Consider the following 57,671-nt stretch of genomic DNA (forward strand, 5'->3'; position numbering starts at 1 on the left):
GAAATATACCAATAAAAAATCTAACAAAAGGGGGCATTTTTATGCCAAAAGGAAAACCAAACAAAAGATACACACCGGAATTCAAAATCAAAGTAGTGGAAACAATGCACAGAGAAAAGTTAAGCTATCGTGAAACTGCACGTCAATTTGACATATCGAATAGCAGAGTAACAGCATGGGAATGAATCTATCTTGAAGAAGGAGCGGATGGACTTTACGCAGAACGCAGAGGAAGGAAATCCACAGGGCGACCTCCGAAAATTAAGAAAGAAAAAGATCTGATTGCAGAAGTACAGCGTCTTCGTGCGGAGAATGCATACTTAAAAAAATTGAATGCCTTGGTTGCCGAGCGGGTACGGCAAGAGAAAAAGCACAAGTGATATGGGAACTGAGGCATGAACATAAGATAGGGTTGCTCATTGAGATTGCTGATATTCCCCGCAGTACCTACTACTATTACAGTAAGCAATTTGATCATCCAAAGCCGGATCGATATGCTGAGATCAAAACTGAAATACGCCGCATTTACGATGAAAGCAAAGGTCGTTACGGATATCGGAGAATCACCAAAGAATTGAAGAAGAAGTTTGTTGTCAATCACAAAACAGTACAGAAACTGATGCGTAAAATGGGCATATTTTGCCGTGTTCGTATGCATAAGTACAACTCATACAAGGGTGATGTCGGCAGAATCGCGCCGAATCTTCTGGAACGGAATTTCAAAGCAGATCAGCCAAATCAAAAGTGGGTAACTGACGTTACTGAATTTGCTTTGTTTGGAATTAAGCTGTATCTGTCACCGATCATTGATCTATATAATGGCGAAGTGATTTCATACAATCTAAGCCGTCATCCGAATTTGAATCAGGTAACGGATATGCTTGAGAAAGCATTTACAAAAATACCGGACAACACAAATCTGATTCTTCATTCAGACCAAGGCTGGCAGTATCAACACAAGCACTATCAGAAAATGCTGAAAGAGAAAGGCGTCAGGCAGAGTATGTCCCGAAAAGGCAATTGTCTTGACAATGCCTGTGCCGAGAATTTCTTCGGCTTGCTGAAAACAGAGCTTCTCTATTTGCAGGAATTTCATTCTGTCGAGCATTTTATTCAAGAGCTTCATGAATACATAGAATGGTACAACAACAAACGCATCAAGCTTAAGCTTAATGGTCTATCTCCTATAGATTTCAGACAGGAAGCTGCATAACAAAAGCGACCAAGATTCCTCTTAGTCGCTTTGCATAAATTTTCTTTTGAATCTTTGTCTAACTTTTTGGGGTCAGTTCATTTCAGAGGATGCCGCTTCTTATCTTATTTTTCGTTCCAATACATTTTTAGATAGTTTTTCAGTTTCGCTACTAAAAAAGCTACACTACGCAAGATATTTTTTAGTGTGTTCTGTCTGCTCAAAAACGAGCTTGCCATTCTTTTCACGGCGTATCAGCAAAACCAACGGACACGGAGTATCATCAAGAAGTCCATTTGAACCTTTGCTTGGATCACGGTAAGACAACGCCACCGTATTCTTATTCCAGGATTGTGACAACTTTTCAGCCGTATCAAAGTTAAGACCCTGCTGCCTACAATAATCTTTAATTTCGTTTCTCCATTCATCAAAAAGCTTGCACATAATATCACTCCTTTGAGGAATTACCACGAATTATGAGCCTATTCTTGCCCTTTGTGAACAATGCGAACTCATCACCTGTGTGAGCAGTCAACGCCGAAAGATCAGCCATATTAACGCTTTTCTTATCGACTATTACTTTGCTGTCAAACTCAGAAAGCTTTTCGAGTAGATCCTTTTGGCGATTATTAAGCTCAATACCAAAAACAGCGTTTGGATTGCCCTTACCTGTATGTTTCTGCTCAATAGGCAATTTAATAGGTTTTTTTATTGAATTTATCATTATATTTTCAACTACCTTTCTGTCATTATACCTCTTTTCAGAGGATTCTGTCAAGTCTATTTTCCCTCTGTTGCTGACCTCAACAAAAGAAAAAGGTCAACAAAAAAGAGAGCATATTATATTTAAGACACTCTCTACTGAAGACATATTAACTTCTACTTATATTATATCGCATAGCCGAATGACGCAGTATAATTAAACTTGACAAGTTACAATCAAAAGCCCATAAAAAAAGTCCCTCGGCTAACCACCGAGGGACTTTCATTTATGTCAGAAAGATTACTTTGTCATTGCTGCAACTTCGTCAGCGAAGTTCTCTTCCTTCTTCTCTACGCCTTCGCCTCTCTCGAAACGAACGTACTCAACAACGTCGATCTTGCCGCCAAGCTTCTTAGCTACAGACTCAACGTACTTGCCAACAGATACCTTGTCATCCTTAACGAATGCCTGCTCAAGGAGGCAGTTCTCAGAATAGTATTTGCCGATCTTACCGTCGATGATCTTGTGCTTAACCTGCTCAGGCTTGTTAGCCATCTTAGGATCCTCAGCCATCTGAGCCAGCATGATCTCTCTCTCCTTGTCAAGAGCGTCAGCAGGAACAGCCTCTCTGTTCAGGTATGCAGGATTCATAGCTGCAACCTGAAGTGCACAGTCCTTACCAGCAGCAAGGAGCTCAGCATTGTCAGCTGCAATGTCAGAATCAAGCTTTACCATAACGCCAATGCTGCCTGCACCGTGAACGTAAGGAACAAGAATGCCTTCCATTCTCTTGAATCTTCTGATTACCATGTTCTCTCTGATCTTGATGAACAGATCCTGAAGTGTCTCTTCAACTGTCTTGTCACCACCGCTGATCTTTGTTGCCTTAAGTGCGTCAACGTCAGCAGGGTTTGTCTCGATTACTGTATCAGCAACTGCTGCAACGAAAGCCTTGAACTCATCATTGTTAGCAGCAAAGTCTGTTTCGATGTTTACTTCAAGAACGCAGCCTACGTTGCCCTTAACTACAGCTGTGCAGATACCCTCTGCTGCAACTCTGCCGCTCTTCTTAGCCTGTGTAGCAAGTCCCTTTTCACGGAGAAGTGTTACTGCCTTTTCCATATCGCCGTCAGCTTCTACAAGAGCCTTCTTGCAGTCCATCATGCCAACGCCTGTTGCTGTCATAAGTTCTTTGATCTCTGCTACGGATACCTTACCCATTATTATTCCTCCTAGTGTTTTATATCGAAATAGGCAGACAAATATACTATAAATGCCTGCCTGAAATTTCAGCTCTTATTCAGCAGCCTCGTCAGCTTCTTCCACCTTATCTGCCTCTTCAGCGGACTCAGCGTCCTCACCCTGTCTGCCTTCGATTATAGCGTTAGCCATGCAACCAGCGATAAGCTTAACTGCTCTGATAGCGTCATCGTTACCTGGGATAACATAATCAACATCGTCAGGATCGCAGTTTGTGTCAACGATAGCTACTACAGGTATGCCAAGCTTCTTAGCCTCTGCTACAGCGATCTTTTCCTTTCTTGGGTCAACAACGAAAAGTGCGCCTGGAAGCTTCTTCATGTTCTTGATACCGCCCATGAACTTTTCAAGCTTTTCTATCTCAAGCTTCAGCTTAACAACTTCCTTCTTAGGGAGAAGGTCGAATGTGCCGTCCTCTTCCATTGTGTGGAGCTGCTCAAGTCTCTTGATTCTCTGCTGGATCGTCTTGTAGTTTGTCATCATACCGCCGAGCCATCTTGCATTTACATAATGTGCATTAGCTCTCAGTGCCTCTTCCTTGATAGAATCTCCAGCCTGCTTCTTTGTACCTACGAAAAGTACCTCTTCGCCATTAGCTGAGATGTCACGGATAAACATATAAGCTTCTTCAAGCTTCTTTACGGTCTTCTGAAGATCGATGATGTAAATTCCGTTTCTTTCTGTGAAAATGTATGGAGCCATTTTAGGGTTCCATCTTCTTGTCTGGTGACCAAAGTGTACACCAGCTTCAAGAAGCTGCTTCATTGATACTACTCCCATTGTAGTAACCTCCTGTTTGGTTTTAGATTTCTGCTTATGCAGATGTTTTTATCCTCCGGACGGCTTTACTTGCTTTCACCTGTCTTACGGCAGGACCAACGGCAAAAACCTGTCCGTGCGAATTGCTTTAATATTATATCATATTTTCTATTTCATTTCAAGAGTTTACGACAATTTATTTTAACAAATTTTCGATTTTTACAGTTCTGCTCTTTGTACATACTGCACTATCGTTGAATTTTACAAGTATGGTATCTTCGCCGATAAGCTCGATATCCGAGCATTTTATGATAATATCCTCATCTCTGCCCATGATACCGAAAGCCCTTGGTTTGCCATAGACGATCAGTGAAACTATGTTCGCTCCCTGAGTATCCATTTCTATATCATCAACATAGCCTATTTTCAGTCCTGTTCGCATATTGACGACTTCTTTATTTCGCAAGCTTGAAAAACTACATATCATGAAACCTTCCCCTTTCAAAAAAAGTGCATACCCTTTATAATAGGTATGCACTTTGGGGATCGTCCTATGTATGATCGTTTTTGTTTTTGTAATACATCTCCAACTGATCGTTATACAAATGCTTTATATATAAAGCTATGGTGTTTATGTACATTGCATTTGTAGGCTTTGTTCCGTTAGCAAGGCAACTTTCAAAAAGCATTTGCTTATCCACAGGCTTCATTTTTTCCCAGCCTGAAACTATAGCACTTCTTGTTGAGCGTTCAATAGCCGCAGTATTTTTTCCGTATTGTTTTTCAATGTCCTTATAAAGTTCGCCTATTTGCACTTTATTACCGTTATATTTGAATATAATAAGGAATATCATGTAGTAGATATGGTCATATCCTGAATGCTTGCGGTTTATGCCCGTTGATGTTATGATCCTATGTATCTCCTTTGAAATATTCTGTCTAAGGATATCAGGATCGACAGGTATCCTTTTTAGCTTGTCAAGCATATAGTGGCATACGTTCTTAGCGTCGTATGGCATAAGTATGTGCAGAATATCATCATAATCGAGAAGAATACGGATCGTTTCTGTGTCATCATAAGTGTAGATGTTATATATTATGGGATAAATGTCATTTTCGTGAAGTATCTCACGAAAATGCAGAAGCTTTTTATATCCCAGCTTACAGCAGTCAATAACGATAACGTCAGGAGTATATTTTACTGCACCTATCTCAAGCTCTATTTCAGTATCACCGCATATATGGACCTTTGTACCCTTGCTTTTCAGTTCCTCGGTCAACAGTTTATGCTGGCCGTCATATGACTCGGAAATAAGGACCGAATAATCAGTCAGCATACACTTCAACTCCCTTATGACGATTTAACATAATAACTCCTATATTATTATATCAAATTTTTTGACTACAAGCAACTTTAATGGCACATTATTAATCGAATTGTTTCAAAAACGTGACCTTATTGTAATTGCATATAACAAAAATATTCACAAATGTCGATTTAGCGTATTGCGACAGACGTTAGATACTTTTCTTGATGTGTTCCAATGCACCTTTTTCAAGCCGTGATACCTGTGCCTGAGAGATGCCAATATTTTTTGCTACCTCCACCTGAGTTTGTCCTTTGAAAAAGCGCAGGAAGAGTATATTACGTTCACGAGGCTGAAGCTCGCTCATGGCTTGCTTCAATGAAAGCTCTTCAAGCCAGCTTTTATCGTCACAGGAGTCGCTCACCTGATCCAATACATAAAGAGCATCGCCGTTGTCAGAATACACAGGCTCATAGAGTGAAACCGGGTCGGTTATGGCTTCAAGGGCAATGACCACCTGACTAGGCTTTTCGGTGATAGTGTCTGCTATCTGCTCAACAGTAGGCTCTTTCTGGTTTTCACATATGAGCTGTTCTTTCGCCTGCATTGCTTTATAAGCAAGGTCACGGAGAGAACGGCTCACCCTCATGGGTTGAAAATCACGAAGAAATCTTCTAAGCTCTCCTGCTATCATAGGCATAGCGTAGGTAGAAAACTTCACATCAAGAGAGGTATCGAAATTATCTATCGCCTTGATAAGCCCCACAACTCCCACCTGAAAAAGGTCGTCAGGGGAGTCGCTTCGGCTCACAAACTTCTGCAAAACGCTCAGCACGAGCCTGAGATTGCCGTTTATAAGCTCCTCACGGGCTTTCTTGTCACCTGAATGGGCTTTTTTCAAAAGCTCCAGCTTTTCCGACTCTTTCAGTGTTTTAAGCTCATTGGTGTTCACTCCGCTTATCTCAACTTTATTGTACTGCATCGCACGCTCCTGTTAAAAAGCAGCATTTTATGCTGCCGTGATAATATAATTATTACCTTTCAATCAGGAACTATACAGATATTTTTCAGGAAAATCTGACCATAAAAAAATGCAGAGCCGTGTGACTCTGCATTAGTTCTATTCTTTTCTGTCGCTCTTGCGCTGATAGTAGACCGCTAGTATCGCTGTTATTATGGCTGATATGCAAAATGCCAGCAGAAGCTTGTTGGATATTTTTCTGTTTATGAAATTCATTGTAGGGTTGAGTATATCCAATATCCAGAATACAATGAACATTCCCGCAAGTATTATCGTGATATGTGGGAGAATTTTGCTTAGTCTTTTCATTTTTATCCTCCTATATAGATAATGTCGCTGAGGTCACGTCCACCGCCGTCAGGAGCGTTCACAATGCTTTTGTTGAAGTACATCATAGCGGATTTTCCACCGTCAAGATTGAACGCAGACATACAGCCCTCATCGCTCATGATAGCCGCAAGCTCGCTGAGAGTTGCGCCCTTTGAGTAGCCTTCGTTTCTGCCGTCAACTGTCACGAAAATATAGTGGCCTGCCGACACACAGCCGATAGCTGAACGTGGATTTGCACTGTTGAGATATTTTGTTGTGTTGAACGTTTCAAGAACGTTGCCACTTCCGTCAAGAAGTGCAGGACCAAAGTTCCAAGCCTGCCATGCACCTTTTGCTATAACAGCGTCGCTGTCATATTCAGACGGGGAGTAGGTCTGCATTGTGCCGTCTGTGAACAGCACGCACACGTCTGCGTCGTTGACATCATCACGGTATTTTATACCGTTTCTTATAACGATACTGCGTTCTGAATTACCATAGAAATCACCGTTTATGGCGAAAAGAGCTTTGTTTTCCACCGCCATACTGAATACTGAGTCCTTGATGTTCTTACCGAATTCTCCGTCTGCAAAGGCGGATTTTATCTCGCTTGCGCTTGTGACATAAACATCAGCCACAAAATAGGTTATCTTGTTGCTTCCCTCACCGATAGATTTTTTGTATACTGTCACCTGAGCATTGTCAGTTGAAGCCGAGCCAAGCTCCTCAGAGGTTATGGCACCGTTTGTTATACTGCTTATAGCGTTCTGGTCTGAACGATAGTCGGCAGTGTCCTGATTGCCCCAGTTTCTGTGGTTCGTCTGCTCAGTACGCAGTGTGGTCGTAGCCTTTTCTGCCTGCGGAGCTGTTGTGGTAACTGCAGGCTCGCTATCGTCCTGCGCAGTGCTTTCTGCCTGCGAGTTGTCAGCCGCATTTGGCAGGGTGAAGCTACCCTCTGCGGAGCTGTCAACTGTTGCGATCACTTCTCCCTTTACTCCTGAACTTTGCGGCATAACGTAGTCAAAAAGCATGAACACGCCTATCGCTGCCGCTGTAAGCACAACGTCCGTTATGATCATTGCCCAGACAGGCATTGGCTTTTTTGTCTTATCCGTCAATTTTTCTTTCCCTCTTTCTGAAAACGAAACTTTTTTGCGCCGCCCAGCTTATAAAGAAAAGCAGCACTTCTATAAGTATTTTGCTGATATATTTGTTGTGTATGAGATATTTCACACATAGCTCTAGCATTATTGTGTTTGCGGCTAGTATTAATGCGGCAAGCAGAAAGTATTTTGCGGCTGTCTTTGCAATGCCTTCCTTATTTTTAAAGACGAATTTTTTGTTCATCGAAAAGTTGAAAATAGAGCTTATCACTCTTGCACATATGTTAGAAAACGCTACGCTCCCGCTTATCATTGCGAAAATGCTGTAGCAAATATAGTCCACGCAGAAGCTAAGAAGTGATGAGCATGAGAATTTCAGTATATCCTTGTATATCCTCCATGAGTCTTTGATAGGATTAAAATGTGATGACTCGTTTTTGCCAAGGTAAACTGTTTCGATAGGCACTTCATAGAATCTTATGCCTTCTCTTGCACATTCAAGTAGCATATTCATCTCAAACTCATATCTGTCACCGTTTACCGACAGCATAAAAGGTATGAGCTTTGAGGAAAAACCACGCAAGCCCGTCTGCGTGTCGCTTACCTTTACTCCTGCGGCAAATGAGAAAACGAATTTTGTGATGTTGTTGCCGAATTTGCTTCGCAGTGGTATCTTTCCCGAAAATCTGCGACAACCCATAATAAGCTTGTCAGGGGAGCTTTTCAGGGCTTCCGACACCCTTATTATATCCTCCACCTTGTGCTGTCCGTCTGCGTCTGCAATGACGATGCCCACAGTGTCGGCTTCATGTTCTTTTATGTATTCAAGTGCGGTTTTTATGCCACGCCCCTTGCCTTTGTTTACCTCATGGGTGAGAACTATGGCTTTTTTTGCGGCTTCGGCAAAAATCGGCAGCTTATCCTTGCCGCTGCCGTCATTAATGACAATTATATGAAAATCGGTCAATGAAGATATATCGTCAATAACAGCCAGCATTTTTTCATCAGGCTCATAAGCGGGTATCACCGCATAAAATCTATCTATCGCCAAGATATCTTCTCCTTTCATTTATCGTATGGTCTAAGTATATCACATATGCTTTAAAAATACAATAAAACTTCTGAAGAATTTATACATAGTTTATCTGTCGAAATTTTGCGAAAATGAAATTGTGTCAGTATTATTGACAAAATAATAAAAATGTCGTATAATAGAAGAAACAATAAAAAATGTACAAATTAATTCAGCAAACGGAGGATTTGATTTCATGGAATATAGAGTTCTTGAAACACGTTCAGCCGATATTCTCACTAAGTACTACAGTAACGAGATAGACAGCTTTCTTAATGCCTGTCATGAAGACATTCTGTGGATAGGTCCTGCTGAGAAGCATGTGATACGCACCAGAAAGGCGCTTGTTGATGCTTTTTCGCAAGAAGAACACAAGCTTGAATTTGTGCTCAGCGACCTAAAGGTGTTTTCCATAGGTCTTACGGAATGTTCCTGCGAGGTCATAATGTTTTTCATTTTGGATACGATTTGGCCTGACAGCAGTGTTGGGAGAGCAGATCAAAGGATGCAGTTTACATGGGTGAGTGAGAACGGCGTAGAAAAAATAAAGCTTTGTCACATTTCCAATGCCATTAAATATGATGAACGTGACAGGATATATCCTGTACATTATGAAGAAATATACAAGAAAAATGTCTGTTCAGGTGAAAGGCGTACAAAGAGAGTGATAGTAAATGGCGTAGACAGGTCGCTTGTTTTTCTGGATAGGTCATGGATAGCTTATGTGGAAAGCAGCGGCAGTCACTGCGTCATATATACCATTGACGGCTCATTTGAATCAGTGCAGAGCCTTAAGGTGTTTGAAAGACGATATAGGGATATGTTTGTGCGCTGTCATGAAAATTATCTTGTAAATCCTGAATATGTAAGTCGCATAAGCCGTTACAGAATAGAGCTTACATATGGCAAGGTGATCCCTATTTCTGAGAAGAATTACACTGCTGTGAAAACAAAATTATCCCATATAACATAAAAACTGGTGAACATTTTGCGTGTTCGCCAGTTTTTTAGTCAGCATATTTTTTCTAAATTTCGCCGTATGGATTTTATTATCCGCTTTTCAAGTCTTGATATGTAGGATTGGGATATACCGACTTCATCAGCGACCTGCTTCTGGGTCATTTCTTTTTTGCCTGAAAGTCCAAATCGCATTTTCATTATCTGCTTTTCACGAGGGCAGAGCTTTTCGATCTCCTCCAGAAGAAGCTGTTTCTCAACTTCGCTTTCTATGCCCTTGTTCACGGTGTCGTCATCGGTGCCTAGAATATCAGATAAAAGCAGTTCGTTGCCGTCCCAGTCAACATTCAGCGGTTCGTCTATGGATATTTCATTTTTATACTGATTTGATTTTCTCAGAAACATAAGTATCTCGTTTTCTATGCACCGTGAAGCATAGGTCGCGAGCTTGATGTTTTTATCAGGACAGAAGGTGTTCACCGCCTTGATAAGCCCTATAGAGCCTATGGAGATAAGATCCTCTATGCCTGTGCCTGTTGACTCAAACTTCTTTGCTATATATACCACAAGCCTGAGATTATGCACGATAAGCAGTTCTCGGGCTTTTTTCGGGTCTGTTTCAAGAAGCTCAAAGGCTTTTTTCTCTTCCTCTTTGTTTAGGGGCGGCGGTAACGAATCTGCACCGTTTAGGTAATCTATAGTTTCGGGGCCGTCTGAAAACAAACGGCTCAAAAATCTGTTCAGCCCTAGAGCGAGTGTTTTAAGTGTGGTCATTTGTATTCCTCCTGTATTATCCCAGCAATGCGGGGTTGAATATAGCCCGTGACTTTCCGTTCAGCGAGGGCTTTATGCCCACATAACACCTGACGTTGTGTACACGGTCTTTATCGTCGATTATCTTTACGCTCCCTGCGGCGGTTATGTGGATAATTCCCTCGCCGCTGACAGTAGAGCAGGGGATAAGCCTGAAACCGCTTAGAGGGTCAGGCTCGTCACGGTCAAGGTCGTAGTGATAGAAAAGCCTGTCACAGCAGAAAACCACCACTGGCGTTCCTGTGAAGCTGTCGCAAAGCCTGTTCCCACTGTCGCATATGGCAGGGACTTTCACTATACAGCCACCATTTTCGTATATGGCTTCGTATTTTGCGACCCTGTTGAAACACCTGCGTGTGATGTTCTCATAAAGACAGAGCAGACCATATGCTATACCGCAGGCAAGGGCAAGCTTAAATAGAGAGATGTCAAAATACACAGTGAGATTTCTGAAAAAAATCACCTTGCTCCCTGATATCTGCCAAAGGGTCACCACTATACCCGTGAAAACTGCGTCCACTGCACAGTATATGATAAAGTATCGAAGTAGTTGCCAAGGGTCTTTACACCCAAAGGCTATAAGCACTGTGAATACCGCACTGACAAGCTTTATCACCACAATAAGAACTGCAGTGAAATATCCTCTGCTGTCTATAGCCATAACAAGCGACGAAAGTCCTCCCACCGAGCAAGCTGTCAACAGCCGCAGCGGACTTATGACCTTGTGACATATCCTGCCTGCCGCTTCCAGCATTATAAGCGTCATAATGGCGTTTGTCACAAGGAGTATATCTATGTAAATTTTCATGGCGTTCCTCCCTTTGATATTATGATAGCACTGCTTGGATGGAAAAATTGTCGCAATGGGGACAAAAAAAGATCCGCCTTCCCCAAATGGGAAAGCGGATATGCTTATTTGATATCAAATTAGTCAGCAAAGAAAACTGAGAAAGCCTTATATGCCATATAAGTGTCTATCTTCGAGGTTATCTCAAATGGTGCGTGCATTGAAAGCACTGGTACGCCAACGTCGATAACGTTCATGTCAAGGTTTGCGATATACTGTGCGACAGTTCCTCCACCGCCGCCGTCTACCTTGCCAAGCTCGCCTGTCTGCCAAACGATGTTGTGTTCGTCAAAGAGCTTTCTTACTCTGCCCACAAACTCAGCAGAAGCATCGGAAGTGCCTGACTTGCCTCTTGCACCTGTGAACTTTGTGGCAACAACGCCGTAGTTTATCTGTGATGAGTTTCTTATCTCGAACGGCTCTGAGAATGTTGGGTCATATGCCGCATTTACGTCTGCTGAAAGGCACTCGGAAGCAGAGATAACGTTTCTGCCCTCAAGTCCGTATACCTTTGCAAGGTCAGCAATGAAGTATGGCAGATATGAGCTGTTAAGTCCTGTGTTGCCGTCGCTTCCTGTTTCTTCCTTGTCTGTGAGTATGGTCATGCAGGTCTTTTTAGGGTCTTTGCATTTGAGGATAGCCTGCAAAGCTGTGTATGCACAAACTCTGTCGTCCTGACCATAAGAACCTACCATGCTTCTGTCAAAGCCAACGTCCTGTGCCTTGAATGCAGGAACAGCTTCAAGCTCTGCGGAAACGAAATCGTCCTCTACGATGCCGTATTTCTCGTTAAGGATAGCCATTATGTTGAGTTTTACCTTGTTTGAAACAGCGTCATCTCTGAATGGTCTGGAGCCTATGAGCAGATTAAGCTCCTCGCCCTTGATGAGCTGTGGAGCAGGTCTTTTCATCTGAGCGTCTGCAAGGTGTGGCAGGATATCAGTTACGCAGAAAACAGGGTCGTCCTTGTCCTCGCCGATATTTACTGTAACGCTTTCGCCGTCAGCCTTTATAACAACGCCATGAAGTGACATTGGAACAGTTGTCCACTGATATTTTTTTATACCGCCGTAATAGTGTGTCTTGAACAGGCAAAGCTCCTTGTCCTCGTAAAGTGGGTTCTGCTTAAGGTCAAGACGTGGTGAGTCGATATGAGCGGCAGCAAGTCTGATACCTTTTTCAAGACCGTCCTTGCCCATAACTGTAAGTATGATAGCCTTTCCTCTGTTTACAAAATAGAACTTGTCGCCGGCGTCATACTTCTTGCCCTTTTCATAAGGCTTGAAACCAGCCTTTTCAGCCTGAGCCACTGCCTCGATAACAGCCTCACGCTCTGTCTTTGCAGTGTTCAGAAAGCTTTTATAGCCCTCGCAGAACTTGTCTGCCTTTTTGATTTTTTCTTCGCTAAGGCGAAGTCCACCGTTTTTCTTATCCGAAAGAAGCTTTTCTGCAAGCTTTTCGCCCTCGGACTTTTCTTTCTTCTTGTTATCCATTGTAAAGTCCTCCTTTTAATGTATTCTTATTGAAACTGCGTTACAATGGGCGGACACTGTTCGCCCCTGCGCATGGTTTTGCTTAACTGTTTTCTGTAATATCCCCATGACTGCTGAGTATATCCTTATAATTGTCATAGGCTTTGCGTATCTTGCGCACATAGTTTGAAGTCTGGTCATTTTCGTCAGGTATGTCGCTGACTTTGAAATTGTCAGGGTCAACAGTGCCGTTTTCTATCCAACTGTCAACAAGATTCATTCCGCAGTGATATGCTGCCGCTGTCAGCTCTACAGAGCCGTCATACTTTTCCATAAGATAGCTGAGATAGTATGTGCCATATTGGATATTAAGTTCAGGGTCGAACATATCGTCATAGGTGTTGTCACGCTGATCGTCAAGGCGATATTTTATCCAATCGTATGCGTCCTCCATAAGCTGCATAAGACCTCTAGCACCCACTGATGAAACAGCGTCCTTATTAAAGCCGCTTTCCACTTTTATTACAGAGAACACAAGCACAGGGTCGCACTTGTACTTGGTGCTGTATCTTATTACATACTCCTCATAATCTGTAGGATATGAAAAAGAGTTCGGAATATCCTTTGCCTTGTTGATTATCTGCTCGTGATAAAGATATGTGAGCCAGCCTATACCGCACAGCAGAAGTATGACTGCTATGAGTACGGGACCTTTTTTTATGTGCCTTTTCTTTTTACGCCTGCTGTTTTTTCCATTAGCCGCCATTATATCTTTCCTTTATTGTTTCTATGACCTCACAGGTCTTTTGGAATGTGTCATTCACAGAGCCGTTGTTCTCAATGACGAAATCGCTGTGAGCCTTGAAAAATTCCATAGTATGCTGAGAAGAAAAACGCTTTTTTGCAAGCTCCGCCGAAATGCCGTCCCTTTTGGTTATCCTTTCAAGCCTTATGCCAAAGTCTGCCACAACGCTTACGATAACACTGCAAAGCTTATCCGCACCTGCTTCAAAAAGGGTCGGTGCGTCAAGAAGAACAAACTCGCTCTCTGTAGCGTTTATCTTTTCGTCAATAAGCTTGTTTATAAAAGGGTATATGGTATCATTGAGCATTTGAAGCTTATTCTTATCTGAAAAAACTATCTCCCCGAGCTTCTGTCTGTCAAGAGAATAGTTCTCGTCAAAACAGCTTGGGAAAAGCTTTGCAAGCTCTTTACAGCATTCGCTATCAGCGTTTGTGACTTCTCTTGCGACTATATCGCAGTTTATTATCTCAAAGCCATTTTCTCTGAAAGCGTCCGATATAGTTGTCTTGCCTGCACCACTTTGACCTGTAAGCCCTACTACTGTTTTTTTCACAGTTTCACCACCTGAAAGCCTGCGGCTCTTAAAAGTCGGTTATACACTGCAAGCCCCACACCGTCTTTGTTAGGACAGCGTGCAAAAACTTTCTTTGCACCTATATCGTCTAGCTCTCTGAGAACGTCAAAAAGCTCTTTTGCCTGTTCCTCGTCATTTGCGCCATAGCAGATATGTGGGATATCAAGCCCATCACAATCGCTGTCAGTGAACACCATAAGAGTGGTGTCATTGTCAGCGTGAGTTTTCACATATTCTCTGAAAGCTTCAAGACTGCTGTCAATGATAGTCACATCAGCCTTTGGGGCATAGTGCTTGTATTTCATACCAGGGGAGCGGACTTTTACGTTCTCACCCAGCTTTTCCAAAACGCCCTTGTCGATAAGAACGTTCGGGGTGATCTCCATAAGATCCTCGGCTGAGATAAATCCCGGTCTGAGAAGTCTTATGCCGTCATCGCCTTCAAAGCTTATGACAGTTGATTCAACGCCCACTCCGCAAGCTCCGCCGTCTATTATGGCAGGTATCCTGCCGTGCATATCGTTAAGGACGTGCTGTGCTGTTGTAGGTGACGGGCTTCCTGAAAGGTTTGCCGACGGTGCGGCGATAGGGAAGCCGCAGGCTGAGATAAGCGCTCTTGCCACCTTATGTGACGGCATTCTTATGCCCACCGTGTCAAGTCCTCCGCTCGTTACCATTGGTATCTTTTCAGACTTTGGCATTATCATTGTGAGAGGTCCTGCCCAAAATTTTTCTGCGCACTTTACAGCAAGGGGCGGTATCTTATCCACAAGTCCCTCAAGCTGAGAAATGTCAGATATATGCACTATTAGAGGATTGTCGGCAGGTCTGCCCTTTGCGGCGAATATTTTTCTTACAGCCGCTTCATCAAAAGCGTTCGCCGCAAGACCATATACAGTTTCCGTCGGCATACCAACGACTTCACCCTGTGAGAGCAGCTTTGCGGCATATGCTATGCTGTCCTCGTCAGTGCCAAGTATTTTTGTGTCAAACATTTTTTACTCTTCTTCCTGACTTGCAAGCTTGGCAGCCTGATCGGCTGTTGCAAGTGCGTCGATTATTTCGTCAAGTGCGCCGTTAAGCACCTGTTCAAGTCTGTAGATAGTAAGACCGATTCTGTGGTCGGAAATTCTTCCCTCAGGATAGTTGTAAGTTCTTATTCTTTCGGAACGGTCACCTGTTCCCACCTGTGAACGTCTGTTGTCTGCGATCTCCTTGTTCTGTGCCTGAACTTTCTGATCAAGGAGTCTTGAACGGAGAACTTTCAGAGCCTTTTCCTTGTTCTTGAACTGTGAACGTTCGTCCTGACACTCAACTACCATGCCTGTAGGCAGGTGAGTTATTCTGATAGCGGAAGATGTCTTGTTGATGTGCTGTCCGCCTGCTCCTGATGAACGGAACACGTCTATTTTCAGATCTTTTTCTTCGTTAAGGTCAAGCTCCACCTCATCAGCCTCTGGAAGCACGGCAACTGTAACAGTAGATGTGTGGACTCTGCCCTGTGACTCCGTTTCAGGCACACGCTGAACTCTGTGTACTCCGCTTTCGTATTTAAGCCTTGAATAAGCTCCCTCGCCTGACACACTGAAAGTTATTTCCTTATAGCCGCCAAGCTCTGTTTCGTTGGCGTTCATGACTTCTATGGTCCAGCCCTTTGAAGCGGCATACATTGAATACATTCTATAAAGAGAGCCTGCAAACAGTGCAGCTTCCTCACCACCTGCTCCGCCTCTTATCTCTATGATAACGTTACGCTCATCGTTAGGGTCTTTCGGCAGCAGGAGAAGCTTAAGCTCTTCTTCAAGCTTAGCCATATCTTCCTTGGATTCCTCAAGCTGCATCTGCACCATTTCCTTGAAGTCCTTATCCATTCCGCCTGCGTCAAGAAGCTCGATGGCCTCGTCATTGGCAGCCTTTGCCTTTTTGTATTCGCCGAACTTTTCAACTATCGGCGTAAGTGTCTTGTATTCTTTCATAAGGCTCGTATACAGTGAAGTGTTGTTTACAGTTTCAGGCTGCATGAGCTTTTCGTTTATTTCATTGAATTTATCTTCGAGTGCTTTGAGTTTTTCAAACATAGTTATATTCTCCTGTCATTTTTATTTCATATCATACATTTGTTATATATCATAAATTGCGAGAATAGCTATGACTCAGCCTCTCTGATAATAGTTTTTACGTTCTTTTCGGCTTTGCTGCGTACTATCATGAACTCTCGTCCGCAGCCCTCGCAGCGCAGCTTGAAATCCATGCCTGAGCGCAGAACTATCATTCTGTTACTGCCGCAGGGGTGACTTTTCTTCATTACAAGAATATCGCCTTTTACAATATCCATTTTGCACCACTTTCCTTTCTTAAAAGGTGAAGCAGAGCGAATACTCTGCCCATACATCGTTATTATAACACATTTCTCCCTTTATTGCAATAGCGGAGAGGGCGGTTTTATTGCTGTACAAATATTATAGTCCATATATTTGATTTTTGTTGCATTGTTACAAAAATGACATTATAAGAAGCTGAATTTACAAAATGTTCATTGAATAGCTTTTGAAAAAGTGTTAATATTAGATTGTTCAAATTTGAAATATCTAATATTGGAGGTTTGACAATGAACGATAATATGACAACAGCAACGCATATGTTTGATCATTCAAAGAAGCTTGCAGAAGCATATGAAAAAGTCATGCAGCCCCTTTGTAAAAAGCTCGATATGCCAAAGACGGCGCTTGACGTGCTCATGTTCCTTGCGAACAATCCTGAGTTCAACACAGCGGGTGATGTGTGTAGATATAGGAATATCAAGGCGGCGCTTGTGTCTTTCCATGTAGAAAAGCTTGTGGAAGCAGGCTTTGTTGAAAGGCAGGCGGTAAAGGGCGACAGAAGAAAATGCCGTCTGGTCTGCACAGAAAAGGCCCAGCCTGTTATAAAAGAGGGCAGAGAGCTGCAGAAAAAGTTCGCACACAAGCTTATCGCTGGCTTTTCGGACGATGACATGGCACATTTCAAAAAATGCCTGCATATCGTTAGCAACAATATAGACAGCATTCTTAAAGAATGTATGTAGAAGGAGGTAACAAATATGATAAAACTGCTTAAAAAGATGGGCAAGCGTGAGGTGCTTATGGCTGTTCTCTGTGCACTTCTGGTGCTGGGACAGGTGTATTTTGACCTGACGCTGCCTGACTATATGACTGACCTGACCATGATGCTCAACACGGCAGGCAGTGAAACTTCCGATATCCTGAACGTCGGACTTAAAATGCTTGGCTGTACCCTTGCAAGTGCCGCTCTTGCTATCGTCTGCGGCTATCTTTCCGCAAAGACTGCCTCAGGATTCAGCTACACAATAAGAGAAAAGCTGTTCAACCATGTTATGGATATGGGCAGCGAGGAGATGCAGGACTTTTCCATACCGAGCCTTATAACAAGGACAACAAACGACATCACACAGATACAGATGATAGTGTCAATGGGACTTCAGATGATAATAAAATCTCCTATCATGGCGGTTTGGGCTGTTATAAAGATACTTGGCAAGAACTGGGAGCTTTCAGCGGTGACTGCGGCGTTCGTTGTGGTGATATGCGTATTCGTTCTTGCAGTTATGGCGACCTGCATACCGAGATTCCGTATCGTTCAGAAGCTAACTGATAAAATAAACCGTGTGGCAAGAGAAAATCTCACAGGCATAAACGTTGTCCATGCTTTTAATGCTGAGAAATATCAGAACGACAAGTTCGATGTTCCAAGCAAGGATATGATGAACACACAGCTCAAAAACCAGAGAATGTTCGCACTTATGATGCCAGTTATGAATATCGGAATGAATGGTCTGACCCTTGCTATCTACTGGCTTGGAGCAGTGCTTATCCAGCAGATAGCCTTGACGGCCGTTCAGGACAGGATAACGCTTTTCAGTAACGTTGTTGTTTTCAGCACATATGCCACATACGTTGTAATGTCATTTATGATGCTCGTTATGATATTTATGATGCTCCCTGCGGCTCAGGTCTCAGCAGAGCGTATCAACGAAGTGCTTGAGCGTGACGTGAACATAAAAGAGGGCAGCGTCAGCGAGGGAAGAGAGCAGGGTACTGTGGAATTTAAAAACGTTTCTTTCAGATATCCTCATGCCTCTGAGGACGAGCTGAGCAACATAAGCTTTAAGATAAACAAGGGTCAGACCCTTGCCATAATCGGTGCAACAGGAAGCGGCAAGACAACGCTTATAAGCCTTATACCAAGATTTTATGACGCAACAGAGGGCGAAGTCCTCGTGGACGGCGTAAACGTAAAAAACTACAAGTTTGACACCCTTTATGACAAGCTTGGATATGTAACGCAAAAGGCTGTGCTTTTTGCAGGCAGTGTAAGAGAAAACGTATTTTTCGGCGAGAGTGCCACTCCTGAAACTGACGAGGAGCTTAAAAACGCTATCGAGCTTTCTCAGGCGGAGGAGTTTGTGGATAAGCTTCCTGACGGCACAGAGCATATGATATCTCAAATGGGCAGAAACGTTTCAGGCGGACAGAAGCAGCGTTTGTCTATTGCAAGAGCGCTTTCAAGAAAGCCTGAGATACTTGTATTTGATGATTCTTTCTCAGCCCTTGATTACAAGACAGACGCAAAGCTCAGAGAGGGTCTTAACGAGAAACTTAAGGACACAACAAAGATAATCGTTGCACAGAGAATAAGCACTATCCGTCATGCAGACAAGATAATAGTTCTTGACCGTGGCGAAGCCGTGGGCATGGGTACTCATGAGGAGCTTATGAAAAACTGCGACGTATACAAAGAGATAGCACTTTCACAGCTAAGTGCGGCAGAACTTGCATAGAAAGGGGGACTGCACAATGAGAAAATACGAGAAGTCTAGTAAGGGCGAAATGGCGTCCGCTATGAAAAAAATAATAGAGTATATGAAAGGCAGTGTAGGTATCGTTGCCGTGGCATTGGTTCTTGCGGCGCTTGGTGCGGTGCTGACTATCATAGGGCCTGACAAGGTGGGCGAGATAACCGACCTTATGGCAGACGGACTTATGACAGGCATTGACCTTAAAGCAGTGGCAAGGGTAGGAATTTTCCTTGGAGCGATATATATTTCAAGCTCGCTTTTTACCTTTATTCAACAGTATATAATGGCGACAGTCACCCTGAAAATGTCATACAGAATGAGAAGCGACCTTTCAAGAAAGATAAACTGCGTTCCGCAGAAGTATTTCAACTCACATTCACAGGGTGATATCCTCAGCCGTATCACAAATGATGTATCAACTTTACAACAGGGTCTTACAAACAGTCTTCCGACCATAATCAGTGCAGCGGCACAGTTTGTGGGCTGTCTTATAATGATGTTTGTTACAGAATGGCGACTTGCGCTCATCTCACTGTTCATCACATTCTTGGGACTTTTCCTGATAGTTTTCATAATGTCAAAATCACAGAAGTTCTTCCTCGACAGACAGGAAAGCCTTGGTAAGCTCAATGGCTATGTTGAGGAGATGTATTCAGGTCACGAGGTAGTAAGGATATCCCGTGGAGCAGATAATGTAAAGAAACATTTTGGCGGACTTAACGAGGCTGTATACAACGCAAACTGGAAGTCACAGTTTCTGTCAGGTATCATGCAGCCGCTTATGAACGTTATCGGCAATCTTGCATACGTTGCAGTATGCGTTTTCGGCTCAATGCTCGCCCTTAACGGCACTATCACATTCGGCGTAATAATATCGTTCATTCTTTATGTAAGACTTTTCACATCACCTCTTGGTCAGATAGCTCAGGGCATGACAAATATGCAGACAGCTTCCGCCTCAGCTCAGAGAATATTTGACTTTATCGAAAGCGAGGAACTTCCAGACGAGAGCGACAAGAGCAGTGAAATGCCTGAGGTAAAGGGCAACGTAAGCTTTGAAAATGTTCGTTTTAGCTATCCTGATACTCCTGACAAGGTGATAATAAAGAACTTTTCCGCAGAGGTAAAGGCAGGTCAGAAGGTGGCTATCGTCGGACCGACCGGTGCAGGTAAGACCACAATGGTAAATCTGCTTATGAGATTTTTCGAGATAAACAGCGGAAGTATCTCCATAGACGGAACGCCTATATCACAGCTCAGCCGTGAAACTGTCCACAATATGTTCAGCATGGTTTTGCAGGACACATGGCTTTTTGAGGGCACTGTAAGAGAAAACCTTGTATACAACATGGAGGGCATAAGCGACGAGTCCCTTGAAAGAGTGTGCAAAGCCTGCGGTCTGGATAAGTTCGTTCATACGCTCCCTGAGGGCTTTGATACAGTGCTTTCTGAAAGCGTGGCTATATCCGCAGGACAGAAACAGCTTCTCACTATCGCAAGGGCAATGCTCCAGAATGCGCCTATGCTCATACTTGATGAAGCAACATCTTCTGTCGATACGAGAACGGAGCTTCTTATCCAAAGGGCAATGGATAAGCTTACAAAGGGCAGAACGAGCTTTGTTATCGCACACAGACTTTCGACTATCAAAAACGCAGACCTGATACTTGTTATGCGTGACGGCGACGTTATCGAAAGCGGAAACCATGAAACCCTTATGGCAAAGGGCGGATTTTATGCCGAGCTTTATAACAGCCAGTTTGATCAGGCTTCATAAAGCAGGCTTTTATATGCAAAGCACACGGCTTTTACGGCTGTGTGCTTTGTGCTTTTTTTACTAAAATGGGTGTGACAGTGGTGTGGCTGTATTGAAAAATGACAATAAAGTGTATTTTATTTCTTAAAATCAGATATTTCACTTGACTAATCCGTATTAAAATGGTATGATAAATATGTATTTTTATAAAATATATTATTTGCAGAAGGATTGATATATAATGAAAACACCATTTATAACCAAGGAAAAGGCTGAGGAGATAATCAAGCAGTATCCTACACCTTTTCATATCTACGACGAAAAGGGTATCAGACAGAGAGCCAGAGATCTTTACAAGGCATTTAGCTGGAACAAAGGCTTCAAAGAGTATTTCGCTGTAAAGGCTACCCCTAACCCATTCATTTTGAAAATACTCAAGGAAGAGGGCTGCGGCGTTGACTGTTCTTCTCTTACTGAGCTTATGATGAGCGACTGCTGCGGATTCAGCGGAAGCGACATCATGTTTTCTTCAAACGTAACTCCAAAGGCGGATTTTCTCAAGGCAAGAGAGCTTGGCGCTTATATCAACCTTGACGATTTCACTCACATAGATTATCTTGACGACCTTTGCGGTATTCCTGAAACTATCTGCTGCCGTTTCAATCCGGGCGGACATTTCGAGATAGAAACTCAGATAATGGACAACCCTGGTGAGGCTAAGTACGGCTTCACAAGAGAGCAGCTTTTTGAGGGCTTCAAGATACTTCAGCAAAAAGGCGCAAAGCATTTCGGACTTCACGCTTTCCTTGCTTCAAACACTGTTTCAAACGCTTATTATCCAAAGCTTGCAAGAATACTTTTTGAGCTTGCTGTTGAGCTTCATGAAAAGACGGGTGCAGACATCAAGTTCGTAAACCTTTCAGGCGGTGTTGGCATAGCATATGAGCCTGATAAGCCACAGAACGATATCTTCGCTATCGGCGAGGGCGTTCGCAAGGCATTTGAGGATATAATGGTTCCTGCTGGTCTTGGTGACGTTGCTATCTTCACGGAGCTTGGCAGATATATGCTTGCTCCGTTCGGTCATCTCGTTGCTACCTGCACACATCATAAGCATACTTATAAGGAGTATGTTGGACTTGATGCTTGTGCCTGCAACCTTATGCGTCCTGCTATGTACGGTTCATATCATCACATTACAGTTCTCGGCAAGGAGAACGCTCCATGCGACCACAAGTATGACGTAACTGGCGGTCTTTGCGAGAACAACGATAAGTTTGCGATCGACAGAATGTTGCCTGAGATAGACACCGGCGACATCATCGTTATCCACGACACAGGCGCACACGGTTTCTCGATGGGCTACAACTACAACGGAAAGCTCCGTTCAGCAGAGATACTTCTCCACGAGGACGGCTCATTCGATATGATAAGACGTGCCGAAACTCCTGCTGACTATTTCGCAACATTTGATTTCACTGATATTTTTGATAAATATACAAAGAATAATAAGTAATGACGCTTAGATCCACAGGGAATTTCTCTGTGGGTCTTGCTGTTTTTGGACGTTTGGTGAGCAAATATTAAAAAAATCGGAATTTATGTGATTTTTGCTTGCAAAATAGTATGAGATGTAGTATAATATTAAATTGAATTGGTGTATTTTTGCACCTAAGGCGTTGCCTTAATATTAAGAAAGGTCAGGGATTATATATGGATTTGAACATGGTCAAGTATCTGGCAGAGCTTAGCAAGCTGGAATATTCCGATAAAGAGCTTGCAGCCACAGCCGAGCAGATGACTGATATTATTGATCTTATGGATACCGTAAAGGAAATCGACATTACCTATGACGATCTCAAGGACAATCATGATGTTTACCTCAACGATCTGAGAAAAGACGAGGTCATCGAATCTATGCCTACTTCAAAGGTCCTTTCAAATGCAGTGAATACAAACAACTGCTTTGTAGTGCCTAAGGTCGTAGAGTAAATTTAACAGGAAGGTAGTGTGAAATTTGGACGTTTCTTCAATGAAAATCCGTGATATGCGTAAGGCTCTTGACAGTAAGGAAATTTCCGCTAAAGAGCTTGCACAGACATATTTTGAGAGAATAAAGAAATATGACGATAAGGTAAAGAGCTTTATCACTGTTACTGAGGAAAAGGCTCTGGAGCAGGCTGAAAAGGCTCAGGGCGTTATCGATAAGGGCGAAGCAAAGGCTCTCACAGGAATACCTGTGGCAGTAAAGGACAATATTTGTACAGAGGGCGTAAAGACCACCTGTGCGTCAAAAATGCTTGAAAACTTCGTTCCGCCTTATAATGCGACCGTTATGGAAAAGCTTGACGCTGAGAATATCGTAATGCTCGGCAAGACTTCCATGGACGAGTTCGCAATGGGAGGCTCTACACAGACCTCCGCTTTTGCAAAGACAAAGAATCCTTATGATCTTGACCGTGTACCTGGCGGCTCATCAGGCGGATCTGCTGCGGCTGTCGCTGCGGGACTTGCACCTGTTGCTCTTGGTACTGATACAGGCGGATCTATCAGACAGCCTGCTGCTTTCTGCGGCGTAACAGGTATCAAGCCAACATACAGCAGAGTTTCAAGATTTGGTCTTGTGGCTTTCGCTTCATCTCTTGACCAGATAGGTTCTATCGGTCTTGACGCTCATGACTGTGCTATACTCCTTAACGAGATATGCGGCTATGACTTCCATGACGGCACAAGCTCAAAGCTTGAAGTGCCTGACTTCACTGCAAAGATAGGCGAGTCAATGAAGGGCATGAAGATAGCACTTCCTAAGGAGTTCTATGCAGAGGGCATCAATGATGAGGTAAAGGCTGCCGTTTTAAAGGCTGCTGAGGAATATAAGGCAATGGGCGCTGAGCTTATCGAGTGTTCTATGCCGTCGCTTAAGTATGCTGTTCCTTGTTATTATCTTCTTGCTTGTGCTGAGGCGGCTTCAAATCTGTCAAGATATGACGGTATCAAGTATGGTCACAGAACGCTCACAGCCGACAGCTATGAAGAGCTTATAATCAAGTCACGTTCAGAGGGATTCGGCGAGGAAGTAAAGAGAAGAATACTTCTTGGAAACTACTGCCTGTCAAGCGGATATTATGACGCTTACTATAGAAAAGCAATGGCTCTCAGACAGCTTATAAGAAAAGAATACAACGATATATTCGAGAAGTGCGACGTTATTCTTACGCCGACAACTCCTGCTGTTGCATACAGCCCTGAGATGACTTCCGACCCTGTTCAGATGTATCAGGCTGATATATGCACAGTTACAGTAAATATCGCAGGTCTGCCTGCAATATCAACTCCTTGCGGCTATGACAGCAAGGGTATGCCTATCGGTATGTCTGTTATAGGCAGAAAGTTCGACGAGGCAACTATCATCAAGACTGCCGACGCATACGAAAAGGGCTTCAAGCCTGTTGCGCCAAAGCTTTAAGGGAGGTAAGACAAATGGAAAAATGGAGAACGGTCATCGGCCTTGAGATCCACGCCGAGCTGCTTACCAAAACTAAGATCTTTTGTAACTGCTCCGCTGAGTTCGGAGGTGCGCCAAATACAAGATGCTGCCCTGTATGTACAGGTATGCCCGGTACTCTGCCTATCATCAATCAGCAGGCTGTAGAGTATGCTGTAAAGGCAGGATATGCGCTCAACTGCGGTATCAACAAGTTTTCAGTATTCGACAGAAAGAACTACTTCTATCCTGACCTGCCAAAGGCATATCAGATATCACAGCTTTACAGACCTATCGTAGGTCCTGGATATGTGCCTATCGAGGTGAACGGTCAGAAGAAGAACATCAGAATAAACCATATCCACCTTGAGGAAGACGCCGGTAAGCTCGTTCATGACGCTTTCAACGGAATCTCAATGGCTGACTATAACAGATGCGGTATCCCGCTTATCGAGATAGTTACTGAGCCTGATATAGCGTCAGCAGAAGAAGCAATGGCTTTCGTTGAGCAGATATCTCTGCTTTTACAGTATGCAGGCGTTTGCGACTGTAAAATGGAGCAGGGCTCACTGAGATGTGACGTTAATATCTCTCTTATGCGTCCTGATGCAACTGAGTTCGGTACTCGTGCGGAGATAAAGAACATCAACTCTATCAAGTCTGTTGGCAGAGCTATCAAGTATGAGGAAAAAAGGCAGGCGCTTCTTCTTGAAGCTGGTAAAAAGGTCGTTCAGGAAACAAGACGTTACAACGCAAACAGAGATAAGACAACTTCAATGCGTACAAAGGAAAACGCTAACGATTATCGTTATTTCCCAGAGCCTGATATTCTTCAGGTAAACCTTACAGACGCTCAGCTTGATGAGATAAAGGCTAAGCTGCCTGAAATGCCAAGCAGCAGATTCAAGAGATACACTGAGGAATACGGTATTTCTGAGATAGACGCAAAAACGCTTATCCAAACAAAGATAATCTCAGATTTCTTTGAGAATGCACTTAAGAGATATAACAATCCTAAGAGCGTGGCTGTGTTCATTCTCGGCGAGTTTATGAGAAGAGTAAATCTGGGCGAGATAGATATAAACAATATCAGTTTCACACCTGAGGAGTTTGCAGAGCTTGTTGAAATGGCTGATACAGAGAAGGTATCAAAGAACGACGCTAAGACTGTGTTCAGAGCAATGGTAGAAGAGGGCGGCAAGCCTATGGACATTGCAAAGAGCAAGGGTATGATAATCACTGTGGATACTGCAAAGGTTGAGGCAGGCGTTGACGAGATACTCGCCGCAAATGCCGCACAGGTAGAGCAGTATAAGAACGGTGAAACAAAGGTATTCGGCTTTATCATGGGTCAGTGTACAAAGGCTCTCAAGGGCGTTGCAACACCTAAGATAATCAAGGAAATTCTTGAAAGCAAGCTGAAAGCTGCCGCTGCAAGCGCTGCTTCTGACGCAGAGAAGAAAGAGGACGTAAAGGACAACGTTATCGACACTTCAAAGCTCACAAAGTATGAGAACGCTGATAAGTATGTACCTGAAAATGACGGCAAAATGCTTATGATAGATACAGCTGACGTCAAGAAAGAGTTTATGCTTGCTGACGCTAAGGCTAATATGGGCAAGGAAGTTGAGTTTTCAGGCTGTGTTCATAGAATAAAGAACATGGGAAGCATTGCATTTATCGTTGTAAGAACCTCAAGAGATGTTATACAGACAGTTTACTCTGCCGACAACTGCAAGGATTCTATCGAGGGTCTGAGAGAGGGCTTCTTTGTAAACGTAAAGGGTATTGTTAAGGAAAACCCTAAGGACTTCAACGGTCTTGAAATAGAGCTTAATTCTATCAAGCTTATCTCAACGAACGCCGCTGAGCTTCCTTTAAAAATATCACAGGGCAGACTTAACTGCACAATAGAAGTAAATCTTGACAACCGTGCGGCTTCACTGAGAAACCCTTATGAGAGAGCTATATTCAAGCTCCAGGAGGGTCTTGTTCAGGGTATGCACAAGTTCATGCAGGCAAACAACTTCACTGAGATACACTCGCCAAAGATAGTTGCTCAGGGTGCAGAGGGCGGCGCTAACATCTTCCGTCTTGACTACTTCGGCAAGTCTGCGTTCCTTAACCAGTCACCGCAGTTCTATAAGCAAATGGCTGTGGCATTCTTTGACAGAGTTTATGAGATAGCACCTGTATACAGAGCTGAAAAGCACGCTACTTCACGTCATATCAACGAGTATATCGGTCTTGACTTTGAAATGGGCTATATCGACAGTATGTATGACGTTATGAAAATGGAGATCGCAATGCTCAAGTCCATTTTCGAGTATATCAAGGAAAACTATCAGAACGAGTTGAAGATACTTGACGCTGACGTTCCTGAGATAAAGGAAGTTCCGTCTATCAAGTTTGCTGACGCTATCGAGCTGCTGAGAGGCGGCGAGGGAAGCGGCAAGAAGTTCGACCTTGACCCTGAGGACGAGGTAAACCTCGGCAAGTATGCCAAGGAAAAGTACGATTCAGACTTTATCTTTGTTACACACTTCCCATCATCGAAGCCTCCGTTCTATGCAATGAACTCCAGAGAAGACCCAAGAGAAGCATACAAGTTCGACCTGCTGTTCAGAGGTCTTGAGATAACCTCAGGCGGTCAGAGAATACACGATTATAACGAGCAGGTAGAGAAGATGAAGGCTCAGGGACTTGATCTTGCTGACTTCAAGAACTATCTTGAGGCTCACAAGTATGGTCTGCCACCTCACGGTGGACTTGGTATCGGTCTTGAAAGACTTCTCATGAAGCTTCTTAACAAGAACAACATCAGGGAAACATCACTGTTCCCAAGAGATATCAACAGACTTCTTCCATAGTCTGGAATATGCTGACACAAGAACGGACGGGTATACTGTCCGTTCTTTTTTGTATGGGCGACCTGAGGTCGTCGGGGCTGTATAAAAGCAGAATATTTGTCCAATAAGAATAGTATAATTCAATGATACTGATTCGGAGGACTGATATTCTTGAAAAAAATTCTTGCTTTACTTATTTGTTTTTTGACCCTTTGCTCCTGCGGAGGTGAGGTGAATTCTCAGAGGGACAGGCTTGTGACTATGGAAAAAGCATCGGTGATACCTGTGTGCGGAGAGAAAAACTACACTGATGCGGAAACGTCACACAAGCTTAATTATACTGTGCAGAAAGCTATATGGATATCCTATATTGACCTTGCTGATATGCTCACCGGGAAAAGTGCCGAGGAGTTTCGTGAGAACTTTTCTCAGGCGTGTGAAAATGCTTTGAGCATAGGTTGTAATACGCTGTATGTCCACGTCAGACCTTTTGGGGACGCTATATATGATTCGGAACTTTATCCTGCATCAAGATATATAACAGGCGTGGCAGGTGAGCGGAGTGACTTCGACCCGCTTGATATAATGATACAGACTGCACATGATAAGGGGCTTTCTTTTCACGCATGGATAAACCCTCTCAGGTGTGAGAATGAGGAATGTTTTCAGAATTATGACGATAGCTTTCTTCTGAAAAAATGGTATGACGAGGGCGACGGCTACCTGGAACAGGTTGAGGGCGACAGCCATTTGTGGCTCGATCCTGCTTATGATGAGGTAAGACAGCTTATTGCAGAGGGTGCGGCGGAGCTTGCAGAAAATTATGATATTGATGGCTTGCACTTCGACGATTATTTTTATCCCACAACGGCTGAGGATTTTGACGCACAGTGCTTTTCTGCCCAGACGGAGTTTGACGATCTAGCAAAATGGCGGCTGAACAATATCTCCCTTATGGTTGGGGAGATATACAGTGCGGTCAAGGGGGTGGATAAGGATATCCTCGTGGGAGTTTCGCCTCAGGGAAATATGGAGAACAACTATGAGTATATGTACGCTGATGTGAAAAAGTGGTGCAGCGAGGAGGGGTATATAGACTATATCTGTCCGCAGATATACTTCGGTTATGAAAATTCTGTTAAGCCTTATGAGGATACCCTACAGCAGTGGGCTGATATCTGCACAACTGATGTTACGCTGGTGGCAGGTCTGGGAGTATATAAGATAGACAGCGAGAGTGAATTTTCTGAAAATATCGGCATTATCGGCAGGCAGATAAATGACGCTGTAGTTAGTTATAACTACGCAGGAGCGGCGGTATACGGCTATGCAAGCTTGTTTGGCGGCAGTGATAGAGGAGTTCAGGAGCAGGAGTGTATCGAAATTGCTTTTGATAAACTTGATACATCTGTAAAATGATATGCGATATATAAATTATGGTATGTTAAATGTAAACAAATTGTGATATATTATTATAAAATTTATGGAAGTAAACAAAAAACTATTGAAATTTCTTTTTAAATATAGTATAATGTTATATGCTGTAAGGCGATAATAGAAAATGTTTTTGTATTATTTGCCTAAAACAATATTATTTTGCTAATTATTCAGGGAGGGATTTTAGTGTACAAAATCGTAACAAGAAGACAGCTCAACGACGCTGTTGTTCTTATGGAGATCGACGCACCTTACATTGCCGCTAAGGCTGAGGCTGGTCAGTTCATCATCTACAGAGTTGATGAGAAGGGCGAGCGTGTTCCGCTCACTATCGCTGACTATGACAGAGAAAAGGGCACGATCACAATTATTTTCCAGGTAGTAGGTGCATCTACAACTGAGCTTGCAAGACTTAATGAGGGCGACTATATCCATGACGTTGTTGGTCCTCTCGGCGTTGCCACAGAGTATGACGAGGGTATCAAGAGAGTTGCAGTAGTAGGCGGAGGCGTTGGCTGTGCTATCGCTTATCCACAGGCTAAGAAACTCCACAGCATGGGCGTTGAAGTTGATCTTATCGCAGGCTTCAGAAGCAAGGATATCGTTATCCTCGAGGACGAAATGGGCAAGGCTTCTTCACATCTTCATATCTGTACAGACGACGGTTCATACGGCTATCACGGATTTGTTACAAACAAGCTTCAGGAGCTTATTGACGGTGGTGCTAAGTTTGACGAGGTTATCGCTATCGGACCAGTTCCAATGATGAAGTTCGTTTGCAAGGTAACAAAGCCTTATGATATCAAGACTCTCGTTTCACTCAACCCTATCATGATCGACGGCACAGGAATGTGCGGCGGATGTCGTGTAACTGTTGACGGCAAGATCAAGTATGCTTGCGTTGACGGTCCTGACTTTGACGGTCAGAAGGTAGATTTCGACGAGCTTATGAGAAGAAACTCAACTTATAAGGAGCAGGAAAAGGCTCACTTGTGCAGACTTACTGGAGGTGTAAGATAATGGCTAATATGAGTTTGACAAAGACTCCTATCGCAGAGCAGGAGCCAAAGGTAAGAGCTAGAAACTTCAAGGAAGTTACTTTGGGTTACACCCCTGAGCAGGCTATAGAAGAAGCTCAGAGATGTCTTAACTGTAAGCACAAGCCTTGTATGACAGGATGTCCTGTAAGCGTTAGGATTCCTGAGTTTATCGCAAAGGTAGCAGAGGGCAAGTTTGAAGAAGCTTATGCTATCATCAAAACAACAAATGCTCTGCCGGCTGTTTGCGGACGTGTATGTCCACAGGAGCATCAGTGTGAGGGCAAGTGTGTAAGAGGTATCAAGGGTGAGCCTGTTGGTATAGGCAGACTTGAGAGATTCTGTGCAGACTATATGATGGACAAGGCAGTTGCCGTAGAAAAGGCTGAACCAAACGGTCACAAGGTAGCTGTTGTCGGCGGTGGTCCTTCAAGCCTTACAGTTGCAGGAGACCTTGCTAAGCTTGGTTATGACGTAACTATCTATGAGGCATTCCATACAGCAGGCGGCGTTCTTATGTATGGTATCCCTGAGTTCAGACTTCCAAAGGCTATCGTTCAGCACGAGATAGACAATCTGACAAACATGGGCGTACATATCATGACAAACATGGTTATCGGCAGAGTTCTTTCTATCGACGAGCTTATGGGCATGGGCTATGAAGCTGTATTCGTAGGTTCAGGCGCAGGTCTTCCAAGATTCATGGGTATCGAGGGCGAAGGTCTTGTAGGCGTTTACTCTGCTAACGAGTACCTTACAAGAATCAACCTTATGAAGGCATACAAGGACGATTATGAGACTCCTATCATGAAGTCTAAGAACGTAGCTGTAGTAGGCGGCGGTAACGTTGCTATGGACGCTGCTCGTTCTGCAATGAGACTTGGCGCTGAGCACGTTTATATCGTATACAGACGTTCAATGGACGAGCTTCCTGCAAGAAAGGAAGAGGTTCATCACGCTCAGGAAGAGGGCATCGAGTTCCTCGTTCTTAACAACCCTGTTAAGATAGTTGGCGACGAGAACGGTCATGTAAACGGCATGGAGTGCATCAAAATGGAGCTGGGCGAGCCTGACGCAAGCGGCAGAAGACGTCCTATCCCTATCGAGGGTTCAAACTTCGTTCTTGACGTTGATACAGCTATCATGTCTATCGGTACATCACCTAACCCACTTATCAGAAGTACAACTCCTGGTCTTGAAACAAATGACCACGGCTGCCTTATCGTTGACGAGAACGAGTCAACAACTAAGGAAGGCGTTTACGCAGGCGGTGACGCTGTTACAGGCGCTGCTACTGTTATCCTCGCTATGGGCGCAGGCAAAAAGGCTGCTGCCGCTATCGACGAGTATATCAAGAACAAGAAATAATTTCTTGTAAATGAAAATTATTTGTTAAAAGGCTTGAAGTTTGTGCAAATATCTGATATACTAATATAGTATTATTAGATTTGGAGGTCTTTTGATGAATTTGTCAGCAATTATTTCAGTTTTGGCAGCTGAGCAGAGTTCACCTGCATCACTTGCCATGACTTTTATCCCACTGGTACTCATAATCGTGTTCTTCTACTTCTTTATTATCCGTCCGCAGAAAAAGCAGGATAAGAAAGACGCTGAGATGAGAGATAACCTTGAGATAGGTGACGAGGTCGTTACAAACGGCGGAATCGTTGGTATCGTGTTCTCTATCAAGGACGACACTGTTGTTATCGAAACAGGCGGCGATAGAAGTAAGATCCGTATTAAAAAGTGGGCTATCGCTAAGAACGAAACAATTCATGACGGTGACGCAAAGTAAATATCGCTTTTAAGGGACGGGTAGTTTTATCCGTCCCTTTTTGTGTTCTTATTGTCCGTGACTTTGAATATAATTTTTTTAGGATATTCAGTGTGGGGGTGCGGATATGAAAAACAACAGACTTTTCTGGGGCAGAAAGCTGTCGGTGCTGTCGTCAACGGCGTTGTCTGCCTGCGTGGGGTGCGGTGCGATATTTGTTGCTGTGCTTGCTTTTGCGTATGTTATCACTAAGATAGATGCCACCGACCTTATGCTGTCGGTGATGTCAACAGCGGCACTTGGTATCGGAGCGTATGCAGGGGGATATGTCTGCGGAAAAAGGCAACGTAGAAACGGTCTGCTGTCAGGTGTGCTGTGCGGAGTGTTCATTTTTCTTATCATTGTCATTCTCAGTGCACTGTTTTCTAAGGCAGCCGAAAGCTTTTCCGTGCCTGCAAAGCTTGTGCTTACCCTTGTGTGTGCAGGCGTAGGCGGAGTTGTAGGGGTAAATTCTAAAAGCAGTCGTTTTTGATAAGGATAAATGTTTATATTGCATTAACTATTCGTTCATAAAACATAGTGGGATATGTGGTATAATTAGTGTAAATCAATTATTGGAGGTAAAATCCTATGAAACATATCAAGACGATCAATAAGGCTAATCTCAAGAAGACTGCTGCTAAGGGTGGCTGCGGCAAGTGTCAGGCATCATGTCAGTCAGCTTGCAAGACCTCCTGCACAGTTGCTAACCAGAAGTGCGAGAGAGAAGCTTAATATTCCGATCTTTCTGAGGCGTGCGAGCGTACACACGCCTTGCTAAAGGGACATTTTTATGTCCCTTTATTTTTGTATAAATTTGTATATGAATATAAATGCGAAAGGTGATTTTTAAATGATACACAAGTTTAAGCTTGGCGGCTTTAATGCACTGCTTGACGTGAACAGTGGCGGAGTACATATTATAGACGATCTGACATATGATTTGTTAGACAATGTTGAGCCGCCTTTTGAGGAGAAATGTCCTGAGGACGTTGTAAGAAAGCTGTCAAAGATGTATGACAGCAAGGATATCGAGGATTGTTATGAGGAGATAGTTTCTCTTTACAATGACAAGATATTGTTCAGCGAGGACGATTACGAGAAGTATGCCCTGTCTGCTGTGGCTTCGCCTATCAAGGCAATGTGTCTGCATATCGCTCACGACTGTAACCTGAGATGTAAATATTGCTTTGCGTCAACAGGTGATTTCGGTCAGGGCAGAATGCTTATGGACTATGAAACTGGCAAGCGTGCTATAGATTTTCTTATAGAGCGTTCAGGAGACAGAAAATTTCTTGAGGTGGACTTCTTCGGCGGTGAGCCGTCACTGAATTTCGGTACGGTGGAAAAGCTTGTTGAGTATGCACGTTCACAGGAGGAGCCACACAATAAAAAGTTCAGATTTACTGTTACCACAAATGGTGTACACCTCACTGACGAGATGATAGACTTCATCAACAAGGAAATGTACAACGTTGTTCTGTCTATTGACGGAAGAAAAGAAGTCAATGACAGAATGAGAGTGCGTGTTGACGGTTCAGGAAGCTATGACAGGATCATCCCTAATTTTAAGAAGCTTGTTGAGAAACGTCCTAAGAACAAGGATTGGTATGTAAGAGGCACTTACACAAAGTATAATCTTGACTTCTCAAATGATGTAATGCACCTTTATGATCTGGGATTCGACCAGATATCTGTTGAGCCTGTTATGGCTGACCCTAGCGAGCCTTATGCTATCACTGAGGCTGACCTGCCGAGGATCTTCAAGGAGTATGAGATACTTTCTGAGAAGATACAGAAGATAAGGGACGAGGGCAAGTTCATAAACTTCTTCCACTTTATGATAGACCTCGACCAAGGACCTTGTGCGATAAAGAGACTTAGGGGCTGTGGAAGCGGAAACGAGTATGTTTCTGTTACTCCTGACGGCGATATTTACCCATGTCATCAGTTCGTTGGTATCACCGAGTTCAAAATGGGCAATCTCTATGACGGCACATTTAACGAGGAAATGAAAGATATGTTTGCTCACGCACACGTTTACAACAAGCCAGAGTGCAAAAAGTGCTGGGCAAAGTTCTATTGCAGTGGCGGTTGCAATGCAAACAACTACATTTACGCAGGTGATATCCACAATGCGCACAAGCTGTCATGTCAGATACAGAAGAAGCGTCTTGAATGCGCTATCATGATGAAGGCTGTTAAAATGCTCGACAGCGCAGAATGAATATAAATATTTTGTAAATTTCACGCATTGTAACTTTTGCGTACATATATAAACTTAATATGTACAAAAACGTTTGAAGTTTAACAAAAAAATTTATTGAATAATCGGTTTAAAAAGCACGGAATAACAAATGACGTTATTCCGTGCTTTCTGCTGTTATTACATAGTATGATCATGTCGGAAAATAGCAAAATATGTCTGTCATATTAATAAGTATTAAGATAAATATAATGTATACTAAGCTGGTAGCTTATTGACAAAGTGGGTCGAATTTAGTATAAGATTGACATAAACAAAAGGTGCTTGGCGGTCATGTTACCGCAAATCGGCTATAACGAGCGCCCTCTGTATCGGACAGGATAAACCGACAAATTATTATGAAAAGGACGAAGAGATATGAAAACTAATGAAAAGAAGAATACTTCTGCTAAGAAGAAACTTATACCTGCAGTTGCAATGCTCACAACTTCCGCTGTAATGCTTTCTACTGCTACTTACGCTTGGTTTACGCTTAGCAAGACTGCTGAAGTTACAGGACTTAACCTTGCCGCTACAGCAGGTGGCTCACTTGAAATTTCACTCGGACAGGTTGATAATGGTGTTTTGAGTTCATCTGATTTGACTCCTACAGCTGACAACATTTCTTGGGTAAGCACAGTTGATATTGGTCAGTATTATGAAAAAGTTGGGAAATTGAAGCCAGCTTCAACAGTTGACGGTAATAGCTTGTTCTACGCTGAGGATAGTGGTATATACGCTGGTGGTAGAGCTGTTATGGCTGATACTAAGGTTAAAGCCGCAACTGATGAAGCAACTTTGACAGCGAGAACTACAACCGCAAATACAGCTCTTGCAACAGATGAAGCTTCTGGTGCTGACGGATATTATGTTGACGTTCCAATGTGGATAAGGTCAACAAAACAGACTAAACAGGACGTTCAGTGTCGTGTTACAATTAAGAATAAGGATAGTGAGAATAATACTGAAAATGATTTGCAAAAAGCAGTTAGAGTTGCTGTTTTGCCGTTGAAAACTGCAACTGAGGCAAATGATAGTACAACAGTTACAAATACTTTATCTGTTACAAAAGCTAGTGCAGTTGCTGGCTATGCAGATACAAAGTACACTCTTCTTGGCGATAAAGCGAGTGTATTTGGTCTTAATTGGGACAACTACACGGATAATAAGGGTATAAAGACAACAGAGGGTGCTAATTATGGTGCTAAACTTGATACCATTACTTTTACCAAGGGTACAGCACAAAAAGCCGTTCCAACTAGCAGAGATAGCTTGGACAATCTTACTACTGTATTTGAACTTGCTGGTGCAGGAAACAACGAGTATTCAGTTGAGGGCTTTGTTGTAAGAGTATGGATTGAGGGCGAAAGCAAATTCTGTAATGATGCAACTGCAAATCAGGATTGGACAATTCAGCTCGATTTCCAGGCAAAGGATAACGCAGGCAACTAATCAATAAACAATAAAACAAAAAAGACGCCGAAGAAATTCGGCGTTTTTTGGTAAATGGGTATAAAAAATAATTTTCCATATTTGGGGAAATCTCCCGATTTTTCTTTGTTTTTTGTCGAAAATATGCTATAATAATACATTGGAGCAGAAAGGAAGTGGCTTTGCTTTGGGCGAAAATTCTACAGTTGACGGCGTTCGTGCCGTGGAGCTTTTCTATAGACCTATAAAAAATACCGACAGCGGCAGGGTCACTTTTTTGCAGTCGCAAACAAGGCTCAATTCTCCTGTTATGGGAACGCTCATGCCTGCGGATTATCTCCCTGTGGCTCAGCTTTCCGACCGATGTGTTAGCATTTTCAAGCTTGCTTTCGTTCAGCTTTTGCAGGCTTTGGGCAAGTTTCACGAAAGGGAAGTTGACGTTGATTGGGCAAGCGTGTTCATGCCTGCAAGATTTTTAAGGCAGACGGAAGCTCCGAGAGTTGCGGCAGATTATTGCGATAAGTTTGGCGTGAAGTATGAGCGTGTCTGCTTTGAGTTGTCGCCTGATGTGCTTGATGAAGCTGACAGCACAGCGGCAGATAACGTGGCTCTTATGAGAAGACAGGGCTTTCATTTTCTGCTTACAGGCTTCGGCACTGAGGGCTTTAAAATGCTTAAGACTGCTGAGTTCAAGGTAGATAATATCATGCTTGACGGCTCAGTGGCTCAGGTTCTTGGTAAGAGCGACAGGTATGATACCTGCGTGAACTCTCTGCTGAATTTCGTTTTTGACCTTAATGCTGAGGTCATAGCTGACGGCATTACTGATGATAAGCAGGTGAAACAGCTCAGCGGTATGCAGTGCCTTTACTATTCGGGAGAAAATGCAGGAAAATATATTGCGGAAAGATACGTTCGCAATAGAAATGAGTAATAAACGGGTGATACGGTTTTGGACGGTAAAAATATAGATAAAAATACAAGAGTAGTCGATACCCTTGCACTTCGCAGGACCGCCAAGGAAGCTAAACGCTATGTGGTATTGATGAGATTGCTTAAAATTCTTGCCATTATACTTATCGCTATCGTGGCGGCGGCTTATGCGGTGTCTTATTTTTACGACAAGTATGGTAGCTTTACAGTTAAGATAAGTAAGTATGATATGATAAATCAGGGGCTTACTCTTTCGGAAACTCCTGACTATACCACGAGCAATTCAAGGCTCAATGCGGATATCCTCTATGATATGACAAATATCAGTGGCGAAGATCTCCCTGATAATATCGACAAGATAAACGGCAGCCATAATGGCGAGGGGTATATAGCTTATACTTTCTATCTCATAAATTCCGGTGAAGACACACTTAGCTATGACAGCGAAATGACTATCGAGAACGTCACGAACGGTGTTGATGAAGCTATCAGAGTGGAGCTTTTCGTGAATGGCGAGAAAACTGTTTATGGTAAAACAAAGTCTGACGGCAGCGGTAAGGAAAGGGATTGCGACAAGGAGTTCGCCTCCTCTGCTGAGGTCATGAAGGACCGACGTGAAAAGCTTGGTCCTGGTGAGAAAGACAAGTATACAGTAGTTATATGGCTTGATGGAAATGACCCTGATTGTGTTGACAAAATAATCGGTGGCACAATGAAGCTTGGTATGAATTTCAAGATCGTTGAAACAACTTAAAGAATTAGAAGGGAGGAAGCCTCGGGTTTCCGAGGTTTTGAATTATGAAAAAAGCTTTGAAGATCGTTTTTAATGTTATCGCATGGGTGGTGCTTATCTTTGCACTGCTTATAACAATTCTCGTGTTCTCGTCTGATAAGAATAATGGTACGGCAAGTCTGCTGGGATATGTCCCACTCACAGTTGAATCTGACTCAATGAAGCCAACTTTCAAAAAAGGCGACCTTATTATCTCAAAGGAAATAGACGATATCAATTCTCTGAAAAAGGGCGACGTTATCACTTTCTGGACTCTTATAAAGGGCCAAAAGGTGAAGAATACCCACCGTATCGCAGAGGTACTCAATGATAACGGCTCTGTAGGCTTTATCACACGAGGCGATGCTAATAACGTAGATGATACATACACTGTTTATGCAGGTGATATAATCGGTCAGTGGAATGGTGCAAAAATAGGCGGTTTCGGCAAGGTAATGGATTTTCTCAGAACAAAAACGGGATTTTTCATTTGCATACTTTTGCCGATAGCACTGTTTTTCCTCTTTGAGCTTTATAAGCTTATCGCAACCATAATCGAGATAAAGCGTCCTGCTATCACAGAGAGCGATGAGGAAGAAATAAAAAGACGTGCAGTTGAGGAATACCTTGCACAGCAGAAGAAAAAGGAAGAGGAAAATGCACAGCAGGAGAAAAATGACAAATAACTGCTGCTTGGGTGATACATTATGAATGGATTTCTGAAATGGTTTTTTGTTTTCATGTCGTCAATGCTTGCAGGCTTTGGGCAGATCTTCAAGGGTCTGTGGAACGGCATAAAACAGATCTTTAATATAAAAAACTACATAAGGATATTCAAGACCTACTCGGCAGACTTTGGTGCGCTGGGCTGGGTACTTTCTGTGCTTGCAATTATCGTTGTTGTGGCTATCTTTGTGCTTATTATTTTTATGATAGTTCTTGCTGTGAGAAAGTACATAAGATTCAGACACTCTATCGTCAGCAACGAGGATCTTATCGAAGAAATATCTGACCTGCAGCGTCAGGTGGTCAAAATGACCAAGGAAAAAGATGAGATCATGGCAATGAAGGTGGCTCAGCTTGGCGTATATGATAACACCGCTCTTGCAGAGGGCGAGCAGATGCCTGCACAGGGCGAAGTTCAAACCATTGTGGACGGCGTTGTTCAGACTGCCGACTGCCGTTTTTCAAAGCTTATCGAGGTGGATAATTTCTACAAGACATACGAGCCGCCTGCTTACAATAATGACATTACCCTTAGCGGTATCTGCGAAGCATACAGAAACTTTGCCTGCTCAAGAATGCACCTTTATTATGACATAAAAACTATCCGACTTTTCATTGCAGGCATGGCTTCAACAAAGCTCATTATCCTGCAAGGTATCTCTGGTACAGGTAAAACATCATTGCCATATTCATTCGGTAAGTTCTTGCAGAAAGATACCACTATTGCTTCTGTTCAGCCGTCATGGCGTGACAGAACTGAGCTTTTCGGCTACTTCAACGAGTTCACAAAGAACTTTAATGAAACAGAAGTCCTTAAAAGAATTTATTCTTCTGAATACAATGACGATGTAAACTTCATACTCCTCGACGAGATGAACATTGCGAGAGTGGAATATTACTTTGCAGAAATGCTCTCGATTCTTGAAATGCCTGATCCTGCCGAGTGGGAGCTTGATCTTGTTCCTAATGTGTGGAGTACCGACCCTGTTCGCCTTGATAAGGGCAAGCTGCGTATTCCGCAGAACATTTGGTATATCGGTACTGCCAACAACGACGATTCTACGTTCACTATCTCAGATAAGGTATACGACCGTGCACAGCCTATCAATCTTGACGCAAAGGGCGTTGCTTTTGACGCACCTGACACGCCGCCTATGAATTTAAGTTTTGAACATCTTGATACACTCTTCAAGGAAGCTTTTCAAATGTATCCCGTTTCACAGGACAGTCTGAAAAAGATCCAGCAGCTTGACCTGTGGGTAATTGAAAAGCTGAGAGTGGCTTTCGGTAACCGTATACTTAAACAGATGAACTTGTTTGTTCCTGTATATGTTGCCTGCGGCGGCGAGGAACTTGACGGCATCGATTATGTGCTGGCAACTAAGATATTCAGAAAATTTGAGTCGCTTAACTTGGCAATGCTAAGAGAAGAGCTGAAAGAACTTTGCACCTATATGCAGAAACTTTTCGGCAGAAACACTATGAAAGAATCTATCGCATATCTTGAAAGATTGCAGAAACTGTACTAAAATTTGTACTCATAAACTTTGAGAGGAGGGACGGGCATGAGCGAATACAACGAACAGCGTGCAGCTTTTGACAAAGCTGTAAAGACGTTTGACGGCAATAACAGCTTTGCGGCAGCCCGTGCCTTGCTTCTTTCGGGCGAAAAAACTGTATCTTTTAATCGTAAGATAATCGAGAAGAATATAGATTCGTCCTGGCTCACAGAGATAGAAAAAGCTTTGCCACATCTTGATACGGTAATAAGAAATCCCAGAAACACCATTAAAGAAGTGGAAGAGATCGTGCCTATCGCTATGTCAAGGAAGATAACGGTAGAGTCCATAAAACATCTAGGACAGCACACCGATCTTATTCAGGATATCGACAAAAAGACTGGAAAGATAACTCCGTCAAAGATACTCAACATTCATAAAGAGGAAACTCTTGATACATATGAAAATAGATTTGTAAATACCCTTATCGACAGGCTATACATTTTTATAAATATTAGATACAATAAGCTTGTCCAGACCGCAGAGGCGCAGGAGGCTTATTCTTTTAATTACGATACCGTGGCTGACAGCGGCGACGGGAGAAAGGTCAACATTAGTTTTAAGATAGAAACTGTTGACAGTCTTGTCGGCGGCAGCAAGGATACTGACGTTTGGGCAAGGCTTGAAAGGGTCAAAAAGGCTATCGAGGGCTATAAAGGTTCAGTGCTTTGTACCACTCTTGGCAACGCTTTTATCAGACCGCCTGTTATGAGAACAAACGCTATAACTAAAAATGTGGACCTTATGGCGTGTCTTACCCTTTGGCAGTTTATCGAAAGCTACGATAAGGCAGGCTACGAGGTCAACGTTTCTGATACTGCACAAAGACCTGATGATTCTTATATCGAGGATATATATGGTCTGACCGCAATGAACTATATGCTTTTCCGCTCCTATACTCATGGGGCAGACAAGTCGGAGGAGCTTAAAACTATAAAGAGCAAGACCCTCGCACCAAAGGTTGTCAGGCGTTTTGATAAGCAGACGTCTGATAAATATGATGTCATAGTTGGCGAGGGCGAACAAAGTAGTGCAAGTAAGACAGATATGGGTATGTCTGCCGAAGAGGCAGGAAACCTTACGGCAGAGCTTGACCGTATAGTTGAGATAGAAAAGCAGTTTCTCAAAGACGAGGAAGACCGTAAGAGGGCTGAGGAGCTTGCGGCTGCAGAAGCTGAAAGAAAGCGTGCCGAGCAGGAGGAACTGGAGCGTCAGCGGCGTGAGGAAGAAGAGCGCATAAGGCTGGAGCATGAGGAAGCTGAACGCAGAAGATTGGAGCTTATCCAAAAACAGCAGGCGGAGCAGGCTGCAAGAGAAAAGGCGGAGCGTGAGGAACGTGAACGCCGTGAAAAAGAGGAAGAGATCAAGCATATCGCAAGACGCAAAAGGCAAATGGAAGAGCGCCAACGCCGTGAAGAGGAGCAGCGTGTCCGTGAGGAAAGAGCTAGGATCCGAGAGGAGAAAAAGCTCGTCCGCAACAGCCTTGGATCTGCTATGGATCAGCAGATCAGCACGAATGAAGAAGCCGTGTCTTCAAGCTTTGTGTCAGAATATGAGTCCCCTGAGATCGCTGCAAAAAAGGCGAAAGAAGCACAACAGCAGCGTGAGCAGGAACGTCGTGAGCGTGAACGTGCTGAGCGTCTTAAAGCTGAACGTGAAAGCTTTGAAAATAAAAATATCAATGAGATATTTAAAGAATATTCCAAAAATCCATATTACATGGCAAAACGTGGCATAACATATGTTCTGGCTCACGCATTTGGGATCATACCTGTTGTGACGGATAATCCGGACTATATCAGAATGCTCAAAGTCAAGAAGGAAAAAGAACTGGCTGAGGCAGAGAGAAAACGTGAAGAGCGTGAAATTGAGATCATCTATGAAAAATATGCTCCGTATCTGAAATATGATGTAAAGAGGCGTATCAAAAACAGGCAGTTTAAAAAGAGAAAACGTCTTGAGCGAAAGAACAGACCGCCAAGACCATATATTCCGCCACAGCGCACCGCTGAGGAGCAGAAAGCTATCGACACTGAAATAAAACGACTCTATAAGGAGTATCATGTTTCAGCAGTTGGCAGAATGGCAAGGCATTTAAAAGAGAAATATAGCAAACAATGACACGGAGGGAGAGTCGTTATCATCGGCAAGGCGTTGAGGATAGTAAAAATAGCTTTGACAATACTTGGCTCTGCTGTGTTTGCGGCACTGCTGAGTGTGACGGTGTACATAATGGTCTGCGGCTGTATCGGCAAAACAGCAAGCATTTTTGGTTACAGCGTACTGAAAGTCGTGAGTGGAAGTATGGAGCCGTCTATACATGAGGGTGACTATATTTACATCAAAAGGACGGATACTGACAGCTTAAAGGCAGGGGATATCATTTCGTTCTACTCTCAAGATGATAGTATTAAAGGCGAGATAAATACTCACAGGATATCTGAGGTTTTGAGCGACGGCACTTTTGTTACTAAAGGCGATGTTAACAAAATAGAGGACAGCGTGACGGTGCAAAAAGCCAGCATTATTGGAAAATACTATGGAAAGCTCAGATTTTTCAAGTGGCTTGGGTCATTTGCATCAACAAAGAAGCTCCTCATACTGTTTGTGATAATCCCAACAGTTTGCATGGCGGTGTATGAGGTAAAAACTATCGCTGAGATAAAAATATATTCAAACCGTGATGAAGCCTTGAAAGCGGCTGAGGAAGAAAAAGAGAAGCTTATGCGTGAGGCTGTTGAAAAGGAAGTTCAGCGGCTGAAAATGCAGGAAAACGAGAAAAAGGAGGCGAACAGCTTTGAATCAGGAAAAGATAATGAAGGCTAAAATGATAACGGCTATCGTTATTTGTATTGCGGCACTTGCAGGGCTGTTCGTTTTTATCGGCCTTTATATGGACAAGTCCGAGGAAGTCAGAAAGACTTACATTGCTAAGTATATGGAAAATCTGTCTGCCGCCTCTGAGGAGATAGACACTTATCTTGAAAGCGGCAAGGATCTTCCAACGAGATATAACATGATACTTTCGGATATGGGTGCGGCAAGGTCGCTGGTATTTCTTATCGACGATTACACTGATGAGAAGAAGGCTATAAATGAGCTTCATTACTGCTTTGTGAAGTATCCCGAACAAATGCAGGGCAAGCTTGAGGACGTAAAAAAAGCACTTGACCATATCACCGAAAATCTTGACAAAGGCTATAGGGAAGTCAACGAGATAGTTGATTCGGTTGATAAAATGGGAAATTAATGCAAGGAGGACAACAACGTGAGCAGTAAAGGGCAGCTTAAAAGAGAAATAAAGAAATGCAGACTTACTATCGAGGAGATAGAGCGTAAGAGATCACGTTCACAATCAGCACTGGTTCAGGCAATTCTTTTGCAGGAAGAGCCTAACGAAATGGACGTTGAGTGGTTCAACAAATACACAGGCGAGATAACCGCTTGCAGAAACCACATGATAGAATTGCAGAAAGAGCTTGACTCGATGAAATAATGGAGGTCGCCAAAGTGGCTGAGCATAAAGTGATAGAGAAAGCAGACAGCGAGGAAGAAAAGAAAAAACGCAAACTGCTTATTATAAAAATAATACCAGTTGCAGTGCTGGCATTTATACTTATTGCGGTCAGTCTGGCTTGGTTTACCATTGATAAAGCTCTTGATCTTGATTCATTTGGAATGAAAAGCGTAGATTCGCCATTTGAACTGAAAACAGTAGGCAGTGCCAATGTGCTTAAAGCTGAGATACTTGACAGCAATGACTACTCTAAGGTGTCTGATGGGAGCAACATCACTTCTGACGAGAACAACAAGATCTACTGGCTTCTTGATGAAGAAAGCGGTATGACGAATGGTATTAATCCTGGTAGTCATGGAAAGCTTACTTTTTATGTTGTCCCGAACCAGTCTGGAGAAATGGAGATACAGTTCAAGCTGAGTATCACGGGGTATGCAGAGAATAAAAACGAAGACTCTGTTTCTTATGAAAAGGTTACTGAAGAAGAAGTAACTAGATTTATGAATGGACATATCATGTTTTTTGAGAAATATGATGAGAACAATCACACATATTCCGATTTTCTTCATGATGAAACATTCACAAGGACGTTTAAAGATTGTAAAGTAGACGTTCCGCAGGAAGTGAACGTATATTGGGTGTGGCCGAACACGCTTGGTCAGGTACTAATGAAAAGCACAGATGAAAATCTGACAGAGAAAAATGTGCTGTTTGATGATGACAGTAAAGAACGTTTGAATTTTGCGGAATATATAAATGGTAATTTAAACTTGTTCTTGTCAGGTGATGCCGATAAAGAACAAAATAAAAAGGTTATTGAGAATATACTTAATGGTGATAAATACAGCACAGCACAGTTATCATCACTAAGCTCCATGTATAATGACGCTGACGAAAAGATAGGTACAAAGGTGCAATATATCCTTGTTGAACTAAACGTATAGATAAGAATATTAACTTTGCACGGAGGCAGTTGAAAGTGAAAGCTAATAGAAATCAGAAAATTAATAGAATATGCCACAAGCTTTACAGCAAGTATCGCAAGAATGTTATTTCTTTAGTTACCGCTGCCGTATTGCTTGTCACGAGTATGCCTCTTGCAGACATTTCAGGTGTTGTGTCTAAAATGGTATCAACTGTCACCAATGCTATTACGGCTATGGCGGCAGATACATATACTGACATTTCTAATGATATCAAAAATGGCGTTTATACCATACAGAATGCAGACGATTTTAAAAAGCTTCTTAATGCAGATCCTGCTGACTATCAGAAAATCACAATATTGTTTTCAAACAACCAATCTCAGTTTAAGGCTTCTGATTTTACAGGAATAGAAAAAGGACTTGGCAATGAAGAATATCCTTTCATGGGAACAGTCAAAGCAAATGAGGGTTCAGCTATTAATCTTCCTATTAATTTTGCTCTGTTTGAATATCTTAGTGACAGTGCAAATTTAGATACTATTATTTTTGTCAGACCGGAAGAAAAAAATTCAGCTTTGCTTGCTGAGAATGTTATACACGGTGATGTGGCTTCAGCTAATAAGTGGAAAATAAAAGCTGATCCTGTAGATGATTCAGGTGCTACAATTTATAAATCCTTCACGTCTGTTATAGGCAATATGAAAAATGGAGCAAATGTCGATCTGGATATCACTCTAAGTAATGGTGTCCAGGTGGAAGTATCAGGCGGGGATAATGCAGGCCTTGCTTGTGGCACTATGGACGAAAACACAAGTCTTGCTGTAAGCTTGTCAAGTAGTTCGCTTGACGTTTCTGGCAAATCGAGCGCAGGTGTATTTGTCGGAAAAATGAGTGCTGGTGCAACACTGAACATCGACAAGTGCGACACCTTGACAGGTGTAAATGTATCCGCAAACAACGCAGGCGGACTTGTGGGCAGTGCAGAGAATGCAGAAATAAATGTTGGCGAAGGTATCACCCTTACCATGACCGGAAGCGTTACAGGCTCTGTAACTGCGGGCGGTCTTTTCGGCTCTTATGCATACAGTAAAGCCAATGAAAAGACATTTGACATTTCAAAATTCAGTGGCATTAAAATGGCACTTGCTTGTTCATCAGGAGATACCGCTGACAGTGCGGCTGTTGGTTCTGTTTTCGGACTGCTGACAAACAGCGCAGATAGTGCAAAAATTAGTATCACGGGCACCGCTAATGATACTATTATTTCAAACTTTAATGGCACTGTCAGGGCAGGCTTTTATGGTGGTATTGTCGGAAGATATTCTGCTAATGCTCTTAGCTCTGAACTAGCACTAAGTGATATCACTGTAAATGTGACTGGCTCATGCAATGCCCTTGATTTTGGCGGCCTTATTGGTAAGATAGGTGATAACAGCAAGGCTTATGTAAGCATCAAGAATACCACTATAAGTATCAAAAATTCCACATCATCACAAAATAATTATGGCGGACTTGTGGGCTATGCAGATCAGGCTTTTATTAATGTTGGCGGCAAAGTCACAGTTACAGCAGCTGATGTTTCTGCAAACCAGAGCGTAGGTGGTATTGTTGGCAAATTTAATAAAAATGGCGTTGTAAGGCTTGGCGGTGAAACAAACCTTTCAGGCTTTTATCCTAAAGACCCTAACAAAAACGGATGTCAGATAGTAGGAAATAGAGGCAATGCTTTGATCTATAGCTTAAGCGGCTGGTCATTTACAAGGACATCTTCAAAAGTCATAGACGATATGGATTGGGGCGGAGTGCTTCGCCTTAACAATTCCGATCTGCTTGAGAGTGCTGACGGTGTTCTGTCTTATGATGGATCAGGGCATACTGTTACAATAAATGGATTTCCTAATAATAATATAACCATAAGCAATAGGGCAGATTTTGCCCGTGCGGCTTTGATAATGCAGCATGATAGCAATGATTTTGTTAAGTATAGCGGTGCTAGCAGGGCAGATATGCTTGCGGCAAATATCAGCCTTAGTGCAGATGTTGATATAAGCGACACAGGTCTAACCGGCTTTATGCGTGATAATGGTGAGGATACATTCACAGGCACTCTGAATGGCAATAGTCATGAACTTACCATGACAGTGGGAACAGAAAATGATAAAATAGTTTTCCATACTCACAACGGACTTTTTGCAAAGACAAGCGGTGCAAAAATAAGCAATTTAATGCTTGTTTCAAACTTTAATATTGTCGGTGATAATGTTTCTGGCGGTGATGCTTGTTATATTGGTTCTATATCTGCATACAACAGCGGAGCTTTGACTATTGACAGCGTGACCGCCAATGTGACCGCATCTCCAAGTGGAGATTTTACAAACTTTGTTGGCGGTCTTGTGGGGTGTGTTACCGATGTTGCTAGTGCAACAACCGACATTTCATTCAATAACTGTACTCTTAATGTCACCCTTAAATATAACAGTACAAAAGCAAATGACTGCACTGTTTTGGGCGGAGTTATTGGAATTGTTGATGGAGCAAAAACTGAAATTACAAAAAAAATCGTTTTTGATGAAGTAACGGTCAATGGCTCAATTGAGGATAAACATACAGGCTCTAATGCAAGAGTAGGCGGACTTATTGCTGAAGTTAAAGCAGTTGATGACAAAGGATTGAAAACGAATACAACGATTTGTAATAAAATAGATATAAAAAAAGTAGACATCAATGGTTTGACAATTACAACCAATGTAAATAAAACAGGAAGCACAAGTGGTGGCTTTTTGGGACATAACTGGTATAGGGTCAAGGTTACGCTTTCTGATTTGAAAATATCGAATTCTAAATTAAATGCTAGTAGTTATGAGCTTGGAGGTCTCGTTCTTTCAACAACAGGATATTGGAATGTTAAAACTATCCATTTCGCAAATGATGTTAAAATTTCTAATAGCCGTTGCTTTAGATTTGGTATGCTTTCAGGAACACTATTTGGAAGAAGCTATGATTCATATGGTTTTGATTATATGAATGCAATTAATTATAATAAAGCTATTTGTGGTTCAGATGCAACATATTTTGAACTGACTGGAATAGGTGATAAAGGCTATGTTATAGATGACAGTACAGAACTCAGTTTGAGCAAATGTGAATATTTTGATGAAATAACTAGATCAAGTATTTATGGTGATGCTGCAAACCCTGTATCAGGTCAGAACGCCATAATTTCTATTCCTGCTGTTACAGATAGCGGAGAGCGATTACTCTATACGGACGGAAAGAAGTGCAATACTTATCAGAATCAGACTAAAAAAGACAAAAGCAACACCACTGATTGGAAATCAAATCCAAGTGCAAGGTATTATTATAATCTTGATGTATACAGGACAAATTATGTTAATGAAACAGGCGGAGCTAAAGCTACTGTATGGAGTGCAAGAGTTTTTGCGGCGTCAAACATAAAAAAATATATTTGTGATAATGACCCTGGTTTCCCTAAAGATGAAACAATAGATTTGCGTAGATATTCTTATTATCCTGTTGATACGAATAACCTAACTATTAGTTCAAGTTCAACTATTATTTTTGACAATAAAGGCTTTAATATGTCTGAAAAAGTGTTAAATAATAACCAGCCTCGTCATACGAATGGTAATGATAGTGTTAATCCTAGTAAAAACGATGATTCTCGTACACAACATTACATGATGCAATGCGGACTTTTCAGAAATGAAAATGGAGCTGTTACCATAAGTGGTAAACTGACCTTTAAGGGAAATATTGGTAAGGTGAATGGTGGTTCAGGTGCGTTGGTTTGCGGCTCGGTTGCTGACGACACCAATACTACAAAAAAATCTGTCAAAATTACCGGCAGTATCGTTCTTGATGATCTGTATGTGAATGACGGTGAAACAATAAGCGACTATGCCCCTTTGCTTATAAATAAGATAGGCAACATGACAGAGATCACTATACAGAATGTGTCACAGAAAAAACACAGTAGGACTACTGCTAAATATGATAAAGGCGATCAGAATTATGCTGCAACAAGCCTTATAGGCAATGTAGGAAGCGAAAAGGGTCAAAATATATCTCTGACTTTCTCAAATATCAAGCTTGACGCAAGTAATGAAAATTCAATTTTCAAAAATGCTACTTTGCTTGAAAGCTTTCAGCATTCTGACGGTGCAGGCTCTTCTGCAATATACAACTATAAATGGGATGACGATTGGGGTACAGACTCAGCTGGCAATATTAAGCATAATGTAACCTACGGAAAAGAAGTGTCTGACACCATAAAGAATCGTGTAGATAATGTGAGCAGGCAGAATAAGTATCATGGCGATTGGAGTAAAGATGACAGGTATACTTCCTCTGTCAAAAATAACGCAACAGAGGAATATAGCTTTGCTAGTTACAAGCCATATGTTGCTAAATCGTATGATACCACCCAAAACTATGATGAGATAGACGTAAACCTTGAGCGACCTTATCTTGACGAGGGTTGCGGAACATACTCTGATCCATATATCCTTGACGCTTCCACACTTGCAGAGGTCGCACGAGTTATCAGTACAGCCGCACCTACAAATGGCTGGGAAGTAAACTATAATGCAAATGTTTCTGCCGATAAATCGACTGTTAATGCTAATAGTGCTTTTTGCAAAGGCACTAATCATAAAACTTATACTTATGATGAAACAGGCAATTTCGTAAGCGGAAAGGAAAAAGTTTCAAAAGATAACATGATCAAATATCTTTGCGAGGCTTATTACAAGATAAATGATGATATAGTTCTCGGCAGTTCTTTTGCAGGTCTTGGCGGAACATCAAACAGTTTCGTTTTCAGGGGCGTTATTGTTGGACAGCAGAGATCCGACGGAACATATCCAACTATCACCAATAATTCTGCAAGCCCTCTCATCAGGTTCAGCAGCGGAAGTGTTGTAAAAGATATCAATATAGTATATACCAATGAAGTAACGCTTTCAAAAAACAATAATAATAAATTAAACTATAGTACCAAAAAGACGGAGTATTATGGCGGTGTTATGGGCGTTGTGTTCGGTGGAGATAATATCATTGATAATGTCAAGGTAACAAATCCTAATATAAAATTTGCAAATAACGATAACAGCAAACAACATCTCATTACTGCAGGCGGATATGTTGGCGCCATAGTTTACGGCGGCGTTATTTTCAGAAATATGGACAACGTTGCCAAAGATAGTGCGCTTACAACCAGCAATACTGAGGCAGTGGGTGAAGACGTATATACCAATCTTTTTATCAATCCATATATAGGCAGAGTTGTAAACGGCTTTGCTATCGAAGAGGGAACAACGTTTGGTAAGTCAACTAACCTTAACAATGGCAGGAAAAATTATCTCATCACGCAGTTTAATAGTGAGCTAAGTGATGATGAGAAATTAAATGTTATTGCCGGCACGACCAATACCATTGAAGTGCCTAATGCACAGGCGTTGTTTATGCTGTCTATCATATCACAGTCCGGTATGGGATATACAGACCGTAATAAAAATACTTGCGGCTATGGTCACTATACTTTTACTCGAAATGCAGACTATTCAAAAGTTGGCACAGCTACATTGACTTCTGATGATACAGATTACAAAACTGCGATCTCAGATTATCAAAGACTTGAAAAGGCTACAAGCAGGGAATTTGAAAAGAAAAATTCTGTAATGCTAAAAAAATATACAAAGCCAAGTGAACAAGGTCTTTATGAAGCAAAGTGGGCACACGAATTAAATAAGAACTTTACTGTTAATCTCACAGGAAATAAAACCTATGACCTCACCGGAACCGGTTTTCGTGGTATAAATCAGTTGTTTGATGCAAAGGATAGTAACCTTGGCGACATTAAATGTGATTATACTTTGTCTTTGACAACTATCCAGGGAAATAATCAGACTATAAAGCTCGATACAGATATAAAAGCCTATGCTGTGAAAATAACAGATAACAATGGCGGTAACACTATTGAAATCCAAGATATGGATAACTATAAATATCGTACCGCATTTGCCTCCGTAAAAGGAGTTGGATTGATAAACTGTTCAACGTATGCTTTAACTGTAAATAACCTTAAGCTTTCCGGCAAGATCAGCGTTAAGACGTATAACTACGATGGACAATCGTATGTTAATGAAGACCTTTCTACAGGTGGTATTGTTGGCGGAGTACAGAGTTCTTGCACGTTTAGCGGAATAACATTGACCGATCTTGAAATATATGGCGCATATACTGTGGGAGGACTTATAGGAAAGTCAACAAATGATATCAATATAAGTAACGTTAAGTCTGAAAACAGTGGCGTTTATGTGTATGGCGGATTTGAAACAGGCGGTCTTGTGGGAAATTCTCAGAAAGGCAGCGAATTCGCTGTTAATAATTCTAATATAAAAATTAATAAAGTTGAATTTGCTAATCTTGATAAAGGCACAAAAACTTGGTTTGGCGTAGGTGGAATCGCAGGTTCTGCAAATATCAAAACGACAATAAGCAATGTTCAGCTTACAGCCTATAATGAAGATAGCTTTATCGGTTCAAAAAAAGACAATAAACCCCTTGCAACCCAGACAATGAACGAGGGCGGTCTTATAGGACTGTCTAACGGAGCCTGCACAATAACAAACACAAGCGTCAGCGTCGATGTTTATGGTAGTAATGCCGGTGGATTCGTTGGAATAAACAAAAACCAGTTGTCTATCAATGACTGTTACTATGGAGGAACATCTGAAACATCAGCTTGCGGTGTTTATGGCTATACAAGTTCAGGCGGAATGGTCGGCACACAGAATGCGGCTGTGACTATATCAAAGTCTGCTGTAAAAAATGCAACGATAGGTATACCAACCGCTAAAACTGGTGATGCAGGTATCGGAGGTTATGTTGGTATAAAAGCTAATGGTGATCTGAAGATATCTGATTGTGAAGTCAACAATGTTACTCTGTCAGCAGAAGATAAGTCCAATGGTGCAGGTGCAGGCGGTGTGATCGGTCATAATGACCGTGGAAGCACATATGCTTATGATATTCTCATAAATAAATTAGGCTATGTAAGAGGCAACAACAGCGTATCTGTTTCTAACTTGATAGGTTGGAACTATGATAAAAGTCTATCATCTAAATTTATTGGAGTATCGGTAAATAACACGGATTGTTTACCTGATATACAGTATAATGCTTCACAGATACCTACCAACTTTACCGCAGTTCATACTGACTATAACGGCGTTCAGAATAATACTCAAAATATCGGCGAGGGAAGCAGGACACACGTTGATATCTATTCACCTTATGTCAATATAAACCCAAGCGTTCCTGTCGGCGGTAAGACTTTCGCAGGCGATCTTGTTGGCGGAAATATGCAGACTATCATCAGTGACGCTGCTTCTTATACGAATGGCACAGCCAAAAAATCCTATGGCATAAACAGTACTATAAAGACATATGCAGAGGATCTGGCTAATTCAAAGCTTACAACATTTCGTCAGGCCTCTGAGCTTGATGTTCAGGAGCTGAACGATCTTCCAGTTTTGCTTATAGATGATAACTCATCGTTGAATATCACACAAATGCTCGCAAAGTATATCTCAGTTCTGACAAATTGTGATGTTTGCGACAGCAGTTCAAATAAGCTGAAAACAACAGATCTTATGAATGTAAGCACAGCGACTTATGTGTATGATAACGATGTTTTGAAAAAATCAGACAAAAGCACTCTTACGTTTAACAGCAAGACAGGATATTTCAAGGTCACAGACGGTCAGTATGACAATGACGGCACAAACAGATTTACTGTCATTACTCTTGATTATATCGACCCAACGGGAAGTGGCAAAACTGCTCTTAGACTTCATATTCCTGTTTTTGTAAGAAAGGTGCTTGATTTCAGCTTCCAATCTTACGTTATCTCAGGCACAGACTATAACCATTCTCACTATACGGATAAAACAAAGCTTGCTTTTGAGAGCTTTGATGCACCTGTTACTACTTATTTTAAATATTCCTATTACAAATCCGCTAACGAATGGGAAAAAATGCTCAATAACGGTGACAGTCTGCTTTGGAGCTTTGATAAAAAGCTTTATCTTATTGGTGATAGTGCCACTGACAGTGGTGTGCTTACCGATGATACAAAGCTAACTCTTGTTGATGCAAATAACAATGACAAGACTTATCATTCTACCGCAAGTGATGCTAAGTTTAATAAAACAACTGGTGAGCTTGACTTGACAAATATAAGTGGCTTTAAACCGGTTACAATGAATGATGTACTGTTAAGATATGCGTCGGTAACAGCTAAAGAATCATCTGACGGAACACTTGTTGAGGCAGATGATGAAGCTACAGCTACTGTAAAAACAAGCGACGGCAAGTATTATAGACCTGCTGGGGAGGCTGAAACAGGCACTTATAAGATAACTGTTTCAGCGAATAGTGATACACCAAAAAATGATAATGACGAAATGATAATAAGCGAGAACTATTATCTCACTATCAATATTCCGGAAACGGGAAGCACAAAAAAAGTCATCAAGAACTTTGTGAATTATTATAGCGGTAATAAGCCAAGAAAGCTCAATGGCAATATTCCTACAAACCTTGTCCAAGTGACAAATAATGACACTGGCGCATATGTTATTGCAAACTTTTTTACACAGCTAGTAAGTGTGACGGCTCATGACCCAGAGGAGATAACAGCGTCAAATAATTTTGTCCGTGCGACAATGACGTCAAAGATAAGCATTGATCGGAGCCTTAGAGATACATTTAATGGCTATAAGAGTGACGATTTCAATATGTATCAGGCGTTTAAATTCTCTATGAAGAACTTTGATGAAAACGATGCGGGAGCTAATGCAAAGATCATTGCAGGAACTTCGGTGAATGTTGATTACAGCATTTTAAACAGTTCAGACACAGAGTTATCAAACGCAAAAATAAGCAAGACTGAGACACTTTCAGAAGCTAAAGACAGCTATATGCTGATGTATCCCGATTCGGTCTACGATTATATCAATAGTGACACAAATGGTTCTATAACTGTCAAGGCTGATATCAGCTTAACTTATGGTACTGCAGGGATCATAGATCAGTTTCCTGAGCGTAAGGACGGGGATACAAAAACCGGTATAGGAGTAAATGCGGCGTCTTATGTTGCATATAGCCAGAACAATATTGAGAACAGCTCTATCTCTGCAAGTGGAGTTATGCCTGCCAGACGCTACTATAGAAAGGCAATGACGGTGGCACAGCTAAACTATAACGTTGCAGAGTCAACGGTTCTTGAGTCGAAGGATTCACCATTTTCGCAGCTTGGTATCAATGCCAAAGATATGACTACAGAAGAAATGGCAATAACAGCAAATGCTATCTATGATCTGTCTGCTTTGAGCCGATCAACAAAGGACAGTGGCAAAAAAATACAGTATACAATGAGGTTGTATGTTAAAGACAATAGTGGCGATTATAAGCAGACAAACGATATTAGCAAATACCTCAGTAGCTTTACTTTGGAAAACGCCACATCAAGCAGCGGTCTGAATGGCAAGGAGTGCGTTTTTACCACTGACTATAATGGGGAAGAACAAAACACAGCCGTTACGAAATTTACAGTAAAAACAGGCAAGGCTTTTGAGGAGCAGGGACTTACCTATGCGAACTACAGAGTTGAGCTTACCGCAGTATTGCTTAATGACAACAACTCAGTTGTTAATGGAACTACCTCAAGCGACTATGTTGTTTACACAAACGCAAAAATAGAAACAGGCTTTATAAATTCATAATAAGCAGGCATTTTCAGGAGAAAATCATGACAAAAAGCATTTTTGGAAAATTCAGAAAATTAGAAAAAAAGAAGAAGCTCCAGCTAGTCATAGCAGTATCCATCTCGGTGGTACTGCTTGTGGCACTGCCTGTTTATGCGTGGTTTACTCACAAACGTTCTATTGCTCTTACAACAAAAATAAATGCCCCTACTCAGCTTTATATCACCGCAGGAAACAAAGAATCTGTGGCAAATCTTGAAATGGCAGATATAGACGTTGAGAACGGCAGTTATAAAGACTTTGTTTTCGGCATAGGCGGGGCAGACGTGCAACAATATCAAATACAGCTTGCACATACAACGAATATCCCTTTTGAGTATGAGATATACCGTGCGAAAAGCGTCAGTGAAACTGAAAAATCAGAAGCTGTCGTTTATGTTTCTGATGAAGAGAATAAAACGTTTTATTACAAAATAGACGGCAATAAGATCTCGGGACATTATCTCAATCAGCAAGGTTCGGAGATACTTGCTAACAGCACACTTCACGAAAAGTCTTATGACAGCTACGGCAATGTTCAGAAAAATTCCGAAGCACTTTATTGGCAATCGGATACACTGACGGTAATTGACAATAAAGATCCGTTTTGCGATTATTTTATAATAAGAGTAAAATGGAATAAAAACGTCCAAAACAATAAAGAAACTGATATGGTCTACCTGACAGTTCAGAGAAAGTAATAAATCACAAAATAGAGAGGAGGGTGGCTGTTATGAAAGACAAATTTATAAAAAAGCTTAAAAGATCGTGGCTTGCAATATGGATAGCTTTTGTGGCAGCCGCACTCAGTACTATTGGCGTCCTGGCGGCTTATACCAGCGTTTCAAGTGTAAAGCGAGTTGTGTCCACACAAAAGGGAGCTGGTATGCTGTTTTCATCTAATTATCTTACAACAGATGAAAATGATCTTCCAAGGACGATAACTTTTAGCAGTATGGAAAACTCGCCTTGTGTGACAGTCAATGTGTGCAACTATCCGCAAACATTGATAAAGCATAATGACAAGGATATCACATACACTTTGACAGTCGAGCTTGTGGACAGCAACGGAAATGTCGTTACCGGAGAAGAAACTGCAAAATACTCAGTTGAATATAACGGTGAAAAAAAGACTTTTGGAAGCAATTCAAAAATAGAGTTTTCACTTCTTAAACTTATGGCTGACGATTTCAACAAGCATGAATTTGTGCTGACTTTTGATAAGTCACAGCTCACAAAGTCTGACATATACATGAGAGTGACAGCCACTCCTACAAATCAGGCAGAGTTGAAACCGCTCTCCGCAAAGCTTGGCGTTATCTATATAAATAATAACACATCAGCAACATGGACAGGCACATTCATCGACAATGCTACCTCGACTAAAGATCTTGACGGCTTCAACTACCGCCTGTCAGGCAGTGGCGAGGGTACTGTCACCCTGACTTGGAATACGAACTATGTTGATATCAGCCCATGGTTTAAGAATACTTATGATCTGACTATTTCAAAGGACAGTTCTGGCATAGCCACTGCCACTTTAAAAGTCAATTCTGCTGAAAAAAATCAATATGACATTCAGTTTTATCGAACGAACGGCATTAACAGTGCAGAGCAGTGGTCTGACGGTAATCATACCGATATTACGGTGACTGGTACGGGATTTGTTTCAATGAGTTTCACTCAAAGCACAGCGACAGAAAATTAGAATATGTACAAAAAAACGGACTGCACACAAAATGCAGTCCGTGTATTTTTTCTGTAGGGGCGAACAGTGTTCGCCCGTTTTTTTATATCCGTATAATGTCCAAGTACGAAAGCTTAGAGTGCAGACTTCAAAGCCTCAGCAAGCTGAGCAGGACATGATGTGCCACGTCCGTTGCAGTCGATACCCTCAAGTCTGTCAATAACGTCTTGAACCTTCATGCCCTCAACAAGCTTTGATACACCCTGTGTGTTGCCATTACAGCCACCTGTGAAATGCACTTTCTTTACGATACCGTCCTCTACTTCGATATCTATTTTTCTTGAACATACTCCCTTTGGAGTGTAGCTTATCGTTGCCATTTGAAAAACCTCCTAAATTCTTGCTACGCCTGTTTCTCTTGCAGCCTTTGCCACAGCCTCAGCCACAGCGACCGGTACTGACCTGTCAAAAGAGTTCGGCAGAATAAATTCCGCACTGAGCTTGTCCTCAGGCACACAGCCTGCGATAGCCTTTGCGGCAGCCATTTTCATTTCCTCGTTGATGTCAGAAGCCCTTACTGCAAGTGCCCCCTTGAAAATTCCAGGGAAAGCGATAACGTTGTTTATCTGGTTAGGGAAGTCTGAACGTCCTGTGCCAACGATAAACGCACCTGCCGCCTTTGCTTCGTCAGGCATTATCTCAGGAGTCGGGTTAGCCATTGCGAAAAGTATAGGCTTATCATTCATGGATTTAACCATGTCAGCGGTCACAAGCTTTGGCTTGGAAACACCTACGAAAGCGTCTGCACCCTTGAGTGCGTCGGCAAGAGAGCCATGGAGCTTGTTCTTGTTTGTGACCTTAGCCATTTCAGCGTGAGCCTCGTTAAGATAATCATCGCCCTCGCAGATTATGCCCTCACGGTCTACCATGATAAGGTTGCCGATACCAAGAGAAAGCAAAAGCTTTCCTATAGCACAGCCGGCTGCACCTGCGCCGTTTATAACAAGTGTAATATCCTCTATCTTCTTGTTTGCTACCTTGCAGGCGTTCATAAGTGCCGCACCAACAACGATAGCAGTTCCGTGCTGATCGTCATGGAAAACAGGAATATCAACTTTTTCTTTAAGCTTAGCCTCTATCTCAAAGCATCTTGGAGCGGCGATATCTTCAAGATTTATACCACCGAAGCTGTCTGATATCATGGCGATAGTGTTTACTATTTCGTCAACGTCATTGGACTTTATGCAAAGTGGAAAAGCGTCAACGTCTGCGAACTCCTTGAAAAGTGCACACTTGCCCTCCATAACAGGCATACCTGCCAGACCGCCAATATTGCCAAGACCAAGCACAGCAGAGCCGTCTGTGATAACAGCCACAAGATTTGCACGTCTTGTAAGCTCATATGAAAGGTCAGGATCTTTCTGTATCTCAAGGCAAGGCTGAGAAACGCCAGGTGTGTAAGCCAGCGTCAGGTCTTTTGCATTGTTTACCTTTGCTCTTGAGCAGACCTCTATCTTGCCTTTCCATTCTCTGTGTTTCTGTAGGGATTCTTCCATTACGTTCATTTTATACAGTCCTCTCTATTACAGCCAAACTAGGCTTTGTTACGCATTAAAGGAACATTACCGCATGATAATGTCCCTTTATTATACCATATTATTTCTCCGTTTTCACAGCCGCTTTGTTAGCTTTTTGTGAATTTATATGAATGAGCTTGAACAGCTTATCAAGATTTTCCTTGTCAGTGGTCATGCTTCCGATATGTGTCATAGTCTCATTATACAGACCGTGGAAGTCAGAGCCACCAGTCACTATCAGGTCATGTTCCTTTGCGATATCCACAAGCTTCTGCTGTTGAGTTGGAGTAGCAGAGTAATGATAAGCTTCAATTCCGTCAAGTTTGCCTGCCTCGATAAGCTCAAGTAGCAGTTCGGTGTTGTTGAACATAACAGGGTGTGCCATTACTGCCACGCCCTTTGCGGAGTGTATAAGGTCAAGCACAAAGTTTACGTCAGGATATTCACGGGTCACAAGACATTCGCCGTTTGGATATGCAAAAAGCTTGTCGTTCACAGAGCCGTAAAGCTCAGTGGCATAGCCGTAATTCACTAATGCTCTCATGATATGCTGTTTAAAAATGCTCTTTGAACTTTTCGTGTAGTGCAGTACAGCATCGGCAGGGATAGGATATCTTGCCATTACCTTTTCTATCATTTCCTTTGCACAGTCTTTTCTTATCTGGCATGACTTCAGGCAAAGACCTTCCAGCCTGTCTGGCTTCTGCGGTGCATAGCACAGAATGTGTACTTTTGAATTGCGCTTCTTGTCCCATGCGGAAAGCTCTACCGCAGGAATGACCTTGACCCCATAACGTTCGCCAAGTATTTGCGCTCTGTTTGATGATGAAAGAGTATCATGGTCTGTTATCGCAAGAAAGTCAAGTCCCATTCTTTTTGCCTGAACAATGACCTCTTCTATACCAAGCGAGCCGTCAGACAGTGTTGTGTGACAATGCAGATCTCCTGTCATACCTTTGTTCCTCCAAATCTATAAAATATATCTGTCATTTTCTGTATATATAGTACAGTCGTTAAATTTGACTAAATAATTATAACATATT

General features: G+C 42.3%; 51 protein-coding genes. 30 read left to right on the plus strand and 21 right to left on the minus strand.

From position 1 onward, the window contains the following. Nucleotides 1-185, plus strand: a 185-nt coding sequence (locus WS40_RS11390) for a transposase (RefSeq protein WP_325208400.1), incomplete at its 5' end; no start/stop codon positions are given. A gap of 191 nt (nt 186-376) precedes the next feature. Continuing rightward, complete coding sequence (locus tag WS40_RS03835) at nt 377-1,213, plus strand: IS3 family transposase (RefSeq protein WP_272114520.1); 837 nt, start codon at nt 377-379, stop codon at nt 1,211-1,213. A 165-nt stretch (nt 1,214-1,378) separates the two neighbouring features. On the opposite strand, the gene WS40_RS03840 is transcribed toward WS40_RS03835, so the two are convergent. The 10 genes from WS40_RS03840 to WS40_RS03885 all read right to left on the minus strand — a co-directional run bounded on the left by WS40_RS03840 (nt 1,379) and on the right by WS40_RS03885 (nt 8,723). Then, nucleotides 1,379-1,636, minus strand: a complete 258-nt coding sequence (locus WS40_RS03840) for a hypothetical protein (protein WP_038671575.1) — start codon at nt 1,634-1,636, stop codon at nt 1,379-1,381. A gap of 4 nt (nt 1,637-1,640) precedes the next feature. Next, nucleotides 1,641-1,970: a hypothetical protein gene (locus WS40_RS03845; protein WP_046440343.1), complete on the minus strand. Its 330-nt coding sequence runs from the start codon at nt 1,968-1,970 to the stop codon at nt 1,641-1,643. Between the two features lie 225 nt (nt 1,971-2,195). Then, a complete protein-coding gene (gene tsf, locus WS40_RS03850) occupies nt 2,196-3,116 on the minus strand; it encodes a translation elongation factor Ts (RefSeq protein ID WP_022287299.1) in 921 nt (306 codons plus the stop codon). 75 nt (nt 3,117-3,191) lie between these two features. Continuing rightward, entirely contained in the window at nt 3,192-3,935 is a 744-nt protein-coding gene (gene rpsB / locus WS40_RS03855; RefSeq protein WP_038671579.1) for a 30S ribosomal protein S2, read from the minus strand. Between the two features lie 175 nt (nt 3,936-4,110). Then, nucleotides 4,111-4,401, minus strand: coding sequence for a YlmC/YmxH family sporulation protein (locus WS40_RS03860; RefSeq protein WP_038671581.1), 291 nt, complete (start codon nt 4,399-4,401; stop codon nt 4,111-4,113). 64 nt (nt 4,402-4,465) lie between these two features. Beyond that, on the minus strand, nt 4,466-5,251 hold the full coding sequence (locus WS40_RS03865) for a sporulation initiation factor Spo0A C-terminal domain-containing protein (protein WP_046440345.1): 786 nt from the start codon (nt 5,249-5,251) through the stop codon (nt 4,466-4,468). A 181-nt stretch (nt 5,252-5,432) separates the two neighbouring features. Continuing rightward, nucleotides 5,433-6,203, minus strand: coding sequence for an RNA polymerase sporulation sigma factor SigG (gene sigG, locus WS40_RS03870; RefSeq protein ID WP_046440347.1), 771 nt, complete (start codon nt 6,201-6,203; stop codon nt 5,433-5,435). A gap of 138 nt (nt 6,204-6,341) precedes the next feature. Continuing rightward, nucleotides 6,342-6,551 carry a hypothetical protein gene (locus WS40_RS03875; protein WP_038671587.1) on the minus strand — a complete coding sequence of 70 codons (210 nt, stop codon included), beginning with the start codon at nt 6,549-6,551 and terminating at the stop codon, nt 6,342-6,344. A gap of 2 nt (nt 6,552-6,553) precedes the next feature. Then, nucleotides 6,554-7,669, minus strand: a complete 1,116-nt coding sequence (locus WS40_RS03880; protein ID WP_325208401.1) for a phosphodiester glycosidase family protein — start codon at nt 7,667-7,669, stop codon at nt 6,554-6,556. Next, nucleotides 7,659-8,723: a GtrA family protein gene (locus WS40_RS03885; RefSeq protein WP_046440348.1), complete on the minus strand. Its 1,065-nt coding sequence runs from the start codon at nt 8,721-8,723 to the stop codon at nt 7,659-7,661. The genes WS40_RS03880 and WS40_RS03885 overlap by 11 nt, the downstream gene beginning before the upstream one ends. A 199-nt stretch (nt 8,724-8,922) precedes the next feature. Between WS40_RS03885 and WS40_RS03890 the strand changes: the two genes are divergently transcribed. Then, nucleotides 8,923-9,699, plus strand: a complete 777-nt coding sequence (locus WS40_RS03890; protein ID WP_046440350.1) for a LytR/AlgR family response regulator transcription factor — start codon at nt 8,923-8,925, stop codon at nt 9,697-9,699. A gap of 38 nt (nt 9,700-9,737) precedes the next feature. Here WS40_RS03890 and sigE read toward each other — a convergent pair whose 3' ends face one another. From sigE to WS40_RS03930, 8 genes are all read right to left on the minus strand, one after another. Next, the gene (gene sigE, locus WS40_RS03895; protein WP_046440352.1) at nt 9,738-10,457 is read right to left on the minus strand and encodes an RNA polymerase sporulation sigma factor SigE; all 720 of its coding nucleotides are present in this window, start codon (nt 10,455-10,457) and stop codon (nt 9,738-9,740) included. A 16-nt stretch (nt 10,458-10,473) separates the two neighbouring features. Further along, entirely contained in the window at nt 10,474-11,304 is an 831-nt protein-coding gene (locus WS40_RS03900; protein ID WP_022287289.1) for a sigma-E processing peptidase SpoIIGA, read from the minus strand. 119 nt (nt 11,305-11,423) lie between these two features. Continuing rightward, nucleotides 11,424-12,836, minus strand: coding sequence for an aminopeptidase (locus WS40_RS03905; protein ID WP_046440354.1), 1,413 nt, complete (start codon nt 12,834-12,836; stop codon nt 11,424-11,426). A gap of 82 nt (nt 12,837-12,918) precedes the next feature. Then, nucleotides 12,919-13,581 (minus strand): lytic transglycosylase domain-containing protein, encoded by a 663-nt coding sequence (locus tag WS40_RS03910; RefSeq protein ID WP_022287287.1) that lies wholly within the window; start codon nt 13,579-13,581, stop codon nt 12,919-12,921. Beyond that, nucleotides 13,571-14,173 carry a dephospho-CoA kinase gene (gene coaE / locus WS40_RS03915; RefSeq protein WP_046440356.1) on the minus strand — a complete coding sequence of 201 codons (603 nt, stop codon included), beginning with the start codon at nt 14,171-14,173 and terminating at the stop codon, nt 13,571-13,573. The genes WS40_RS03910 and coaE overlap by 11 nt, the downstream gene beginning before the upstream one ends. Then, a complete protein-coding gene (locus WS40_RS03920; protein WP_046440358.1) occupies nt 14,170-15,189 on the minus strand; it encodes an L-threonylcarbamoyladenylate synthase in 1,020 nt (339 codons plus the stop codon). Before WS40_RS03920 ends, coaE begins: the two co-directional genes overlap by 4 nt. Before the next feature lie 3 nt (nt 15,190-15,192). Beyond that, the gene (prfA, locus tag WS40_RS03925; protein ID WP_022287284.1) at nt 15,193-16,272 is read right to left on the minus strand and encodes a peptide chain release factor 1; all 1,080 of its coding nucleotides are present in this window, start codon (nt 16,270-16,272) and stop codon (nt 15,193-15,195) included. A gap of 68 nt (nt 16,273-16,340) precedes the next feature. Continuing rightward, nucleotides 16,341-16,529, minus strand: a complete 189-nt coding sequence (locus tag WS40_RS03930; RefSeq protein ID WP_022287283.1) for a DUF951 domain-containing protein — start codon at nt 16,527-16,529, stop codon at nt 16,341-16,343. 273 nt (nt 16,530-16,802) lie between these two features. Here WS40_RS03930 and WS40_RS03935 point away from each other — a divergent pair, with 273 nt between their 5' ends. From WS40_RS03935 to WS40_RS04065, 27 genes are all read left to right on the plus strand, one after another. Then, the gene (locus WS40_RS03935) at nt 16,803-17,258 is read left to right on the plus strand and encodes a MarR family winged helix-turn-helix transcriptional regulator (RefSeq protein WP_051706497.1); all 456 of its coding nucleotides are present in this window, start codon (nt 16,803-16,805) and stop codon (nt 17,256-17,258) included. 15 nt (nt 17,259-17,273) lie between these two features. Then, nucleotides 17,274-19,031 (plus strand): ABC transporter ATP-binding protein, encoded by a 1,758-nt coding sequence (locus WS40_RS03940; protein ID WP_046440360.1) that lies wholly within the window; start codon nt 17,274-17,276, stop codon nt 19,029-19,031. 16 nt (nt 19,032-19,047) lie between these two features. Beyond that, nucleotides 19,048-20,826, plus strand: coding sequence for an ABC transporter ATP-binding protein (locus WS40_RS03945; protein WP_046440363.1), 1,779 nt, complete (start codon nt 19,048-19,050; stop codon nt 20,824-20,826). Between the two features lie 220 nt (nt 20,827-21,046). Next, nucleotides 21,047-22,321: a diaminopimelate decarboxylase gene (locus tag WS40_RS03950; protein WP_022287279.1), complete on the plus strand. Its 1,275-nt coding sequence runs from the start codon at nt 21,047-21,049 to the stop codon at nt 22,319-22,321. Nucleotides 22,322-22,518: 197 nt separating this feature from the next. Beyond that, nucleotides 22,519-22,797, plus strand: coding sequence for an Asp-tRNA(Asn)/Glu-tRNA(Gln) amidotransferase subunit GatC (gene gatC / locus WS40_RS03955; protein ID WP_038671608.1), 279 nt, complete (start codon nt 22,519-22,521; stop codon nt 22,795-22,797). A gap of 25 nt (nt 22,798-22,822) precedes the next feature. Then, nucleotides 22,823-24,271: an Asp-tRNA(Asn)/Glu-tRNA(Gln) amidotransferase subunit GatA gene (gene gatA, locus WS40_RS03960; RefSeq protein ID WP_046440365.1), complete on the plus strand. Its 1,449-nt coding sequence runs from the start codon at nt 22,823-22,825 to the stop codon at nt 24,269-24,271. 14 nt (nt 24,272-24,285) lie between these two features. Next, entirely contained in the window at nt 24,286-27,159 is a 2,874-nt protein-coding gene (gatB, locus tag WS40_RS11395) for an Asp-tRNA(Asn)/Glu-tRNA(Gln) amidotransferase subunit GatB (RefSeq protein ID WP_325208402.1), read from the plus strand. 210 nt (nt 27,160-27,369) lie between these two features. Then, nucleotides 27,370-28,557: a glycoside hydrolase family 10 protein gene (locus tag WS40_RS03975; protein WP_325208403.1), complete on the plus strand. Its 1,188-nt coding sequence runs from the start codon at nt 27,370-27,372 to the stop codon at nt 28,555-28,557. Between the two features lie 204 nt (nt 28,558-28,761). Next, nucleotides 28,762-29,595: a sulfide/dihydroorotate dehydrogenase-like FAD/NAD-binding protein gene (locus WS40_RS03980; RefSeq protein WP_046440370.1), complete on the plus strand. Its 834-nt coding sequence runs from the start codon at nt 28,762-28,764 to the stop codon at nt 29,593-29,595. Then, on the plus strand, nt 29,595-30,980 hold the full coding sequence (gltA, locus tag WS40_RS03985) for an NADPH-dependent glutamate synthase (RefSeq protein ID WP_046440372.1): 1,386 nt from the start codon (nt 29,595-29,597) through the stop codon (nt 30,978-30,980). Before WS40_RS03980 ends, gltA begins: the two co-directional genes overlap by 1 nt. A 94-nt stretch (nt 30,981-31,074) precedes the next feature. Further along, a complete protein-coding gene (gene yajC, locus WS40_RS03990) occupies nt 31,075-31,407 on the plus strand; it encodes a preprotein translocase subunit YajC (RefSeq protein ID WP_325208404.1) in 333 nt (110 codons plus the stop codon). Nucleotides 31,408-31,513: 106 nt separating this feature from the next. After that, nucleotides 31,514-31,918, plus strand: a complete 405-nt coding sequence (locus WS40_RS03995; protein ID WP_046440374.1) for a TIGR04086 family membrane protein — start codon at nt 31,514-31,516, stop codon at nt 31,916-31,918. Nucleotides 31,919-32,016: 98 nt separating this feature from the next. Then, the gene (gene scfA, locus WS40_RS11400) at nt 32,017-32,160 is read left to right on the plus strand and encodes a six-cysteine ranthipeptide SCIFF (RefSeq protein WP_013498654.1); all 144 of its coding nucleotides are present in this window, start codon (nt 32,017-32,019) and stop codon (nt 32,158-32,160) included. 118 nt (nt 32,161-32,278) lie between these two features. Then, nucleotides 32,279-33,652 (plus strand): thioether cross-link-forming SCIFF peptide maturase, encoded by a 1,374-nt coding sequence (gene scfB / locus WS40_RS04000; RefSeq protein ID WP_022287270.1) that lies wholly within the window; start codon nt 32,279-32,281, stop codon nt 33,650-33,652. Nucleotides 33,653-34,048: 396 nt separating this feature from the next. Then, a complete protein-coding gene (locus WS40_RS04005; RefSeq protein WP_046440377.1) occupies nt 34,049-35,122 on the plus strand; it encodes a hypothetical protein in 1,074 nt (357 codons plus the stop codon). Nucleotides 35,123-35,261: 139 nt separating this feature from the next. Further along, nucleotides 35,262-36,035, plus strand: coding sequence for an EAL domain-containing protein (locus WS40_RS04010; RefSeq protein ID WP_325208405.1), 774 nt, complete (start codon nt 35,262-35,264; stop codon nt 36,033-36,035). An 18-nt stretch (nt 36,036-36,053) separates the two neighbouring features. Further along, complete coding sequence (locus tag WS40_RS04015; protein WP_242998084.1) at nt 36,054-36,788, plus strand: hypothetical protein; 735 nt, start codon at nt 36,054-36,056, stop codon at nt 36,786-36,788. A gap of 44 nt (nt 36,789-36,832) precedes the next feature. Continuing rightward, the gene (locus WS40_RS04020) at nt 36,833-37,492 is read left to right on the plus strand and encodes a signal peptidase I (protein WP_046440380.1); all 660 of its coding nucleotides are present in this window, start codon (nt 36,833-36,835) and stop codon (nt 37,490-37,492) included. Between the two features lie 21 nt (nt 37,493-37,513). Further along, nucleotides 37,514-39,061: a hypothetical protein gene (locus tag WS40_RS04025; protein ID WP_046440383.1), complete on the plus strand. Its 1,548-nt coding sequence runs from the start codon at nt 37,514-37,516 to the stop codon at nt 39,059-39,061. Nucleotides 39,062-39,097: 36 nt separating this feature from the next. After that, nucleotides 39,098-41,212: a DUF2357 domain-containing protein gene (locus WS40_RS11405; protein WP_325208406.1), complete on the plus strand. Its 2,115-nt coding sequence runs from the start codon at nt 39,098-39,100 to the stop codon at nt 41,210-41,212. A 54-nt stretch (nt 41,213-41,266) separates the two neighbouring features. Then, nucleotides 41,267-41,917: a signal peptidase I gene (locus WS40_RS04035; RefSeq protein WP_325208407.1), complete on the plus strand. Its 651-nt coding sequence runs from the start codon at nt 41,267-41,269 to the stop codon at nt 41,915-41,917. Continuing rightward, nucleotides 41,889-42,341 (plus strand): hypothetical protein, encoded by a 453-nt coding sequence (locus WS40_RS04040; protein ID WP_325208408.1) that lies wholly within the window; start codon nt 41,889-41,891, stop codon nt 42,339-42,341. The genes WS40_RS04035 and WS40_RS04040 overlap by 29 nt, the downstream gene beginning before the upstream one ends. Nucleotides 42,342-42,359: 18 nt before the next feature. Continuing rightward, on the plus strand, nt 42,360-42,587 hold the full coding sequence (locus WS40_RS04045) for a hypothetical protein (RefSeq protein WP_022286677.1): 228 nt from the start codon (nt 42,360-42,362) through the stop codon (nt 42,585-42,587). Nucleotides 42,588-42,601: 14 nt separating this feature from the next. Then, entirely contained in the window at nt 42,602-43,552 is a 951-nt protein-coding gene (locus WS40_RS04050; RefSeq protein WP_046440387.1) for a hypothetical protein, read from the plus strand. 35 nt (nt 43,553-43,587) lie between these two features. Further along, entirely contained in the window at nt 43,588-53,343 is a 9,756-nt protein-coding gene (locus WS40_RS04055; protein ID WP_046440390.1) for a hypothetical protein, read from the plus strand. 26 nt (nt 53,344-53,369) lie between these two features. Further along, nucleotides 53,370-54,065, plus strand: coding sequence for a hypothetical protein (locus WS40_RS04060; protein ID WP_046440391.1), 696 nt, complete (start codon nt 53,370-53,372; stop codon nt 54,063-54,065). 32 nt (nt 54,066-54,097) lie between these two features. After that, on the plus strand, nt 54,098-55,072 hold the full coding sequence (locus WS40_RS04065; protein WP_046440393.1) for a hypothetical protein: 975 nt from the start codon (nt 54,098-54,100) through the stop codon (nt 55,070-55,072). 113 nt (nt 55,073-55,185) lie between these two features. Here the strand turns inward: WS40_RS04065 and WS40_RS04070 are convergent, their stop codons facing one another. The 3 genes from WS40_RS04070 to WS40_RS04080 all read right to left on the minus strand — a co-directional run bounded on the left by WS40_RS04070 (nt 55,186) and on the right by WS40_RS04080 (nt 57,580). Next, nucleotides 55,186-55,431: a TIGR03905 family TSCPD domain-containing protein gene (locus tag WS40_RS04070; RefSeq protein WP_022286682.1), complete on the minus strand. Its 246-nt coding sequence runs from the start codon at nt 55,429-55,431 to the stop codon at nt 55,186-55,188. A gap of 12 nt (nt 55,432-55,443) precedes the next feature. Continuing rightward, on the minus strand, nt 55,444-56,616 hold the full coding sequence (locus tag WS40_RS04075) for an NAD(P)-dependent malic enzyme (RefSeq protein ID WP_046440395.1): 1,173 nt from the start codon (nt 56,614-56,616) through the stop codon (nt 55,444-55,446). A 91-nt stretch (nt 56,617-56,707) separates the two neighbouring features. Then, nucleotides 56,708-57,580 carry a PHP domain-containing protein gene (locus WS40_RS04080; protein WP_046440397.1) on the minus strand — a complete coding sequence of 291 codons (873 nt, stop codon included), beginning with the start codon at nt 57,578-57,580 and terminating at the stop codon, nt 56,708-56,710. Nucleotides 57,581-57,671: the final 91 nt, after the last annotated feature.

Origin of the sequence: Ruminococcus sp. N15.MGS-57 (genome assembly GCF_000980385.1) — a bacterium.
Classification (GTDB): Bacteria; Bacillota; Clostridia; order Oscillospirales; family Ruminococcaceae; genus Hominimerdicola; species Hominimerdicola aceti.

Coding starts and splice junctions, on each gene's coding strand:
- WS40_RS03840 (WP_038671575.1), bottom strand. CDS start 1,636: ATGTGCAAGCTTTTTGATGAATGGAGAAACGAAATTAAAGATTATTGT.
- tsf (WP_022287299.1), bottom strand. CDS start 3,116: ATGGGTAAGGTATCCGTAGCAGAGATCAAAGAACTTATGACAGCAACA.
- rpsB (WP_038671579.1), bottom strand. CDS start 3,935: ATGGGAGTAGTATCAATGAAGCAGCTTCTTGAAGCTGGTGTACACTTT.
- WS40_RS03860 (WP_038671581.1), bottom strand. CDS start 4,401: ATGATATGTAGTTTTTCAAGCTTGCGAAATAAAGAAGTCGTCAATATG.
- WS40_RS03865 (WP_046440345.1), bottom strand. CDS start 5,251: ATGCTGACTGATTATTCGGTCCTTATTTCCGAGTCATATGACGGCCAG.
- sigG (WP_046440347.1), bottom strand. CDS start 6,203: ATGCAGTACAATAAAGTTGAGATAAGCGGAGTGAACACCAATGAGCTT.
- WS40_RS03875 (WP_038671587.1), bottom strand. CDS start 6,551: ATGAAAAGACTAAGCAAAATTCTCCCACATATCACGATAATACTTGCG.
- WS40_RS03885 (WP_046440348.1), bottom strand. CDS start 8,723: ATGAAAGGAGAAGATATCTTGGCGATAGATAGATTTTATGCGGTGATA.
- WS40_RS03890 (WP_046440350.1), top strand. CDS start 8,923: ATGGAATATAGAGTTCTTGAAACACGTTCAGCCGATATTCTCACTAAG.
- sigE (WP_046440352.1), bottom strand. CDS start 10,457: ATGACCACACTTAAAACACTCGCTCTAGGGCTGAACAGATTTTTGAGC.
- WS40_RS03900 (WP_022287289.1), bottom strand. CDS start 11,304: ATGAAAATTTACATAGATATACTCCTTGTGACAAACGCCATTATGACG.
- WS40_RS03905 (WP_046440354.1), bottom strand. CDS start 12,836: ATGGATAACAAGAAGAAAGAAAAGTCCGAGGGCGAAAAGCTTGCAGAA.
- WS40_RS03910 (WP_022287287.1), bottom strand. CDS start 13,581: ATGGCGGCTAATGGAAAAAACAGCAGGCGTAAAAAGAAAAGGCACATA.
- WS40_RS03920 (WP_046440358.1), bottom strand. CDS start 15,189: ATGTTTGACACAAAAATACTTGGCACTGACGAGGACAGCATAGCATAT.
- prfA (WP_022287284.1), bottom strand. CDS start 16,272: ATGTTTGAAAAACTCAAAGCACTCGAAGATAAATTCAATGAAATAAAC.
- WS40_RS03930 (WP_022287283.1), bottom strand. CDS start 16,529: ATGGATATTGTAAAAGGCGATATTCTTGTAATGAAGAAAAGTCACCCC.
- WS40_RS03935 (WP_051706497.1), top strand. CDS start 16,803: ATGAACGATAATATGACAACAGCAACGCATATGTTTGATCATTCAAAG.
- WS40_RS03940 (WP_046440360.1), top strand. CDS start 17,274: ATGATAAAACTGCTTAAAAAGATGGGCAAGCGTGAGGTGCTTATGGCT.
- WS40_RS03945 (WP_046440363.1), top strand. CDS start 19,048: ATGAGAAAATACGAGAAGTCTAGTAAGGGCGAAATGGCGTCCGCTATG.
- WS40_RS03950 (WP_022287279.1), top strand. CDS start 21,047: ATGAAAACACCATTTATAACCAAGGAAAAGGCTGAGGAGATAATCAAG.
- gatC (WP_038671608.1), top strand. CDS start 22,519: ATGGATTTGAACATGGTCAAGTATCTGGCAGAGCTTAGCAAGCTGGAA.
- gatB (WP_325208402.1), top strand. CDS start 24,286: ATGGAAAAATGGAGAACGGTCATCGGCCTTGAGATCCACGCCGAGCTG.
- gltA (WP_046440372.1), top strand. CDS start 29,595: ATGGCTAATATGAGTTTGACAAAGACTCCTATCGCAGAGCAGGAGCCA.
- yajC (WP_325208404.1), top strand. CDS start 31,075: ATGAATTTGTCAGCAATTATTTCAGTTTTGGCAGCTGAGCAGAGTTCA.
- WS40_RS03995 (WP_046440374.1), top strand. CDS start 31,514: ATGAAAAACAACAGACTTTTCTGGGGCAGAAAGCTGTCGGTGCTGTCG.
- scfA (WP_013498654.1), top strand. CDS start 32,017: ATGAAACATATCAAGACGATCAATAAGGCTAATCTCAAGAAGACTGCT.
- scfB (WP_022287270.1), top strand. CDS start 32,279: ATGATACACAAGTTTAAGCTTGGCGGCTTTAATGCACTGCTTGACGTG.
- WS40_RS04005 (WP_046440377.1), top strand. CDS start 34,049: ATGAAAACTAATGAAAAGAAGAATACTTCTGCTAAGAAGAAACTTATA.
- WS40_RS04020 (WP_046440380.1), top strand. CDS start 36,833: ATGAAAAAAGCTTTGAAGATCGTTTTTAATGTTATCGCATGGGTGGTG.
- WS40_RS04025 (WP_046440383.1), top strand. CDS start 37,514: ATGAATGGATTTCTGAAATGGTTTTTTGTTTTCATGTCGTCAATGCTT.
- WS40_RS11405 (WP_325208406.1), top strand. CDS start 39,098: ATGAGCGAATACAACGAACAGCGTGCAGCTTTTGACAAAGCTGTAAAG.
- WS40_RS04060 (WP_046440391.1), top strand. CDS start 53,370: ATGACAAAAAGCATTTTTGGAAAATTCAGAAAATTAGAAAAAAAGAAG.
- WS40_RS04065 (WP_046440393.1), top strand. CDS start 54,098: ATGAAAGACAAATTTATAAAAAAGCTTAAAAGATCGTGGCTTGCAATA.
- WS40_RS04070 (WP_022286682.1), bottom strand. CDS start 55,431: ATGGCAACGATAAGCTACACTCCAAAGGGAGTATGTTCAAGAAAAATA.
- WS40_RS04075 (WP_046440395.1), bottom strand. CDS start 56,616: ATGAACGTAATGGAAGAATCCCTACAGAAACACAGAGAATGGAAAGGC.
- WS40_RS04080 (WP_046440397.1), bottom strand. CDS start 57,580: ATGACAGGAGATCTGCATTGTCACACAACACTGTCTGACGGCTCGCTT.